This window comes from Nostoc sp. NMS2 (assembly GCF_017115105.1).
Lineage (GTDB): Bacteria > Cyanobacteriota > Cyanobacteriia > Cyanobacteriales > Nostocaceae > Nostoc.
The window spans coordinates 1-57,671 of the sequence record NZ_JABXKH010000044.1 but is presented as its reverse complement, the minus strand read 5'-3'; the positions used below and the strand labels follow the sequence as shown (position 1 = coordinate 57,671).

General features: G+C 41.5%; 52 protein-coding genes and 1 pseudogene (1 of these 53 running past the window's edge). 24 read left to right on the top strand and 29 right to left on the bottom strand.

Annotated elements, in window-relative coordinates:
- Positions 1-186, top strand: the final stretch of a protein-coding gene (locus HWQ36_RS07130) for a glycosyltransferase family 39 protein (RefSeq protein WP_292699697.1). Its footprint begins 1,824 nt before the window's first position; 186 of the gene's 2,010 nt are visible here — the last part of the coding sequence; its start codon lies beyond the left edge, outside the window; the stop codon is at positions 184-186.
- An 84-nt stretch (positions 187-270) separates the two neighbouring features.
- Here the strand turns inward: HWQ36_RS07130 and HWQ36_RS07125 are convergent, their stop codons facing one another.
- Positions 271-3,519 (bottom strand): ATP-binding protein, encoded by a 3,249-nt coding sequence (locus tag HWQ36_RS07125; RefSeq protein WP_292699732.1) that lies wholly within the window; start codon positions 3,517-3,519, stop codon positions 271-273.
- Positions 3,520-4,280: 761 nt separating this feature from the next.
- On the opposite strand from HWQ36_RS07125, the gene HWQ36_RS07120 reads away from it, so the two are divergent.
- The 6 genes from HWQ36_RS07120 to HWQ36_RS07095 all read left to right on the top strand — a co-directional run bounded on the left by HWQ36_RS07120 (position 4,281) and on the right by HWQ36_RS07095 (position 10,564).
- A complete protein-coding gene (locus tag HWQ36_RS07120) occupies positions 4,281-4,862 on the top strand; it encodes a KaiA family protein (protein ID WP_292699693.1) in 582 nt (193 codons plus the stop codon).
- Between the two features lie 108 nt (positions 4,863-4,970).
- Positions 4,971-5,285: a circadian clock protein KaiB gene (kaiB, locus tag HWQ36_RS07115; protein WP_012409411.1), complete on the top strand. Its 315-nt coding sequence runs from the start codon at positions 4,971-4,973 to the stop codon at positions 5,283-5,285.
- A gap of 259 nt (positions 5,286-5,544) precedes the next feature.
- The gene (gene kaiC, locus HWQ36_RS07110) at positions 5,545-7,107 is read left to right on the top strand and encodes a circadian clock protein KaiC (protein ID WP_292699687.1); all 1,563 of its coding nucleotides are present in this window, start codon (positions 5,545-5,547) and stop codon (positions 7,105-7,107) included.
- Positions 7,108-7,210: 103 nt separating this feature from the next.
- Positions 7,211-9,370, top strand: a complete 2,160-nt coding sequence (locus HWQ36_RS07105) for a TolC family protein (RefSeq protein ID WP_292699684.1) — start codon at positions 7,211-7,213, stop codon at positions 9,368-9,370.
- Between the two features lie 134 nt (positions 9,371-9,504).
- Positions 9,505-9,930, top strand: coding sequence for a hypothetical protein (locus HWQ36_RS07100; RefSeq protein WP_292699681.1), 426 nt, complete (start codon positions 9,505-9,507; stop codon positions 9,928-9,930).
- Between the two features lie 124 nt (positions 9,931-10,054).
- The gene (locus HWQ36_RS07095; RefSeq protein ID WP_292699679.1) at positions 10,055-10,564 is read left to right on the top strand and encodes a hypothetical protein; all 510 of its coding nucleotides are present in this window, start codon (positions 10,055-10,057) and stop codon (positions 10,562-10,564) included.
- Positions 10,565-10,760: 196 nt separating this feature from the next.
- On the opposite strand, the gene HWQ36_RS07090 is transcribed toward HWQ36_RS07095, so the two are convergent.
- Positions 10,761-11,222: a cupin domain-containing protein gene (locus HWQ36_RS07090; RefSeq protein ID WP_292699676.1), complete on the bottom strand. Its 462-nt coding sequence runs from the start codon at positions 11,220-11,222 to the stop codon at positions 10,761-10,763.
- Positions 11,223-11,355: 133 nt separating this feature from the next.
- Here HWQ36_RS07090 and HWQ36_RS07085 point away from each other — a divergent pair, with 133 nt between their 5' ends.
- Together HWQ36_RS07085 and HWQ36_RS07080 are read left to right on the top strand one after the other, a co-directional pair.
- The gene (locus tag HWQ36_RS07085) at positions 11,356-11,538 is read left to right on the top strand and encodes a hypothetical protein (protein WP_292699673.1); all 183 of its coding nucleotides are present in this window, start codon (positions 11,356-11,358) and stop codon (positions 11,536-11,538) included.
- 80 nt (positions 11,539-11,618) lie between these two features.
- Positions 11,619-12,398 carry a photosystem II S4 domain protein gene (locus tag HWQ36_RS07080; RefSeq protein WP_292699670.1) on the top strand — a complete coding sequence of 260 codons (780 nt, stop codon included), beginning with the start codon at positions 11,619-11,621 and terminating at the stop codon, positions 12,396-12,398.
- A gap of 124 nt (positions 12,399-12,522) precedes the next feature.
- On the opposite strand, the gene HWQ36_RS07075 is transcribed toward HWQ36_RS07080, so the two are convergent.
- The 5 genes from HWQ36_RS07075 to HWQ36_RS07055 form a co-directional block, all read right to left on the bottom strand.
- Positions 12,523-13,299 carry an SDR family oxidoreductase gene (locus tag HWQ36_RS07075; RefSeq protein ID WP_292699667.1) on the bottom strand — a complete coding sequence of 259 codons (777 nt, stop codon included), beginning with the start codon at positions 13,297-13,299 and terminating at the stop codon, positions 12,523-12,525.
- 222 nt (positions 13,300-13,521) lie between these two features.
- A complete protein-coding gene (locus HWQ36_RS07070) occupies positions 13,522-14,451 on the bottom strand; it encodes a hypothetical protein (RefSeq protein WP_292699664.1) in 930 nt (309 codons plus the stop codon).
- Between the two features lie 371 nt (positions 14,452-14,822).
- Entirely contained in the window at positions 14,823-15,380 is a 558-nt protein-coding gene (locus HWQ36_RS07065; protein WP_292699661.1) for a hypothetical protein, read from the bottom strand.
- Between the two features lie 631 nt (positions 15,381-16,011).
- Entirely contained in the window at positions 16,012-16,617 is a 606-nt protein-coding gene (locus tag HWQ36_RS07060; RefSeq protein WP_292699659.1) for an exopolysaccharide biosynthesis protein, read from the bottom strand.
- A 79-nt stretch (positions 16,618-16,696) separates the two neighbouring features.
- A complete protein-coding gene (locus HWQ36_RS07055; protein ID WP_292699656.1) occupies positions 16,697-17,581 on the bottom strand; it encodes a lipid kinase in 885 nt (294 codons plus the stop codon).
- Between the two features lie 748 nt (positions 17,582-18,329).
- Here HWQ36_RS07055 and HWQ36_RS07050 point away from each other — a divergent pair.
- From HWQ36_RS07050 to HWQ36_RS07040, 3 genes are all read left to right on the top strand, one after another.
- Positions 18,330-19,337, top strand: a complete 1,008-nt coding sequence (locus tag HWQ36_RS07050; RefSeq protein WP_292699653.1) for a glycosyltransferase family 2 protein — start codon at positions 18,330-18,332, stop codon at positions 19,335-19,337.
- Positions 19,338-19,754: 417 nt separating this feature from the next.
- Positions 19,755-19,952, top strand: coding sequence for a hypothetical protein (locus tag HWQ36_RS07045; protein ID WP_292699650.1), 198 nt, complete (start codon positions 19,755-19,757; stop codon positions 19,950-19,952).
- A gap of 117 nt (positions 19,953-20,069) precedes the next feature.
- Complete coding sequence (locus HWQ36_RS07040; RefSeq protein WP_292699647.1) at positions 20,070-21,650, top strand: reverse transcriptase domain-containing protein; 1,581 nt, start codon at positions 20,070-20,072, stop codon at positions 21,648-21,650.
- Between the two features lie 154 nt (positions 21,651-21,804).
- On the opposite strand, the gene HWQ36_RS07035 is transcribed toward HWQ36_RS07040, so the two are convergent.
- Positions 21,805-23,307 (bottom strand): ABC transporter permease subunit, encoded by a 1,503-nt coding sequence (locus HWQ36_RS07035; RefSeq protein WP_292699644.1) that lies wholly within the window; start codon positions 23,305-23,307, stop codon positions 21,805-21,807.
- Between the two features lie 78 nt (positions 23,308-23,385).
- Between HWQ36_RS07035 and HWQ36_RS07030 the strand changes: the two genes are divergently transcribed.
- Positions 23,386-24,150 (top strand): amino acid ABC transporter ATP-binding protein, encoded by a 765-nt coding sequence (locus tag HWQ36_RS07030; protein ID WP_292699641.1) that lies wholly within the window; start codon positions 23,386-23,388, stop codon positions 24,148-24,150.
- A gap of 169 nt (positions 24,151-24,319) precedes the next feature.
- Here the strand turns inward: HWQ36_RS07030 and HWQ36_RS07025 are convergent, their stop codons facing one another.
- Together HWQ36_RS07025 and lipB are read right to left on the bottom strand one after the other, a co-directional pair.
- Positions 24,320-24,520: a hypothetical protein gene (locus HWQ36_RS07025; RefSeq protein WP_292699638.1), complete on the bottom strand. Its 201-nt coding sequence runs from the start codon at positions 24,518-24,520 to the stop codon at positions 24,320-24,322.
- A 193-nt stretch (positions 24,521-24,713) separates the two neighbouring features.
- Complete coding sequence (gene lipB, locus HWQ36_RS07020; RefSeq protein WP_292699636.1) at positions 24,714-25,418, bottom strand: lipoyl(octanoyl) transferase LipB; 705 nt, start codon at positions 25,416-25,418, stop codon at positions 24,714-24,716.
- 616 nt (positions 25,419-26,034) lie between these two features.
- Between lipB and raiA the strand changes: the two genes are divergently transcribed.
- Entirely contained in the window at positions 26,035-26,679 is a 645-nt protein-coding gene (raiA, locus tag HWQ36_RS07015; RefSeq protein ID WP_292699633.1) for a ribosome-associated translation inhibitor RaiA, read from the top strand.
- A 141-nt stretch (positions 26,680-26,820) separates the two neighbouring features.
- Here raiA and HWQ36_RS07010 read toward each other — a convergent pair whose 3' ends face one another.
- A complete protein-coding gene (locus tag HWQ36_RS07010) occupies positions 26,821-27,279 on the bottom strand; it encodes a peroxiredoxin (RefSeq protein WP_292699630.1) in 459 nt (152 codons plus the stop codon).
- Between the two features lie 118 nt (positions 27,280-27,397).
- On the opposite strand from HWQ36_RS07010, the gene HWQ36_RS07005 reads away from it, so the two are divergent.
- Both HWQ36_RS07005 and HWQ36_RS07000 read left to right on the top strand, forming a co-directional pair.
- Positions 27,398-28,525 (top strand): acyltransferase family protein, encoded by a 1,128-nt coding sequence (locus tag HWQ36_RS07005; RefSeq protein ID WP_292699627.1) that lies wholly within the window; start codon positions 27,398-27,400, stop codon positions 28,523-28,525.
- A 551-nt stretch (positions 28,526-29,076) separates the two neighbouring features.
- On the top strand, positions 29,077-29,781 hold the full coding sequence (locus HWQ36_RS07000) for a CAP domain-containing protein (protein ID WP_292699624.1): 705 nt from the start codon (positions 29,077-29,079) through the stop codon (positions 29,779-29,781).
- A gap of 291 nt (positions 29,782-30,072) precedes the next feature.
- On the opposite strand, the gene HWQ36_RS06995 is transcribed toward HWQ36_RS07000, so the two are convergent.
- Positions 30,073-30,639 carry a PadR family transcriptional regulator gene (locus tag HWQ36_RS06995; protein WP_292699621.1) on the bottom strand — a complete coding sequence of 189 codons (567 nt, stop codon included), beginning with the start codon at positions 30,637-30,639 and terminating at the stop codon, positions 30,073-30,075.
- 592 nt (positions 30,640-31,231) lie between these two features.
- Here HWQ36_RS06995 and HWQ36_RS06990 point away from each other — a divergent pair.
- Positions 31,232-31,645, top strand: coding sequence for a hypothetical protein (locus HWQ36_RS06990; RefSeq protein WP_292699619.1), 414 nt, complete (start codon positions 31,232-31,234; stop codon positions 31,643-31,645).
- Positions 31,646-31,794: 149 nt separating this feature from the next.
- Here the strand turns inward: HWQ36_RS06990 and HWQ36_RS06985 are convergent, their stop codons facing one another.
- Positions 31,795-33,906, bottom strand: a complete 2,112-nt coding sequence (locus HWQ36_RS06985; protein WP_292699616.1) for a M3 family metallopeptidase — start codon at positions 33,904-33,906, stop codon at positions 31,795-31,797.
- A 578-nt stretch (positions 33,907-34,484) separates the two neighbouring features.
- Here HWQ36_RS06985 and HWQ36_RS06980 point away from each other — a divergent pair.
- On the top strand, positions 34,485-35,441 hold the full coding sequence (locus HWQ36_RS06980) for a hypothetical protein (RefSeq protein WP_292699614.1): 957 nt from the start codon (positions 34,485-34,487) through the stop codon (positions 35,439-35,441).
- Positions 35,442-35,840: 399 nt separating this feature from the next.
- Here the strand turns inward: HWQ36_RS06980 and HWQ36_RS06975 are convergent, their stop codons facing one another.
- The 8 genes from HWQ36_RS06975 to HWQ36_RS34325 all read right to left on the bottom strand — a co-directional run bounded on the left by HWQ36_RS06975 (position 35,841) and on the right by HWQ36_RS34325 (position 44,470).
- Positions 35,841-37,661, bottom strand: a complete 1,821-nt coding sequence (locus tag HWQ36_RS06975; RefSeq protein WP_292699611.1) for an ABC transporter ATP-binding protein — start codon at positions 37,659-37,661, stop codon at positions 35,841-35,843.
- 89 nt (positions 37,662-37,750) lie between these two features.
- Positions 37,751-38,551: a DUF6816 family protein gene (locus tag HWQ36_RS06970; protein ID WP_292699609.1), complete on the bottom strand. Its 801-nt coding sequence runs from the start codon at positions 38,549-38,551 to the stop codon at positions 37,751-37,753.
- A 119-nt stretch (positions 38,552-38,670) separates the two neighbouring features.
- Complete coding sequence (locus tag HWQ36_RS06965) at positions 38,671-39,075, bottom strand: ChuX/HutX family heme-like substrate-binding protein (protein WP_292699606.1); 405 nt, start codon at positions 39,073-39,075, stop codon at positions 38,671-38,673.
- Positions 39,076-39,131: 56 nt separating this feature from the next.
- Positions 39,132-40,085 (bottom strand): PhoH family protein, encoded by a 954-nt coding sequence (locus tag HWQ36_RS06960; protein WP_292699604.1) that lies wholly within the window; start codon positions 40,083-40,085, stop codon positions 39,132-39,134.
- A gap of 400 nt (positions 40,086-40,485) precedes the next feature.
- Positions 40,486-40,923: a KH domain-containing protein gene (locus tag HWQ36_RS06955; protein WP_292699603.1), complete on the bottom strand. Its 438-nt coding sequence runs from the start codon at positions 40,921-40,923 to the stop codon at positions 40,486-40,488.
- A complete protein-coding gene (rpsP, locus tag HWQ36_RS06950; RefSeq protein WP_094328165.1) occupies positions 40,883-41,146 on the bottom strand; it encodes a 30S ribosomal protein S16 in 264 nt (87 codons plus the stop codon). Before rpsP ends, HWQ36_RS06955 begins: the two co-directional genes overlap by 41 nt.
- Before the next feature lie 129 nt (positions 41,147-41,275).
- The gene (gene ffh / locus HWQ36_RS06945) at positions 41,276-42,742 is read right to left on the bottom strand and encodes a signal recognition particle protein (protein WP_292699597.1); all 1,467 of its coding nucleotides are present in this window, start codon (positions 42,740-42,742) and stop codon (positions 41,276-41,278) included.
- Between the two features lie 237 nt (positions 42,743-42,979).
- Positions 42,980-44,470 carry a toll/interleukin-1 receptor domain-containing protein gene (locus tag HWQ36_RS34325; RefSeq protein WP_366828537.1) on the bottom strand — a complete coding sequence of 497 codons (1,491 nt, stop codon included), beginning with the start codon at positions 44,468-44,470 and terminating at the stop codon, positions 42,980-42,982.
- Positions 44,471-44,609: 139 nt separating this feature from the next.
- Between HWQ36_RS34325 and HWQ36_RS06930 the strand changes: the two genes are divergently transcribed.
- Positions 44,610-44,837, top strand: coding sequence for a DsbA family protein (locus HWQ36_RS06930; RefSeq protein ID WP_292699729.1), 228 nt, complete (start codon positions 44,610-44,612; stop codon positions 44,835-44,837).
- Here HWQ36_RS06930 and HWQ36_RS06925 read toward each other — a convergent pair.
- Both HWQ36_RS06925 and HWQ36_RS06920 read right to left on the bottom strand, forming a co-directional pair.
- A complete protein-coding gene (locus HWQ36_RS06925; RefSeq protein ID WP_292699595.1) occupies positions 44,823-46,205 on the bottom strand; it encodes an aminopeptidase P family protein in 1,383 nt (460 codons plus the stop codon). The genes HWQ36_RS06930 and HWQ36_RS06925 overlap by 15 nt on opposite strands.
- Before the next feature lie 127 nt (positions 46,206-46,332).
- Positions 46,333-46,584 carry a hypothetical protein gene (locus HWQ36_RS06920; protein WP_292699593.1) on the bottom strand — a complete coding sequence of 84 codons (252 nt, stop codon included), beginning with the start codon at positions 46,582-46,584 and terminating at the stop codon, positions 46,333-46,335.
- Positions 46,585-46,838: 254 nt separating this feature from the next.
- On the opposite strand from HWQ36_RS06920, the gene HWQ36_RS06915 reads away from it, so the two are divergent.
- Complete coding sequence (locus HWQ36_RS06915; RefSeq protein WP_292699591.1) at positions 46,839-47,639, top strand: PhzF family phenazine biosynthesis protein; 801 nt, start codon at positions 46,839-46,841, stop codon at positions 47,637-47,639.
- A 145-nt stretch (positions 47,640-47,784) separates the two neighbouring features.
- Here the strand turns inward: HWQ36_RS06915 and HWQ36_RS06910 are convergent, their stop codons facing one another.
- Positions 47,785-48,414 (bottom strand): CPP1-like family protein, encoded by a 630-nt coding sequence (locus HWQ36_RS06910; RefSeq protein WP_292699589.1) that lies wholly within the window; start codon positions 48,412-48,414, stop codon positions 47,785-47,787.
- Between the two features lie 621 nt (positions 48,415-49,035).
- Here HWQ36_RS06910 and HWQ36_RS06905 point away from each other — a divergent pair.
- Complete coding sequence (locus tag HWQ36_RS06905; RefSeq protein WP_292699587.1) at positions 49,036-49,758, top strand: response regulator transcription factor; 723 nt, start codon at positions 49,036-49,038, stop codon at positions 49,756-49,758.
- 639 nt (positions 49,759-50,397) lie between these two features.
- Here HWQ36_RS06905 and HWQ36_RS06900 read toward each other — a convergent pair.
- A pseudogene (locus HWQ36_RS06900) lies at positions 50,398-50,589 on the bottom strand (DUF2811 domain-containing protein); the annotation flags it as partial.
- 471 nt (positions 50,590-51,060) lie between these two features.
- Between HWQ36_RS06900 and HWQ36_RS06895 the strand changes: the two are divergent.
- Positions 51,061-52,332 carry an MFS transporter gene (locus HWQ36_RS06895; RefSeq protein ID WP_292699585.1) on the top strand — a complete coding sequence of 424 codons (1,272 nt, stop codon included), beginning with the start codon at positions 51,061-51,063 and terminating at the stop codon, positions 52,330-52,332.
- An 8-nt stretch (positions 52,333-52,340) separates the two neighbouring features.
- Here the strand turns inward: HWQ36_RS06895 and hisIE are convergent, their stop codons facing one another.
- Together hisIE and HWQ36_RS06885 are read right to left on the bottom strand one after the other, a co-directional pair.
- Positions 52,341-52,991: a bifunctional phosphoribosyl-AMP cyclohydrolase/phosphoribosyl-ATP diphosphatase HisIE gene (gene hisIE, locus HWQ36_RS06890; RefSeq protein ID WP_292699583.1), complete on the bottom strand. Its 651-nt coding sequence runs from the start codon at positions 52,989-52,991 to the stop codon at positions 52,341-52,343.
- Positions 52,992-53,092: 101 nt separating this feature from the next.
- Positions 53,093-53,281 (bottom strand): ChaB family protein, encoded by a 189-nt coding sequence (locus HWQ36_RS06885; protein WP_012410442.1) that lies wholly within the window; start codon positions 53,279-53,281, stop codon positions 53,093-53,095.
- Between the two features lie 106 nt (positions 53,282-53,387).
- On the opposite strand from HWQ36_RS06885, the gene hemL reads away from it, so the two are divergent.
- Positions 53,388-54,686: a glutamate-1-semialdehyde 2,1-aminomutase gene (gene hemL / locus HWQ36_RS06880; RefSeq protein WP_292699572.1), complete on the top strand. Its 1,299-nt coding sequence runs from the start codon at positions 53,388-53,390 to the stop codon at positions 54,684-54,686.
- Positions 54,687-54,908: 222 nt separating this feature from the next.
- On the opposite strand, the gene HWQ36_RS06875 is transcribed toward hemL, so the two are convergent.
- Complete coding sequence (locus HWQ36_RS06875) at positions 54,909-55,070, bottom strand: metallothionein (protein ID WP_292699570.1); 162 nt, start codon at positions 55,068-55,070, stop codon at positions 54,909-54,911.
- Between the two features lie 500 nt (positions 55,071-55,570).
- On the opposite strand from HWQ36_RS06875, the gene HWQ36_RS06870 reads away from it, so the two are divergent.
- Positions 55,571-56,476: a polysaccharide deacetylase family protein gene (locus tag HWQ36_RS06870; RefSeq protein WP_292699567.1), complete on the top strand. Its 906-nt coding sequence runs from the start codon at positions 55,571-55,573 to the stop codon at positions 56,474-56,476.
- 133 nt (positions 56,477-56,609) lie between these two features.
- Here the strand turns inward: HWQ36_RS06870 and HWQ36_RS06865 are convergent, their stop codons facing one another.
- Positions 56,610-57,437: a fasciclin domain-containing protein gene (locus tag HWQ36_RS06865; RefSeq protein WP_292699565.1), complete on the bottom strand. Its 828-nt coding sequence runs from the start codon at positions 57,435-57,437 to the stop codon at positions 56,610-56,612.
- Positions 57,438-57,671 lie beyond the last annotated feature (234 nt).

Below are 57,671 nucleotides of genomic sequence, written 5' to 3'. Positions count from 1 at the left end.
CATATTAAAAACCAGGCTGCCAAGGAATTACAACCTGCCTCACTGTTGCTACTGGCTGAACAGACAAAATTTTTAGAAATGGAATTACAGCCAGATGATTACAAAAGTTTATCAACAAAAGGTGCTTATAACTTAGTTCGAGTTCCTTTAAAGAAAAAGAAAAAAGAAAAAATAGATATATCTTAAATTGTCATTAGTCATTTGTCCTTTGTCCTTTGTCCTTTGCGAATTACCTGACTAATGACCAATGACTAATGACTAATGACCAAATTAACATTTGCCATTGTAACCATTGACAGCTAAAGCCTGATTGATCTGGTTTAATAGGTCTTCCATTGATATCGATCGCGGTAATATTTGGGTAGCGATCGCACTAACAACAGTTTCTATCGATTCCAAACCATTCTTTTTCTGCTTGTCAATTTCCTTATAAGCTACCCCAACCGGAAAACTGGTTTCTGGGCGATTTAATCGCTGATTTAGTACCAAAATTGGTGGTAACTTGTCAGGCGAATCTCCCAATGTTTTCAAAGCTCTTAGCACATCTTTGTGGATAGCAGATTCTCCTAAACAAATTAGCAGTAAGTCAACGCTTTCGTGGCGAATTTGTTGTAACACTTCTGCCCAACAGGGACTCATCGCCGCTTTGAAGCCTGCTGTTTGTAAATACTGAATTAAAGCTTGGAACCACTCAGACCCGCGTTCAGCAGTTTCACTACTAATTGAGCAATTTTTTGCTGTCCGATCGCCCTTAGCTGGCTTACGTCTTACCTGTGGAAAATCCCGTAACATTGTCAAATCCACTACCAAGATGTTAGGAGGGCAGCAAATACCAGAAGCAATTTGCAGTACTGATAGTAAAGCATCTGTTTTTTCGATGCGACTGCTGTTGTCTTTGGTAAATGGTGTTAAGTAAGGAAATACAGATAACCCTGGGATCTTAGAAGCTATTAAGGTAGTTGCAGCATCGCAAGTAACCAGTGGTAGAGCCGCCAAACGTGGGTGCTGAATTAGTTGTTGCAGATAAATTTGAGCGGTGGGACTTTCGACATCTAGCAAAATGACATCAAATTGCCATACCCGCGCCAAAAGTTCTGCCTGATCTAAATCATCTACTTCAATCACCCGATGTTCTCGAAGTGAGGGGTGGGGATTGACAGATTCCAATTGGGGATTCACCAACCTGAGAATTCGCAGTGGGGTTTTAGGTGGGATAATGGCGCTATTGTCCAACCCAAGCTGGGGAACAGCTTGTAAAGTACATAATTTTTCGAGAACTGGTGCTAATACCTGATGCTCCACTGGCAAACTTAAGAAACCATCGGCTCGGTTAGCAAATGCTTTCTCCTTTTCGGCCCCTGTTGCGGTAACTATGACAGATATATGACGGGTTGCGGTGTCAGATTTTAGTAAAGTCAACACATCCCAGCCTGACAACAGGGGCAGCAACGGATTCAAAAATATCGCTATTGGTTGCAAGCGCCGAGCTTTTTCGACTGCTTCTGTCCCCGATCGCGCAATTACTACCCGATATCCTAAAGCTTTGAGTTTTTCGGTCAAGTCTTCAATATATCGGGCTACTGCCTCGACTACTAAGACCAACCGTTGGGAACTCGCGGGATGATGCTGTGTAGGCGTACTGACATGGTGACGATCTGCTGCGGTGTTTTCCCGTGGCTGTTGTTGTCGTGTCTTCTCGTCTGCTCTGATTACCATATCTGGCTCCGAAAAGCCTGTTTTCGGGGGACTGGGTGGCAGAAGTAGTGTAAACTGGCTACCTTTACCTTCACGAGACAAAAAGCTGACATCTCCTCCGTGGAGGCGAGCCAAGGCCCGAGTTAAAACCAGCCCTAAACCAGTGCCTTCAAATTGGCGGGTGAGGGGATTTTCTAGTTGTTGGAATTTTTGAAAAATTAGGTGTTGCTGGTGTTCTGGAATGCCAATACCTGTATCCCAAATTGTAAAGGCAATCCATCCTTCCCAACGACTCACCCGCAGCCCAATTTCGCCGGATATTTCGGTGAATTTAAAGGCGTTGGAAAGTAGGTGTACTAGCATCTGGCGCAAGCGCAACTCATCTGCCACCATTTCATCTAAGCCTAGTTCAATGGAAAGGCAGAATTGGGGAGCAGATGAACGGGCATTTTCTGGAGTTTGGGATGTTGTTTTGGTCGTTTGAGTGTGGATGGCTTTGGCTTCCGATAGGGCGCGATCGCACACAGCACTTATTTTCACTGGTGTCAGCGTCAAATCCATTTGTCCCGTTTCCATCCGGGTCAAATCTAAAATGTCATTAACCACACTCATCAAGTGGCGGCCACTTTGATGAATCAGTCCCGCATAACGGGCTTGACGCTCATTAAGCTCTCCCAACTGCTGATCCACAAGCAAGCGCGATAATCCTAAAACGGCAGTTAGGGGAGTTTTCAGTTCATGACTAATACAAGCTAAAAACTCGTCTTTCAGCCGATTTAGTTGAATTAAATCGGCATTTTTGGCAGCTAATTCTTTGCAAAGCTGTTGCTGTTCAGTGACATCAGTAGCTAAAACTAACCACAAATCATTGCTGAGTGGAATCTCTGACTCAGCACTCATGACTTTAAACTCAGGACTATCTAAGGTAATTTTGGCAAACTGCCAGATTCGCTCCTGACCATTTTGCACTTCCACAACGCAGGTACAAGTACCCACTTGACTATCCAAATAGCACCGACTGTATACAGCATCTGGTGATGCTTCTTGCTGAGTCAGTTGTTGTTCGCTACCATATTCATTCTCCCTGCCATTGGAATGAACCTTGATTGCTCGTTGGGTGACATATTCTGATTTTTCGGAGGGCTTAGAGACAAGTATTGCCTCCACCTGTTGCCTAACTCCTTCTGGATCTTTCAAGGCTCCTAATTGCTGCCACCAGGCGGGATTTCGAGCTAACACTTCGCCAGTACCCGTTTGCAACATTAAAGGCCAAGGCAGTCTTTCCAGCAACAGGATCAGTGGCTGGTGTCCCAATGATTTGGCTTTATTTGGCGGCTGGACATCAGCATCATACTCATGGCGTAACCTCTGGATGCCTGAGCTTTGTAACCCAGCCATGCGTTCCTTAGCCAGCGATCGCAACAAGCGTGAACTATCCAGCAGCCCCAAATATCGACCATCCGAGTCAATCAGTGCCCAATCTAAGTTCTGGTGTTTTTCGGCTTGTGGATAACACAAATGCAAGCTTAATTGCTCTACACGCTCAGAACCTGATATTGTCTGTACTGGCTCAATTAGACCTTGACCCCAGATAGAGAGAGATTGGTGTAAATTTAAATTTTTATCGTCACTATGTGCTAATAATTTTTGGATTAAACGGGCAGAATACAGCAATCCGATGGGGTATTGCTGCTGATTCACTACTACCAAGCGATCGCACTGCTCTTGCTCAAAAATCTCCAGCACCACTGCCAAAGAAGATGTTTGGAGGCAGCTAGGTACGGTTGCCTGAAAGTCAGAAAGCGGGTAATCTAGCATTAACATAGGGCTTTTGGGGTCATTCTTCCTATGGAACCCTCCGGCATTTCCATCTGCCAGTTGATGGTCTTTTCGCCTGAAGTCATATCCTCTAAGAAGACTCATATAAGCAACTCTGGTTATTTCAACGCCATTAAAACAATGGGATTTCTCTTCATAAGCACTTGCTTGCGGACGAGTGCATTTTTTCAAGAGGCGACATTTCTCATTTCTAGCAACTAACCTCCTCAACGTCTTACTGGTATTTAAACTCCCCATCGATAGCGACGGCTACAACAATTATGGCCCCAAAGATTCGCTTTAGAACCTTGAGGAATTATAATGATTTAGAATGCGACAATCCTTTAAGTTCGTTTAAGTATCTTATCAAGGAGCAAAATTAAAAAATATATCTATTTATATACATACATAGATACACAAACAATAAATTAGCTACTGTGTCTCGTTATCACGACATATACCTCATCATCAAAGACTTACTAAGTCTTAACACTCAGTTGCTGCATTAAGCTGTTGAGTAGCTAGCACAAGTAGGCATAAATAAATATCCAGTTGAAAAAAGTTAAAAAGCTTAAGTTTAGTGCATAAGCTTTCTTACTTCCCACCTGCTGCCTCCAGCAAAAATTGCCTTCTTACACGATCTGCGAATACAGGTTGGGTAGAATCACCAGTTTACTGCACATCAAGTATTCCCCTAGAAGCGTTAGCCAAACTTATCAGCCCACGTTTCTTGATTAGGACGATCAAGGAGATAGATTAAAGAGTAAATGTTATTACCGATATTGATTCTGCGACCTGATGTTAACAAATATTTAGATAATTTAGTTGACTTAGCCAACCAAAAAGCTTGGATGGCTTGGGTGTGGAAATTTATTGACGCGATTATCGCCCAATTTTGCTATTTACCTGTTGCTGCAACGACCTCTGTAAAAACCAACTATTTACCAAATTGGCCACAACAAAATCCAAGCAAGGCATACACTAGCAACTATGTGTATGTATTTGCTAGTCAGATGCAAAAAAGTCAACAGCATTTTCACGAGATGAATCCAGCCGAAAGGCAAGGATTATTAAGACAGCTTAAATTAGATTACAGCCTAATACTTATAAATTATTTTACCACAGACAAAACACTCAAAGAAAAAATTGATAAATTTATAAATACTATATTTTATGCTAATATTCCTGTGCCCCAAATCATCGAAATTCACATGGAGGTAATTGAAGAATTTTCTATCCAGCTGAAATTAGAAGGAAGAAGCAATGAAACCTTACTTGATTACCGCCTGACATTGATAGATATTTTGGCTCACTTGTGTGAAGTCTATAGAAGTTCGATTTCTAAATAAAGTAAGTTTATTTATTAATATTTACCTTGGAACAAGCTAACACTGTTAGTTACTCCCAAAGTGCGAACGCATCTTGTCTTTCTCCGATCGTAACTAGCCTGTAAATATATGATTAAAGCCAAAAAAACCTACGTTCTCAAGCTTTACGTAGCAGGGAACACCCCGAATTCAGTTCGGGCATTAAAAACACTCAAAAATATTTTAGAACAGGAGTTTGAAGGTGTTTATGCTTTAAAAGTGATCGATGTATTGAAAAGTCCACAACTGGCAGAAGAAGATAAAATATTGGCAACGCCAACATTATCTAAAATTTTGCCTCCACCCGTTCGCAAAATTATCGGCGATCTTTCAGATCGAGAAAGGGTATTGATTGGATTAGATTTGCTTTATGAAGAACTGAGTGAAGGAGATTTTGAAGAGTAAAATAATTAATGATGCAAGAGATTTATAAAGTTAATTTTAACTGTGTAGGGAAGCCAGGATGTTGCTCTAGTCAAGACAGTTTTAGCACCCTTGAGCCTGTAACATTCAAGCAAAATATTTATTTTTGCTATTTTTTTGTCAGATTGTGACCTAAGACACCCTACTTGCTGAATATTTAGTTTATAAATAGCCTCACAAAACTTGAGTCCAAATCTTAGTAATAAAACAACAGCTTTCAATATCCTTTTATTATCAAGCAATGAGTCAAAACGAGCAACTAGAACCCAATAAGACACCAAAAAATGGGGGTGTAGAAAAAATTCGCACGATGATCGAAGGGTTTGACGATATTAGTCATGGTGGTTTACCAATTGGTAGAACTACCTTAGTCAGTGGCACTTCAGGTACAGGTAAAACTTTATTGTCTCTTCAGTTTCTCTATAACGGTATCACCTACTTCGATGAAGCAGGAGTATTTGTTACCTTTGAAGAATCACCCAGTGATATTATTAAAAACGCTCATGTTTTTGGTTGGAATTTGCCCCGCCTAATCGAAGAAGGTAAGTTGTTTATTCTTGATGCATCTCCCGATCCAGAAGGTCAAGATATCGTTGGGAATTTTGATCTTTCTGCACTCATTGAACGCTTGCAATATGCAATCCGCAAATACAAAGCTAAACGAGTTTCAATTGACTCAATGACAGCCGTATTTCAGCAGTACGAAGCAATGGGAGTAGTGAGACGCGAGATTTTTCGCTTGGTAGCACGTCTCAAAATACTAAGTGTCACCACTGTAATTACCACTGAACGGAGTGAAGAATATGGCCCCGTTGCCTCTTTTGGAGTGGAAGAATTTGTTTCTGATAACGTAGTAATTGTTCGCAACGTTTTAGAAGGAGAACGCCGCCGTCGCACAGTTGAAATTCTCAAATTGCGCGGCACAACTCACATGAAAGGCGAGTATCCCTTCACAATTACTAATGAGGGAGTTAACATTTTCCCACTAGGAGCAATGCGTTTAACTCAACGGTCATCTAATATCAGGGTATCTTCTGGTGTCAAAACCTTAGATGAAATGTGCGGTGGTGGTTTCTTTAAAGATTCTATTATTTTGGCAACAGGAGCCACAGGTACTGGTAAAACCTTGTTAGTAAGTAAGTTTATTCAAGATGGCTGCCTGAATGGAGAACAGGCAATATTATTTGCTTACGAAGAATCACGCGCCCAACTATCTCGTAATGCTTCTTCTTGGGGAATTGATTTTGAAGAATTAGAGGATCAAGGTTTACTAAAAATAATTTGTACCTATCCTGAATCAACTGGTTTAGAAGACCACTTACAAATTATTAAATCAGAGATTGCTGTCTTCAAACCAGCCCGCATCGCCATTGATTCCCTATCGGCATTAGCTAGAGGAGTGAGCAATAATGCATTTAGGCAGTTTGTAATTGGTGTGACGGGTTATGCTAAACAAGAAGAAATTACTGGTTTCTTTACCAACACAACTGACCAATTTCTAGGAGCGCATTCGATTACTGACTCTCATATCTCTACGATTACCGATACAATTCTAATGTTACAGTACGTAGAAATTCGTGGAGAAATGTCGCGGGCAATTAACGTATTTAAAATGCGTGGGTCTTGGCATGATAAGGGCATTCGTGAGTATAATATCACTGCTGACGGGCCTGATATTAAAGATTCTTTCAGAAACTACGAACGGATTATCAGCGGTGCGCCTACTCGCGTTAGTATCGATGAAAAGGCGGAACTTTCTCGCATTGTTAGACGTTTTGAAGACAAACAGAGTTCCGAACCCTAAATTTAGTATCGTAGTATATTCTTTCCTAAGTTTAGTATCGTGCTATATTCTGTGGTGAAGAAAGGTTTTCTGCCGCTAGATTGATTTTCGTGTGAGGGATGCGGTGAAAGGACAGCAATTATTCTATAGCTTCTTGCCTGGTGTCACGGCAGCAGTTTTAACAACTCAGCCTGCTTGGGCTGGTACTGTAAAACTAACTGGGGTACAGCTGGCTTCTTCTCCTAGTGTTTTGACTTCTGCTTATGGTCAAAACTCGGTTGTAGATATTAATAATACGCAATTGCCGAATGGTGCAAATGTTAGTGTTGTAACCCTACTACCTGGTTTTGGTTTCACTAAACTTAGTATGAAGCCTTTAAGTAATAACAGTATTCCAGTATTTACGGCTGGAAATACTGTTGTGCCAATAAAACAAGTACTTAAGAAAGATGAAGGTAGATTTGTCAGTTTGACACCTACCTCTAATTTTTCCCAACAGCTAGATGTCAGCCGTTCTGCTCGAAATAATCAAAAACAGAGTAAATCAAGCATTTCTGGGCACAAATCAGAGAGCATAGTAGTTCCCAACTACACTTTAAAACCCTCTTCTGCACGGCAGCCAGTGGTTCAAAAGAAAAATGCTGTTACTGAGTTGCAAACATTTTTACAAACTTCAGCTACAGGTGGAGAATCAGCAAAACTTTTGTCAGCGCCAAGATGCCCGCAGGAGTCAGGGAAAAGCAAGACTGATTCTTCAGCAGCTTTGCTACTGGCTTCAAGCACCTGTTTACCACAAAATGCTGTTGGCCGCATTGCTCAGAATAATACCTCGATTCCGACAAATTCGACACCAGTTCCCACTATACCAGGAACCGTAACACCTGCACCATCAGAGCCAGTGCAACCTTCCACTGGGCCGAGAACCATAACTCCTGTGCCATCAGGTCCGGTGCAAATTCCCGATAACCTGATTCCTAGCTCAAATCCCTTGCAATTTCCTACCAAACCAGAGGAAGTGAAACTTCAGGGAAATCAACCGATTACTTTGGCACAGGCTCTGGAGCTAGCACGGCGTAACAATCACGATTTACAGGTGTCTATTTTGGAGCTAGAACGCAACCGAGCGGCTCTACGCGAGGCACAAGCTGCTTTATTGCCAACTTTGGGAATTAGCGCTGATATTACTCGTAGTCAGTCTGCCAGTAGTCAGCTATCGTCGAAACTCCAAGAACAACAGACGGGTATCGCATCGCCAGATGAAGCTGGTACATCTTTTTCTGGTCAAGCACAGCTGTCATATAACATCTACACTTCTGGGAGAGTGCAAGCCAATATCAGAGCGGCTGAAGAACAGGTACGTTTCAATGAATTGGCTGTAGAAACTCAGTCTGAGACAATCCGTTTGAATGTTGCCACTGACTATTACAATCTGCAACAAGCGGATGAACAAGTACGTATTGCTCAGTCGGCTGTGCAAAACTCTGAGGCTAGTTTGCGTGATGCCGAAGCTTTAGAGCGAGCTGGGGTTGGTACGCGGTTCGATGTGTTGCGATCGCAGGTGAATTTAGCAAATGCCCAACAAGATTTGACTAATGCTAGATCCCAGCAGGCAATTTCCCGTCGTCAATTAGCAACCCGCATAAGTTTGCCGCAAGGAATAAATATCAGTGCCGCCGACCCTGTACAATTAGCTGGTCTTTGGAACCCAACACTAGAACAAAGCATTGTGCTGGCTTATCAAAATCGTCCAGAGTTGCAACAGCAGTTGGCACAACGCAATATCAGCGAACAACAGCGTAGACAGGCACTTGCAGAATTAGGCCCTCAAGTTAGCTTGGTAGGCAGTTACAACCTACTAGACCAGTTCGATGATAGTGTCAGCATTACTGATGGTTATTCATTGGCAGTTAGAGCAAGCCTAAGTTTGTATGATGGGGGAGCGGCAAGAGCAAGGGCAGATCAGTCAAAAGTTAATATTGCGATCGCAGAAACTCAATTTGCTGAACAGCGCAACCAAATTCGCTTTCAAGTAGAACAAGCCTATTCTACCCAGCAATCTAGTTTAGAGAATGTTCAAACCTCTAATACCGCTTTAGAACAAGCTAGAGAAGCTCTACGTTTAGCGCGTTTGCGATTCCAAGCTGGTGTGGGCACTCAAACTGATGTTATTAACTCTGAAAACGACCTCACAAGGGCTGAAGGTAATCGAGTCACAGCAATTTTGGATTACAACCGGGCTTTAGCTCAGTTACAACGGTCTGTTACCCTCAGAGCGCTACGCTAATACTGCTGACTTAATCTCTCAATTAAAAATTCTGAAAGCCTCATTGAAAGATGAGGCTTTTTAGTGAAATGATGTAGCATAACTGAATGTTCGTAGTTTACCGCCGTAGCCATCGCTAGCCTTGTCAAAGACTCATGACTAAAGTAACATCTCAAGAAATTGCACAGTTTCGCTCTCAATTAGCAGATGATCCCAGCGACATGGAAGCGCTGGATTTGATTGAAGACTGTGATGGAGATTTAGAAGATGCGGCAATGACGCTAGCTATTAGAGCAGGACAACAACCAGAAAGAGCAAATTCTGAGTGGTTAGATGCCTTGGCAAGAAAATGGCGTGTCGTCATTTGCGAACAAGAATACCGGGAAGATTTGCTTAATACTTCACTTCAAAAGATGATGGAACATCTAAAAGCAATGCCGACGTTTCCTAAGATTTTGGCAACCCCAGTTTTGATATACATCCTCAAACAAGGCGTAAACAATTTTTGTGAGCCACTAGATTCGCTTGAGTTCAATACAGACCTAACCCCCAACCACTTCCCTACAAGGGAAGTGGAGTAAGACTCCTAACGTTTGTACAGACGCGATTAATCGCGTCTCTACTTACCCAATATAAGATTGATTCGACCAAGACTGATACGCTGTTAATTAAGGCAAAACTTATATTAGACAAATTGTAAAATCAATGAATTACCTTGTTGCCGTATTACCAGACCGCATTCAAGCCGAAGCTGCTTACTTAGCTTTAGAAGAAGAAGGCATAAACAGTACTATCCTGGGGAAGGGGTATAAAACGGCTGACGAGTTTGGCTTAATTGACCCCAAAGACCAAGCCAAAAAGCAAGCACAACTGATGGCAACCTGGCTAATACCATTTGGTTTTTTTGCAGGTTTTACATTCAGCCTGATCACTGGTTTAGATACTTTTGCCTGGGCAGGTGAAGTTGGCAATCACATCGTTGGCGGACTGCTGGGTGCTGCTAGTGGTGCTATGGGTGGTGTGATTGTCGGTGGCGGAGTCGGTTTACTCGTAGGTAGTGGTGATGCTTTACCTTATCGCAACCGCTTAGATGCGGGTAAATACTTAGTTGCCGTTCAAGGCCCTGAAACTCTCACTCGGCAAGCAACCCGAATATTACGTCAGTTTGATCCAGAAAATATTCAAGGTTATGCTGACACAAATACTGTGTATTGAATATTTATTTGTAAGCCTGCTAAGGTTAGCAGTAGATCCTGGCGATACTATCTTCGATGGTTGCCAAAATCCCAATATTGAAAGCGCCTCATTAAGTTCAAGCGCGTATCCCGACTGTGAACCCTACCTTGAGGACAAGGAGTCGTTGCAATCAATGATTAGCAAAGAAGAGGCAATAGAAAAGTAGAAACAATTTTTAATGCCGCAACTGACTTTCCAGCGTTGGATCGTAGAACACAATCTTCTCCTGTTCATCTGGATCGTTGCGTGCCGTTAGCATATAAACGGGTTCTGTGGCGCTTAGATTACGCGGTTGATGGGGAACACCTGGAGGAGTAAACACAAAATCCCCAGCTTCGCACACTTGGCAGTGCTTAAGGTGATTTCCGTAACGGACTTCGACCCGACCCTTGAGCAGATAGATGGCTGTTTCATGCTCTGGGTGGACATGTGGCTCGGCAATTGCACCGGGAGGAATAATCATGAGATTCATCGAAATTCCCTTTGCACCTGCTGTGTTTGCGGAAAGACCGACAAAATAGGGGAACTGGTGGTAAGTCAGTATTTGTGGATCAGGGCGCACAACGGTAATCTCAGTTGACTTTTGATCGAAGGGTTCACAGGGATCAGAAGGATTAGCAGATGTATGTTTTATCATGAGATACTCTCCTTTGAGATGATTTGAGATCGGTACAATTGGGCTTCCCAATTGCGTGAAATTCAAGTTTAATGAAAGTGATTCCTTTGGAGTTGCGCTTTACGTTAATCGCTCTACCGTATTGATTTTTACGATGAATGGATGGTCATTATGCAAATTGGATCTTGGCTCATGCCATTTTTGCCATGAGCAATTGTTAGTTTTAATTCGCGCAGAAGACCACACCTTTTCCGATGAAGATGATGAATTAGTCTTCCATGTAGCTATCTGGCTTACCCAACTGGATTATGCAGTTGAGAGCAACACATTGCAGTAATGGCTGAAATAGGAATTAAAGCTAGAATCAAGACAGTTTTAGCAGTTTAATTCTCAATTCCTAACTCATAATTTTTAAGAATGTTGCCACGAGAAGAACTTTTAAAGGGTGTTGAAAATCGAGATAGTGTAGCTCGTGTAATCGACCAAGCAGAACAAGCTATCAAAACTTGGGAAGTAGTTTTGACAGATTTTCTATCCCCCCCAGAATTGGCGGAAATTCAACGGGTGTTTAACCGATTAACAGAAGTGCAATTAGTTGCGTGGGGCGGATATCCACAAGCTGAACGCCAAAGAATAGCGATCGCTCGTTCGGAACTTCCCCTAGATCAGTCTCAAGTCAGCCTTGTCGCCGTGGAAATTGCTGGTAATTTCCTGTTTGATACCGCCTCTCACCGCGACTTTTTAGGCGCAATGTTGGGAACGGGAATTGTTCGTGAAAAGACAGGAGACGTTATTGTCTTGGGAGAACGAGGGGCCCAGGCGATTGTCGCACCAGAGTTAGTAGAATTTTTGTCAATGAGTCTTAAGCAGGTGCGATCGGTTCCTGTGAAGACTCAGCGAATTGAGGTAACTGAGTTAAGAGTTCGGGAACCAAAGAAAAAAGAACTAACTACTGTGGAGGCTTCTTTGCGGTTAGATGCGATCGCATCTGCTGGTTTTGGGATGTCCCGAAGCAAAATGGTTGACTTCATTGATGCTGGTGATGTCCGCGTTAATTGGAAGGAAGTTACACAAGCTAGTTCTCAAGTCAAATCAGGTGACTTAATCGCCATTCGCTCTAAAGGACGTTTAGAAGTCGGGGAAATCGCCGTTACAAAAAAAGACCGTTACCGAGTTCAATTAACAAGGTATATGTAATAAGTTAGAAGTTAAGAGTAGAGACGCGATTAATCGCGTCTCTACAGGAGTTAAGAGTCGAAAGTTAGCATTTTTTAATTCCCCGCTTTCTTTAACTTCCAACTCCCAACTCTTAAATATATACTTAGGCTTTAAAGTGTTTTGCTAATATATTCAGCAGAAGTTTTCGTGGTACGAGCCGAGATAATTTGCTTCTAATTTGAGTACTAGTATCAGAACTAATAACAGTTGGATAGCCTTTTTCTAAAGCATCTAAACATTCCAAAACCACTTTTTCTGAAGAATACACTTTATCAGTACTACTTGCCAACGCTTGAGGGAAATTAGCTTCTGCAAAAAAGTTTGTTTCTATTGGTCCTGGACAAGTAACCAAAACACGGACACCATATTGACGATTTTCTGCCCATAGCGCTTCACTAAAACTGAGAATAAAAGCTTTACTGGCAGCATAAACAGAAAGGTATGGTATCGGTTGAAATGCGGTAATAGAGGATACGTTGATAATACTTCCAGACCGTCGTTGCCGCATCAAGGGGAGAAATTTATGGGTTAAATCTACCAATGCTAAAACGTTTAATTGGACAATTTTAATTTGTCTTTCTCCATCCCCTTCGGCAAAGTCGCCATAGTGACCAAAACCAGCATTATTGATTAATAAGTCAATGCTTAATCCCTTTGCTTTAATGGCATCAAATACAGCAGCAGCTGCATTCGGTTCCGTGAGGTCTTTAATTATAACGTCTACTTGAATTTTGTATTGTTCTTGTAGTTGTTTAGCTAATTGGCTTAGTTTCTCTTCGGAACGAGCTACGAGTACAAGATTTGTCTTGCGTGCAGCTAGTTCCTGGGCAAAAGCTTTACCAATACCACTAGAAGCACCAGTAATTAAAGCAGTTGGCATTCTAAATATTCAGATAGTTTTTAAGCAGCTTATAAATTTTAGCTATGCTAGCTATAAGTTTTAACTACCCAAAGTGATATACCCAAAAGACTAAAAGCAGTACTTAGTATTGAAGTCTGAGGGGAGTAAGCCTCCTCTCAAAACTTCTTTTTCCTAATAAAATGTTTGAAAAGTCCATCTAAAAGTGCATCAAGTCAAAGTAAAACACTTTTTAAATAATCTCTAAGACCTGAATTTCGGAAGTGATGTGAATTCTCCAAAGACACCAATATGGGAGATTCTTAAATCTTCTTCATCAGTATATTGAATAGACGAGTCGATTTTTTCTGGTAATTCTCCGTTCTTACACGACCATTCAAATACAAATTTAGAGTCCAAATGCTCGATGTTAGAAAATATCTGCTTCCATTGGCTTCGTCGAATTCTATTTCCCCACCTTGATTGTAATTCTTTTGAGTAATCTTCCTGTCGATAAATAAAGAAATCAAATGGTCTTTCTTTTCTATTTCTGTGATCCAGTAAATCAATAAGATGAAACATAAAACCATCTTCAGAGAGGCTACTTGCAAGATTTTTTAAAAGTGGCACAACATCATCAACTGGCACATGTTCCAACACAGATTTTGAGAATATAAAATCTATTTTTTCTTTGCTAGGCATTTTTTGAGACAAGTCAATTGGAGCAATGTATTCAATGCCCAAGTCTTGTAAGACTTCTACTGATAATTTTTTGAATGAAAGCAGTTTTTTTAAACGTAAGTGTATAGTATCGCGTTCTTCAAATGTAGATAGACTATCTAAAATACTCCAATCGACAGAATTACACACGGCTTTTAAAATATTTTCGGGTCGTAATAATGGGTACATATCTGTTGCATAAACCTTTTTTGCACCGAGAAGGTAAAATACTAACGAATGAGTGAGTAACCATCCACTTCCAATTTCAAGACAAATTTTATCATGCAATACATATTTATCTTTACCAGACTGAAGTAGATAGATCGCAATCTCATTGGCACAAATATCAAGCCTTTTGCCTTCAACAGCTAGCTTACTTGAATGCACTTTATTATGAAAATATTGGTACAGTTCAGATGATCTAATAATTGATTTAGTTTGTTCATTAAGAAGATTTTTTACAAGATTTTTCATTTTGCACATCTTTCTTGCTTAAATTATTGTGAATTGAATACACTACTGTTAACTGTAGCACTTAGAGTGGTTCTTGTATAACAAAAGCATATTAGCGCAGTATTTTATTATACGGTAAAGAATAAATACAATTATTGATAGATAACAAAAAACTTTGAATTGGGGACAAAAAATTAAATATTGAGGACTTTTAAGATTTGAATGGGATTGAGTGCAAAGTCAAGCTAGTTGCCTTGTATTACCCTTGGCTGTAGCGATGTAGAAGTGTTGACAGTCTGGTCTTGAGGGTTTCCCCAAATAGGGAAACTGGCGTGAAGCGAAGACTTACCGAAGGGTAAATATAGCGATTCAAATTCATTTTGAATTGCTAGCTACCATTTTTCAGACCAATAGATTATTTCTGAGGTGGAACTATTAATAGCGACACCATAGCTGTTTCCATGATTCCACTTGAAGCCAGGTCTGCCTTTGTCATCTGCATTTAATACTAGTATTTCATAAGTAGCTGGAAAAGATTCTGTAGGAGATTCACTGGTGTAGAAAAAAGTTGTTGGCACACCATTAAGTTGGTTTATGTGGTCGTTTGTGTTACCACCTCTATATTTGTACTTTGCACTATTTCTGTATTGTAAAAGTAATTTTTCTATCTTGTTTGGTGGCTGTTTCAGCCTAATTTGAAAAAAAGTACTTCCTTGCAAAAATTCTGGAGAGTAAGCAATACGAACGTCTTTGGCATCAGTAGGAATCTGATTAGGAAAATGTTTTACTTGATCATTATCAGACCATAGCTGATTACGAATCTCTCTGTAGCGTGATGTATCAGTTATTATTTTAGGCTCATTAGTACTGCTAAAAGCTGTTCTCATAAAAAAGCTTCCCCCGACAATACAAAGACTAGCAAGGGCTAATAGAAATTGCGATCGCTTCATTCAGTTGGGTGGGTCTAACTTTTAGAATCATATACCCAACTAATAAACTAAATTCGTACTATTGCGGATATGGCATGAGAGATATTAACAAAAACTTTGCGTATTTAGGTAAAATTGGGGCTATTTGTAAAATTAATGTGAAGTTAATCAATGATTATCTAGTCAAAAACCGCAGGTTATCCTCATTCAGACTAGTATTAGTTTTATAGCTAACGAAATCAATTCCACAGTTATTCATTTTTTTTCAATTCTTCCTGATGCAGCAAGAACTAAGGGGGATATATAAATAGTAGATGCACCTTAATTAAATCACAGCCCTTAGCTTTTAGCTGAGGGTTTTTTTAAATTAAATTTTTAATGCCTTGATAAAATAAATTTGTTTATAAGTCTAATTTTTCCGGATATAGGAATTAATAAAGCGGATCAATAAATGGTAGATGCACCTTAATAAATTACAGCCCTTAGCTTGAAGCTGGGGGCTTTTTTATTAGTTGTAATTTTTAATGCCTTGATAAAATAAATTTGTTTATAAGTCTAATTTTCCCGGATATAGGAATTAATAAAGCGGATTAATAAATGGTAGATGCACCCTAATAAATTACAGCCCTTAGCTTTAAGCTGGGGGCTTTTATTATTTAAAGATAGATGGTAGTAAACTTGGAGCTAACCATACTGCATAACCAAAAAATCCAAACAGCAAGGTAATTAAGAAAGTAATGCCGTAGCTGATGCAAATTAATAAACCATCAGATTCGATGGTGGCAACAGTCACAAGTAAAATACCTATAGTGGGGATGGGATTTGTAAACGGAATTGGTAATATTAGTAATATTGTTAATAAAGAGATACAAAACCCATTAATTCGCCAAATCAAAGGATTATGGGCTATTTTTGCCAGTCTGGGACGAGCGATTTTCTGTAAAACTTTGGTAACACGTCCTAAATTTTGCAAAAGTAACTGGGCGAAGCGACGAGGAAACTTGTAGTTAGCGATTCTTTTCGGCAGCCAAGGCGATCGCCTCCCTAAAACCATTTGCGCTGACAACAGTAAACAAGCACCACCAAAAGGGCCAGTTAATCCCGGTGGCATCGGAAATAAAAAGGGCAAAACTAATAATGTAATTACCAGGCTGAACCCTCGTTCTGAGGTTTCTGCCAGAACATCACCTAGAGTAAGCGGTTGTTTAGCTAGGCGTTCTAACAGGGACTTTATATCTTGGGAAAATCTCAGATGCATTTGGCGTGAGTTGATGCAAGTTCCCACATTTTTAACAGAGGGAAATAGAGGAAGTGAGGGAGATCAGGGAGAATAACTGCTAACTCCTGATTTCTGTGGGTGCTAAAACAGCTATAGCTTTAGGTATAACCCTAAAATGAGCCGGTGTGTAAGTAGTGATTTCACCATCTGTATTAATAGGACGCGGTTTGCGAGTATATACTTTTATTTCTTGACCTTGAAGAGAACGCACACTCTGCCAATGTATATGTCGCCCTTCTCGCATCGCAGGAAGTAATAGTATAATCTGCCACCAGTGTTTAATTTCCAAGCTATAGAGGTCTAGCCTTTGGTCATCTATTGTGGCATCGTCAGCCACTGCCATGCCACCGCCGTAATAACGGCCGTTACCCACAGCAATTTGTACTGTTTTCGCATGGACTGATTCACCATTGATCGCAATTTCCGCAGTAAAAGGTCTAGCTTCCCAAATGACTTGCAATGAAGTGGCGGCATAAGCAAATATTCCCCAACGGCGTTTGACTTCTTTAGTAAGTCGCTGGGTAATTTTTACACTCAATCCCAGACTGGCAACGTTAAAAAAGTGCTTGCCGTTCACCCAACCCAAGTCGATATGACGTAGATTTCCATTTGCAATAATTTTGCAAGCTTCGCTGAGAGAATTCGGGATTCCCAAAGTCCTCGCTAGGTCGTTGGCAGTTCCTAAAGGTAATATTCCCAAGGGCAACTGAGTGTCAACTAAAGCATCTACTGCTGCATTGAGAGTGCCATCTCCACCACCAATGATTACTAGATCAACTTCATGCTGATAGCGAAATATAACTTCAGTAAGATGTTTTGGGTCTTCTGTAGACTCCTCAATTAAATCAAAGCCGAGTGTTTTCAGATATTGAATCGCTTCCGACAGACTCTTTTGCCCTTGGCGGGCATGACGATTTATTAACAGCAGGGCGCGGGAACTCATGGGTAGTAACTTTTGTAGTTGATATGTCCAATTATCCGCATCTATGTATTCTGCTTTAAGTTGACTCTAAAAAAGTGTTTAAATTGTGATGATATTCATCAAAAATTCATTTCTTCAATGCTTATTATATTATTGTAAACAGTTTTTAATTTCTATTTTATCTAGTTTATCTCTATTAGCCCTCATTTTATTGATACTCAGTAAATATGATTGTTACTGTCTAATATGACTGTATTTAAGTATTTTCTTGTTAGTAAAGATATTTATACCAATTTTATAATAACCAGACAATAATTACAAACAATGCAATATTTATTATTTGCATAGATACATATTTATATATAGGAATCCGATTTTATTAATGAACATACTTGTGTAGGGAATAGGGAACAGGGAACAGAAAAGAAGGGAGTTAGAGGTGTACTGAGTTTTTTCAGAAATCAAATATGAGTCCTATATTAGAGATGCAATGTTAGATTTTTTGCTAGGCTGACACTAATATGATTTTATGAGAGTTTAAACACGTTTATAAAGATTATGTGAAGATCAAGCATGATGATATACAGGATTATTCTAGTTTATCTATCTTTGTGCTTATTGATCTATCCTTACACTTGTGATAATTAAATAACTAGTATAAAAATAAAATTGGATAAACAGCCCAAATAAGTACTTTTGAGCTAGCTATCCTTCTCTGATAAACATTCTGTACTCAAGTTAACCCAAATCAAAGTAAGTTTATATGTTTATGGATATTCCTGAAGTTACAGTAATTATGCCTGCATATAATACAGAAGCTTATATTTCCCAGGCAATAGAGTCAGTTTTAGGGCAAACTCTTAAGAACCTTGAACTTATTGTCGTTGATGATGCCTCAACTGATAAAACTTTAGCAATAGCTCAAAATTTTACTGATGATCGTCTCAAAATTATAGCTAGTCCAAAAAATCTTGGGCCTTCAGGGGCACGTAATCTTGCCATCAAGGAGGCTAAGGGCAAATGGATTGCTATTCTCGACTCTGACGACTGGTATCTTCCCGAAAGATTAGAAAAACTTTTGCAGGTGGCAGATGCAGAAAATGCAGACATGGTTGCAGATGATTTGTATTACATCAAAGATGGTGATAAAACGCCTTGGAATACTTTAATTGCTCAGAGTAGAGAGCAGATTGACACAATCAAAGAAATTGATTCTGTATATTATGTAGAAACTGATTTACCGGGACGAGGAGGCTTGACTGTTGGTTTAACAAAGCCTGTAATTAAACGCGAATTCCTTGTAAAAAATAACATTGAATATGATGAAAGCATTCGACTAAGTGAAGATTTTTGGTTTTATCTCAAATGCCTAGCGTATAAAGCTCGCTTTATATTTGTACCAACCCCTTACTATTTTTATCGATCCCGTCTAGGTTCTTTAGTGGCTAGTACAAACAAAGTAAAACGTCTCGAAGAAACTTGTAATATCAGTAAACATTTCTTAGAGCAAGATTTTATAAAAACGAACCCCCAGTTATTCAAAGCTTTGTCTAGACGTTTAGCTTTGCTTGAGAAAACTAGACCCTATTTTCGTGTTTTAGATGCTATTAAAAGTAAAAGCTTTTCAAGGACTTTAGTCGAGATGGCAAATAATCCATATTTTTTTGTACATCTTGCCAAACAATCACCCCAAATTATTTCGCGTAGGATTAATTACTTTTCAAGTAAATATTTCTCAAAGTATAGTAGCGTCGATAAACATCTAAGTAAGGACTAAATTTTTCATTTTGCAAAAAAGAGAGGTAGTTCTTGCTTAGTTTAGGTAAGAAATTTATCGTACATCCTTAAGGGGAATAAATGGTTGCCGTCGGCAATCATTTATTCTCCTTCTATAATAATTATTTTCTTATGGAATAATTTATTTTTTGAAAGCACCTTAAAAGAAGGTGCGATTCGTTGATTAGTGAATCACGGTAATCAGTCCGTAAATAACTAATCCAGCCTGACAGCAGATTACTGTCATTAAAAGGCTGAACTCTCGGTTAGATGTAGGTGAAAGCCCTACCATTCAGACTCAGAATTGACTCCTTACCTGCCCACACCGAACAAGCTCGTTTCTTGTAGAGTGAAGCTCTTAACTGGGCGCAATCAGACAGCCGTTGCGGGTTGACACTGGCGCTAACAGGGAGTTCCCATGATGAAACAGAGCCTAGAGAAGCAACTCAGAATGAAGCAGGGCGCAACAGCCATAACCCCTGACCTCACTGGAGACAATTCCCGCCGAATCCTTCTTCTTAATATCGGTAAGAGTCTAGGGAATCTAGTAGTTGAATTGGCTACATCTAACGGAACAATCAATCCAACCGAGGGAACGAATAAAAACGATTTGTGAGTCTTGGGGCAGTCGAACCCCAGGTAGGTAAGACGGGATACGGAACTCTCACAAGTCGGGTAGGACGCAACGTAATTGTTGCGAGGTGTTCAGAATACACAAACCAGAGAAGAGAAAATGATTAGACACAGTTACAAAACTAGTGAATCTTGGAGAGCTTTACCGTGGAAGAAATTCCGCCGAAATCTTTTCCGCCTTCAGAAGCGCGTGTACAAAGCTGTTCAAGTTGGAAACAAGCGGAAAGCTCGGTTACTCCAAAAGCTTATTCTAAAATCTACCTCGGCTCGATTTCTTGCAATTAGACAAGTATCTCAGCTAAACGCTGGTAAAAAGACGGCTGGTATTGATAGGAAAAAATCCCTCTCATTTGAAGAACGCTTCAGCCTTGAAGAACTACTAAGAGTGAATAGTGGAAATTGGAAACATCAAGGGCTAAGAGAAATCCCTATCCCCAAAAAGGACGGGACTATCAGAATGCTCAAGATACCAACCATCTCGGATAGAGCTTGGCAATGCCTAGCAAAATACGCACTTGAACCAGCACATGAAGCCACTTTCCATGCCAGGAGTTACGGGTTTAGAACTGGGCGCTCTGCCCATGATGCACAACAGTACATCTTTAATAACCTAAAATCCCAAACCAATGGAATAGAAAAACGAGTCATTGAACTCGATATCGAAAAGTGCAACGACCTGATTAACCACTCAGCAATAATGGACGAACTCATCGCCCCCAAAGGTTTAAAACTCGGTATTTTCCGATGCCTCAAGGCAGGAGTCAACCCAGAATTCCCCGAACAGGGTACCCCTCAAGGGGGAGTGGTCAGCCCATTACTAGCAAATATTGCACTCAACGGGATTGAGAGTATACACAGATACCATTACAACTACAAACTAGGTAGTAAGGTACACGAGAAGACTTTAAATAAGTCAATCATAGAACCATCAATCCGATACGCGGATGACATGGTTATTATACTCCGACCCGAAGATGATGCAACAGAGATACTTGAAAGAATCAGCGAGTTCCTCCGCAAACGCGGAATGAATGTAAGCCAAAAGAAAACCAAAGTTACCGCCGCGACAGACGGGTTTGATTTCCTCGGCTGGAACTTCAAAGTTCAGAGCAATGGAAAGTTTAGAAGTACTCCCTCAGTGGATAACTTTAAAGCTTTTCGTAAGAAAGTAAAACACATCGTCAACAACTCGAATTATGGTTCTATTGTAAAGGCTGAAAAGCTAGCACCAATAGTTAGAGGATGGAGAAATTACCACAAGTTCTGTAAGATGGACGGGTCTAGAAACTCGTTATACCACATCCAAAAAAGAGCCTATACGGTATTTAACAAGGAAACCAAACAGAATAGCCACTCTAGCAAGAAATTACTAGACAAAGCATTTCCGGCTGTTCCTTACTCCGAAAATAAACACGTCATGGTTCAAGGAACTAAATCCCCCTATGACGGAGATACAGCCTACTGGAGCGAACGTAACAGTAAACTCTATAATGGCGAAACCTCTAAAGCTCTTAATAAGCAAAACCATAAATGTGCTTCCTGCGGCTTAAAATTCATCGATGAGGAAAAGATTCATCTGCACCACATCGACAGAAATCACGCCAACTGGAAAAAGAATAATCTAGTGGCATTACATGAGTCATGTCACGATTATACCCACATAAGCAAAAGCGCAAGCTGAGAACATCGGAAGCTGGGTGCGGCGAAAGTTGCACGCCCAGATTTAACTGAGAGGTGCGGGGAATAATATCCCCCATCGACTCAAACAATGAGTTGCATCACAAGATTTTAATCCTTCTAACCTTCCTTAAAAAGGAGACAGCAACTTCTCAAAGTCACCTGTGCCGTTTAACTGGATTCATCCACACTTCTAAGTGACTAAATGCCTGTGAAAAAAGTAAGGTTAAACATAAATAAACCATCGCAACACCTGCGTAAATCTCAAAGGCGCGATAGTTGTCAGCAACAATTAACTGTCCTTTACGTAGTAATTCTTCCAACCCAATTACAGAAACTAAACTAGTATCTTTTAATAAACTGATAAAGTCATTACCCAAAGGTGGAATCATCCGCCGAAAAGCTTGGGGAAAAATGACATAACTCATCGTTTGTATAGAACTTAAACCTAATGATTGTGCTGCTTCTGCTTGTCCTGTTTCAATCGATTGAATCCCTGCACGCACAACTTCGGCGGTGTAGGCGGCGTTATTTAAACTTAAGGCAATTACTCCAGCAGTTAAACGATCAAAAGTAAATGTAAACCCAAGTTCTTGCGAAATTGCTGGTAAACCAAAGTAAATCATAAAAATTTGCACCAATAAAGGTGTTCCCCGAAAAAAATCTACATAGGCTCTCGCTATCCAACGCACAGGTGCGATCCGAGAAAGTCGGACAATACCAATTAGGGAACCTCCAATTAAACCAAAAACTACAGAAATTATCGTTAATTGTAACGTTACCAATGCTCCCTGCAATAAAGTCGGCAAAGCCTGCAAAATCACGGCAATTGAGGTAAATATTTTAGGTGCGCCAGTACTATTCTGGTTCTCAAATGGTGATTTAGCTGGTAGTGATGGCGGTTCGATTTTAAACCATTTTTGGTAAATCTGGGAATAAGTGCCATTTTTAAACACTCTCTCCAAACCATTATTTATTAATGCCAAGTTCGGCGAATTTTTAGCTGTAGCAATACCATAAAACTCTTCCGTCAGCAATTGCTGCACTATTTTTATTCCCTGAAGATTGCCCGTATTAATAGCATATAAAGTCACTGGTGCATCATTGATTACTGCATCCACATTACCATTGTCCAATTCTTGTAGGGCTACAGGTGCTGAATCAAAACTACGAAGTTGAACTCCAGGAATACTCTTAGCTTTTGCTGCTCCAGTTGTACCAATTTGGACTGCAATTTTTTTATTTTTGAGACTGTCAAAGCCAGTAATATTTTGATCGTCTGCACGGATTGCGATCGCTAACCCAGCTTTAAAATAAGGACGGGAAAAAGAAATTGTCTTCGCCCTCTCTTCTGTAATTGTGATCGAACTAATCGCCGCATCTACCGTTTTGGCTGCCAAAGCCGGTATCATACCATCAAAAGGCATACTCTGAAAATCTACTTTAAAGTTAGCTGCAACTGCGATCGCATTCATTAAATCAATGGAAAAACCCTGTAACTCACCACCTTGTTTTTTAAACTCAAAAGGTGGAAACGCCGGTTCTGTAGCAACCCGCAAAGTTTTCCCCGTACTAGAGTTCACAGCACAGCCAGCCAATAACAAACAACTAAAACTAACAACCACACACCAGCGCAGCCAACCAAAACCAAATTTAGCCATATTATTTTCTCTTCCCTCTGCGCTCTTAGTGGTTGCTTAAAACCTTACAATCAACTGTAGAGCAGCTTGACATAAGTAATGAACAATACCATCCCCGCGATTATTTTTGACAATATCGAAAAAAACTTTGGTTCCCTAAAAGTCCTCAAAGGAATCACAGGCGAAATCAACCGGGGAGAAGTTGTTGCAGTTATCGGTTCTTCCGGCTGTGGTAAAAGTACTCTACTACGCTGCTTTAATCGCCTAGAAACCATTGACAGAGGGCGTTTAATAATCAACGGTATCAACTTATCCCGGCCCAGTGTCAACTATAGTCAACTGCGGCAATTACGGACGCAAGTAGGTATGGTTTTTCAACAGTTTAACCTGTTTCCTCATCTCAGCGTCTTGGAAAATATGACACTCGCACCGCGTCAAGTTTTGGGTAAAACACCGAAAGAAAGCGCTCAACTAGCGAGATTATATTTAGAAAAAGTTGGCTTACATGACAAAGCCTCTGCTTATCCCGAACAACTTTCTGGCGGACAAAAGCAACGAGTAGCGATCGCCCGTAGCTTATGTATGAATCCCCAAATCATGCTATTTGACGAACCCACCAGCGCCCTAGATCCCGAACTTGTCGGCGAAGTTTTGCAAGTGATGCAACAATTGGCAGCAGAGGGGATGACAATGGTGGTTGTCACCCATGAAATGCAATTTGCAAAAGAAGTAGCCCATCAGGTGATATTTTTAGACAAAGGTATCGTGACAGAAAAAGGTTCAGCTTATGAAGTACTGACCAATCCTCAAAGCGATCGCCTGCGTATTTTCCTCAGTCGGCTTCAAGTAATTCGTAATTCGTAATTCGTAATTCGTAATTGGGAATTGGGCATGGGGCATTGGGCATGGGGCATGAAGAAGAGACGAGGGAGACAAGGAAGAGACTATTCAATAATTCCCCCTTGTCCCCCTCATCTCCCTCATCTCCCTCATCTCCCTCATCCCCTACTCCCTACTCCCCATTCCCAACTATTCAAAGATATTCGCGCAAGAACTCAAAAGGATCATCCTCCCAACAAGGTTCAGGTATCAGCCAAAGCAAACTACCACTGATGTCCGCTTCAATTTCATCACCATCGTCTCTATCAAATAGTTCTATCAAAGCTGTCCAATCACGTTCTCTCAAAGACGTTAACGATGGGGCATATACCTGGAAATTATTTGAGTATTTCACGCGCAAAGTTGTGCTTGACAGCCGTAAAAATTTAGTATAGAAATTTGTAAATAATCAGATTTTAGGTTTGACAACCGTAGTTAAATAGTTATTTTGATACTATTTATATATAGGCTACTCTCATCAGTGTCTCATAATTTAAATAGGACTGCTATAGTATTTATTACATAATTAGACGCTGAATTTACTCAGACTAGAAAAAGTCTTGAGGCCGTGATTCGACTAATTCCACTTCAAATACTTCAGCAAAGCACTGTGCTACATAAAAACGGACTTCTTGGCAAGTAATACCCGGAATCCATTCGGCTAAACTGCCTACAGGTTTATCAGAAATACCGCAGGGTACAATGCGCTCAAAGCCTTTCATATCTGGACAAACATTTAATGCAAAGCCGTGCATGGTAATCCAACGACTGACTTTAATTCCAATAGCCGCAACTTTTCGCCCTTGTAACCAAACACCAGTAAAAGCCGGAATTCTTTCTCCCTGCAACCCATAAACTGCCAATACGCGAATAATTACTTCTTCGAGTTGGCGTAAGTACCAATGCAGGTCTTTACGATAACGTTGCAGATTTAAAATTGGATACCCCACTAGTTGACCGGGACAATGGTAAGTAACTTCGCCGCCTCGTTCAACTCGATGCACTTCATATTGACTGTTTACCCTGAGCGAAGCCGAAGGGTCAATATCAAATTTAAGAAAATCTGAGTTGCTTCCTTGCCCCAGAGTGTAAACGGGTGGATGTTCTAGCAAAATTAACACGTCATCTAGACTAGGGTCATGGATGCGCTCATTGAGGAGCGATCGCTGCCATCCATGAGCATCTACGTAAGGCATTAATCCTTGGTTATACAGCAAACAATGGTTGTTGTGTGGTTTATCACTACGGATCATGCCAAAAATCAACTACTATTAGGAACAAAATATATTGCAATTTACAGGATTAGAGTCAAAAAGTGTCAAGATTTGCAAAGGATTTTAAAGGAAAGTCAAGGGAACAGGCATTAGAAAATACAAAGTGCTAGTTTGAATATACAACCTCAATAGGTTTTAGGAGGAATTCTCTGCAATAAGCATCAAGCCAAGACAATAAGAACGATGCACTGGCTGATGACTTTAATAATCTTGTTTGAAATGCAAACAAGATCGACTTCTACAAATACTCGTGTTGTTGATCAACAGTGAGTAAACCTTAACCGGACACAGAAGGAGCAACTATCAACAGTTCTGTAAGCGTTATTTTAATAGAGAAGACAGTTACGGGAGCTACTGCTCACATTTCCTCACCAAATAGTTCTATGTTGAAATCCAATTGGATATCAGCGCAGAGATGAGGAGGAAAATCAAGGGTATAATGAGTAAAAACTCAGATGCAGTAAGCTTAGAGATAGCTTACCAGCAGTAGATAAAAACAGTTCACAATTTGTTTTGGCGGGAGTAATAAACCTTACCGCAATTTCTTTTCATACAAAGCAAATTCACACATCAAATATTCAGTGGGAGAGTTTACATGAAGCTTGTCATCCACGGCAAAAATATTGAAATCACCGATGCGATTCGGGAATATGTACATCAAAAGATTGAAAAAGCAGCGAGTCACTTTCAGAGCATTACAAATGAAGTTGATGTGCATCTTAGCGTAGCCCGTAATCCTCGAATTAATCCTAGACAAGCAGCTGAAGTAACTATTTACGCTAATGGCAGCGTTATTCGTGCCGAGGAAAGTAGCGAGAATCTATATGCCAGCATTGATTTAGTTGCAGATAAAATTTCCCGTCAACTGCGGAAATATAAAGAACGTCGCCAAGACCAGAAAACTCATGCCCAACCAACAGAAGTAGTTGTTGCAGAGTCGGTAGTCCCAGATTTAATTGGCGATCGCACCCCCGAACTACCCAACGAAGTTGTCCGCACCAAATATTTTTCCATGCCACCGATGACCCTTGCAGAAGCCCTAGAACAACTGCAACTTGTGGGACACGACTTTTATATGTTCCGCAATTCTGAAACTGGAGAGATTAATGTAATTTACGAACGCAACCACGGCGGTTATGGTGTGATTCATCCCCGCAATGGTAACGGTCATACTAACGGCAAGAATGGCAAGTCAAGCCACAATAATATTGTCATGCCGGAAAAGTTGCACTCTAAATAGGGAGTAGGGAGTGGGGAGTAGAGAGTAGGGGAGATGAGGGAGACAAGGGGGACAAGGGGGAATTATTGAATAGTCTCTTCCTTGTCTCCCCCCTCTTCCTTGTCTCCCTTGTCTCTTCTTCATGCCCCATTCCCCATTCCCTCATTTCACAAGCTGTTGCAAAGTTTTTAGCGCTTCTTCAACATGACCTTTAAAGTTAAACATTGAATCAAATACGTATTGCACAACTCCCTGTTGGTCAATGACGTAAGTAACGCGACCAGGGAATAAGCCAAAGGCTGCTGTTGCGCCATATAGCTTCCGTACTTGGTCGCCTTTGTCAGTTAACAGGGTAAAAGGTAGATTATATTTCGCAGCAAATTTTTGGTGAGATTCGCTAGAGTCAGCACTCACGCCGACAACTTCAGCACCAGCGCTTTTAAACACTTCATACTGATCGCGAAAGGCGCAGGATTCAGCCGTACATCCGGGTGTGTCATCCTTGGGATAAAAATATAGGACAACAGCTTTTGTGCCGCGAAAATCTTGGAGGCTCACTGTTGAGCCGTTTTGAGCAGGTAGAGTGAAATTAGGAGCGGTATCTCCAACTTTGATTGGCATAACAAGTGGTGGTAATTATTTAACAAAATTTTACCTTGTATCCGAGTATATAAATTTTGCTTGATTAGCTGCATTAGGCGGGGTAGCTTAGATACTCATCAAAGAAAAAATTCTCCTTATGCGCCTGACTTCACTGGATGTTTTTCGCGGCATTACGATCGCTGCTATGATTCTCGTCAATATGGCGGGAGTCGCAGATGATGTATATCCTCCCTTAGCCCACGCCGATTGGCACGGTTGCACGCCAACTGATTTGGTATTCCCCTTCTTTCTCTTCATTGTTGGTGTAGCGATGACTTTCTCGCTGTCAAAGTACACCGAAGACAATAAACCAACCTCGGCTGTTTACTGGCGCATCTTACGCCGCGCCGCTATTCTTTTTGCCTTGGGATTGCTACTAAATGGCTTTTGGAATCAGGGTGTTTGGACTTTTGATTTAAGTAGTATCCGCATTATGGGAGTATTGCAACGTATTAGCATTACCTATCTGCTGGCTTCCTTGATAGTTCTCAACGTTCCGCGTAAAGGGCAATGGATACTTGCAGCAGTGATACTCATCGGCTACTGGTTAACAATGATGTATCTACCAGTGCCAGATTATGGCGCGGGAGTTCTAACACGAGAAGGTAATTTTGGCGCTTATATTGACCGGATGATTATTCCCAAAGCACACTTATATAAAGGTGATGGTTTCAAATTTATGGGAGATCCAGAGGGACTGTTCAGTACGATTCCTGCGATAGTAAGCGTCCTCGCTGGCTACTTTACTGGTCAATGGATACGTAGCCAACCTGTACAATCACGCACAAGCATCGGGTTAGGATTATTTGGAGTTGGCTGTTTAATTATCGGTTGGGCGTGGGGGTGGACATTTCCCATTAATAAAAAACTATGGACAAGTTCTTATGTAGTCTTTACTAGCGGTTGGGCGTTACTTTTGCTAGCGGCTTGTTATGAACTCATCGAAGTCCGGCGGAATCGTCGCTGGAGTAAACCTTTTGAAATTATGGGCTTAAATGCGATCGCACTTTTCGTGCCATCTGTTTTGTTGATTAAAATCTTAGTGAAAACCAACGTGGGCACTGGTAAAGACGCTCCCACTACCTACAATTGGATTTATCAGAATTTTTTCGCATCTTGGGCGGGAGTCTTAAATGGTTCTCTGTTGTTTGCCATAGTCACCGTGTTGTTGTGGTGGGCTGTTGGTGTGCTAATGTATCGGCAACGTTGGTTTCTCAAAGTTTAATATTATATCCAGTAAATCACACGTCATTAGTTAATTGCGAGTGAAATTAGCGATCGCCTACGGCGGGTGCTTGCGCCATCGCAAGGTTTTTTCGGGCTTGTTTGCCTACACTGAGAACGAGCGATCGCAATGACAGTTATTTAAGCGGACACAATATAAAATCTGCGTTTTTCTGTCAAACGCAAATATGCAAAGTTTTTATTTGCGTTATATTTTTTATTAGCCAATTTTCTTAATTATTAGACTTAAAAACAGACGTAATAAAGTAAAAATATTTTTTGTGGTTTACGTTTGTGTGTTAGCTAGGTTACAACAGGTATTAAGTAATCCTTTTTTAACACTCAAGGAACAAAGACGATCGCAGCGTTATCTATAACTCTTGATAAACTCCTTTTCGTTCTTTTTAGGGAACTGATAGAAATTCTGATGTCTGGCAACAAGCCGTTTCTAAAATTCCAAATAAAGAAGCGTCTAGAAACTTCTCTGTGTGTTGAAAATTATTATTTTTTCTAATTCACTAAATTAATCCATAAAAAATTGTGAGGTAATGAATGCATCGCATTAAACTTTGGGTACTTTTGCCAGTTACCCTAATATTCGGTTGCTCAAATCAACTGTTTCAATCTAGCCCATCTGTAGCAAACTCTAACCCAGCAGTAGTTCAATCAACCAGTCCAACTCTATTAGCAAAGGCGAGTTATCTTTCACCCCTAGAACAACAGGTAATTGTTGAAACCAATAAGATACGAACAAATCCCAAAGCATACCTTCCGATTCTGGAAAACTATAGAAAACGCTTTCAAGGGAACCGAGTCAAAATTTCTAATAATACCTATTTGCGAACTCAAGAAGGAGTCAAAGCAGTTGATGAAGCGATCGCATTTTTGAAATCTGCACGTCCTGTAGGAGCGTTGAGTGCCTCTAAAGGTATGTCTTTAGGAGCAAAAGACCATGTTAAAGACCAAGGGCCAAAAGGTGCTACAGGTCATGATGGTAGCGATGGTAGCAACCCCTTTACTCGCATCAACCGCTATGGTGCATGGCAAACAACCGCAGGCGAAAATATCAGTTATGGTCCAAACACTGCCCAAGATATCGTCATGCAATTAATTATTGATGATGGCGTGCGCGATCGCGGTCATAGAAAAAATATATTTAACGGCGCTTTTAAAGTATCTGGTGTTGCTTATGGAACTCACAAATCATATAGAACAATCTGCGTAATTGACTACGCTGGGGGTTATAGGGAAAAATAATTTGTAGATGAGGAAGAGACAGAGGGGCAGGGGGAAGGGTGCAGAGGAGAAAGATGTAATTTTGTATTCTCTCCCTTTTGCCCCCTGCCCCCTGCTCCCCTGCTTCTTCTCCATGCCCCATACTCCATCATGATTTTAGATTTTAGATTTTGGATTGTGGTAATCATTTTTAAAATTGGTATTAAGTAAGTCGGCACAATAAAACCGAACTGTGTTAAGAAAAGTAAACAAGGTTAAAACCCTTTCTCCCCATGCTCCCTGCCCCCTGCCTTATCCCAACGACAATTACATTTATAGAATCTGGTAATGTGATGGATATGGCTTTTGGTGAGTGATAACATTGAGCGCTATCTTCAACCAATCAATATAAGTCTGTTCTCTTCGGATCACCAACTCCAGCACCAGCCTCTGCATTACTTGCTCACGGTTGGCAGACTCATCACTAAGTGATGGCAAATCAATAATTTCGCATTCAGCAAGCTTTTTGCTTCGAGTCGCCATTTGTTGCTCTAGTAGGTGAATGATAGCTTCATTCGACAACTGATCTGCAAAATGTAACTGGATAAGCAAAGGTTCTCGTACAGTTGGTAACGGCTGATAAGTCTCAAGCCATTGAGCAAATTCGGCTTTCCCTGGCTCCGTCACACTGTAAACTTTGCGGTTGGGGCGATCGTGCTGAATCTCAATCGTACAGGTAATCCAGCCTTGCTCAACTAGCTTATCGAGAGTTCTGTAAATTTGTGCCTGGTCTGCTGGCCATAAATGAGCAATACATTGATCAAAGCAGCTCGTTTTGAGGTCGTAGCCCGTCATTTCTTGCTGCTGAAGAAGACCTAGAATTACGTATGCTAGGGACATTAGGACTGTTTTTCCATAATTGACATTTTCTCGATAGGTTCTATAACTATGTACTTACTTATAAGTTTATGCTAATATAAGATTAATCCAATATAAGATATAACGGCTATAAAAAGATATGTTGATTGTAATGCGTCTTAACAAAAAAACCGAATACATGAATTGAGGTTGGGCAGATGGTTAGGGACTGACAAAAAATAAATTATCCATCTTGTGGGGTGGGCATCCTGCCCGCCCTGAATATTGGACGGGTGTTAGCGTAGCGGCACGTAGTGCGGACACCTATCCCACAAGAAAATTTGGGATGTTTTTTTATTTGTCAGTCTCTTAATGATGCTGTTGGTACAAGACAGTGAGGAAGTGGCGATGTATGTTGAGTGTCGCTTTCGTACCTCTACGGCGATATTACTGCGTAGAGTGTCTTATTAGCGCAGCCTCTCGTAGAGAAGAGAAACTTGGAGCGGCAAGGGTCTACACATCGCTACGGTATCACTCAACAAGTTTGTTCGCTACAGTCTATACGTGATAAATACTGACGCAACAATAATTATTTAAGCCATTGAAGACTATTGTAACGAGAGGATGAGTAACATTGACTTCTAACACACTTTCACAAAGAATACGTCAACATCAATATCTGCGTGATTTACGAAACAAATTACTCCACCTTCATAAGACGTTGTTGGAAACAGAACGCATTGCCTACGAACAGGTTAGTGGACGAGTATCAAGCGGAGAATTACTTCAGCTAGTTATCGCTCATGAACAATTTGCTTGGCTACATCGCATTTCTGAGGTAGTTGTGCAAGTTGATCAAATGCTCGAAGCAGATGAACCGATATCTTTGGACGATTTTGAAAAGTTGATTGCTGATGTCCGCACGCTGATTGTACCGTTAGAGACGGGCAATACCTTCGAGAGAAAGTATTACAATGCTCTCCAGCGTGAACCATCTGCTGTGTTGGCACATGCGGAAATATCAAAATTTCTCATGTCTAAAGTTTAAGTCTTTCCCTGTCACTTCGACAGGGCAAGACTTGGGATAAAATGCCCTGGTATCAGATAACAAGCTTTGCGATCGCAAAATGCTGCTAGATAACAAAGATTTGACGCGAGTAGGGACGTTGCATTGCAACATCCCTACAGAGGTATTATTTAGTTTACAGCAGCACTGACTAAACCATTGTGCCTGAGCAAAGCGATCGTACTTGGTTCACGACCCCGGAAAGTTTTAAACACCTCCATTGGATGCTGACCACCACCAAGTGCCAGTACCGTATCCCGATAACGCCGACCTGTAGCTTTTATAGCCTCTTCATCTTCTAGCCCAGCTTCTTCAAAAGCGGCAAAAGCATCAGCACTCAGTACCTCGGCCCACTTGTAACTGTAGTAACCCGCAGCATAACCACCCTCAAAAATATGTCCAAAAGCACATAAAATTGAATCTTCTGGAAGTGGTGGTAAAACGGTAGTAGTCTTGGCTATCCGATGACGCACATCTGAGGGAGTTTCATTACTACCAGGGTGATAGCGGTAGTGTAGTTCTAAATCAAGACTACTCAGGTGAATCTGCCGCAACGTAGCAGTACCACTCATATAATTACGCGCCGCTAGCAGCTTTTGATAATAATGCTCTGGTAGGGCTTCACCAGTTTCATAATGCTTCGCCATACCAAACAAAGTGGGTCGCTCATAGCACCAGTTTTCCATAAACTGACTAGGTAGTTCCACTGCATCCCACTCTACATTATTGATGCCTGCGGCTCCGGGATAATCAACCTTAGTAAGCAGATGGTGCAATCCATGACCAAACTCGTGGAACAAAGTCTCTACTTCATAGAAGGTCATCAAACTAGGTTTACCATCTACGGGAGGACTTTGATTACACACTAAATAAGCTACTGGTAAGCGGATGGCAGTGACACCATTTTCAATAATTTTGGCCCGATTGATGCACACATCCATCCAAGCACCACCGCGTTTTTCTGCTGGACGGCTATAGGGGTCTAAGTAGAAGTAGGCTATGGGAGAACCAGTTTCATCAGCAATTTGGAAATAACGCACATCCTCATGCCAGACTGGGGCTTGACCATTGGCAGAGGTGACAGTAACACCAAACAACCGCTTGACTAGTCCAAATAAGCCGTCTAACACTTGGGGAAGCGGGAAGTAGGGACGCAATTCTTCAGCAGTAAAGGCAAATTTTGCTTCTCGTTGACGTTCTGCCCAAAAGCTAATATCCCAGTGTTTTAAATCCTCAGCTTCTGCTGCTCCCTGTGCTGCTGCAAAAGCTTTGAGTTCTACCAAGTCTTTGACAGCAGCATCATAACTAGCACGCCGTAGTTCTTCTAACAGGGCGTTGACTGCCTCAACATTGGGAGCCATTTTACTAGCGAGACTCAATTGGGCAAAACTTTTAAAGCCTAATATATCTGCAAGTTCTTGGCGCAACTTCAAAATGCGCTTAATTAAGGGGTTGTTATCCAAATCGCCAGCAGAAGCGCGGGTGATATGAGCTTTGTAGAGCTTTTCCCGCAAATCTCGCCGGGTGCTGTGCTGCATGAAAGGGCCATAGCTGGGGAAGTCTAAAGTAATCCGCCAGGGGCCATTTTCTGGTGTAGCGTTGCTTTCGCCAGCTGCACGAGCAACTTGGGCTGCTAGACTTACTAAGCTTGGTGGTAAACCTTCAATTTCCGCTTGTGTTGTTAGGGTTAAGCTGAAGGCTTTCGTGGCATCAAGTACATGGTTAGAAAATTTGGTAGAAAGTTCTGCTAACTCCATTTGTATGGCGTTGAAACGCTCTCTTGCCTCTCCTTCTAAACCAACACCAGATAGTTCTGCATCTCGAATGGCGGCTTCTACAATGCGCTGTTGGGCTAATTCTAAAGTTGCCCAATTTTCACTGGTACGGAGTGCTTTAAAAGCATTGTAGATGGGTTGGCTTTGACCAAGCTTGTTGATAAATTGTACGACTAGTGGCTGTACGATTTCATGAGCTTCGCGCAGTTCCGGGCTATTTTTAACACCCATTAAATGATTCACCACCCCCCAACTCCAGGTAAGCCGTTCTGTCAGCTTTTCTAAGGGTTCTACTAAACCGCTCCAAGTAGGCTGTACACTAGCTTCTAAGGTGGCAAGCTGCTGGTCAAGTTCTGCCAACAGCTGATTGAAGGCTGGTACTACTCGTTCTGGTTTAATCTCTGCAAACAGAGGTAAGCCAACGCCTTGGAGTAAGGGATTTTCGGAAATAATGGTACTTGCACTCATGGTTTTGTGTGAACTGCGAACGAATAAAAATCAACAATGATTTTTATTTATATATATCTTCTAATGTAGCGATCGCTGTACGAAATAGTCTTGCCATTCTGACAAAAAGGCAAAAAAAGCGAGAATTAGTCACAAATTTATCCTGATATCGCTATTTTGTTTCGTTTATGAACAATATCGCAGGTGGAAAGGTTGAAGCAACTAGTTGTGTAGAGGCGTTGGAGTTGGCGTAGGCTGATTACAGAGAAGCGGCTTGTCGTTAGACATCCCTTGGTGTTGATCCTGATACTATTTAGCTAACTTAACTTGAGTTCATGCGATCGCTAAAAGACATGATAATGTACTATGTCAAACAGGTAGCTCGTCCGCCAGCATAGGCGTTAACCCAAAAGCGCGGTTTACGTTCAAGAATCCCACATTTTTAAGGCGTGGGAGTGTTAAATTAACTAAGCGCCATCGAGCATCCTTACCGAACCGAGAAGGGAGGCTCGACTTTTGTGATTTTATTTGGCAACTCATCTTTTTACTCGTAAAATCGAAGACAAGATCAAGGTCAGTAGAAAAGAGTCCCTAAATTAATGAATACGTTAATCAGTCAGGGTGGAAGAGTTATCACCAAACCTCAGATGGTAGACCGGATAAACGATATCGGTTGGCAAGCTCACCAAGGGAGCGTTGCTGCGATTATTCAGTTATTAAATGAAAAGCTAGCCAAATCTGGTGTCAGAACTAGAGCCATTTTTTCTGATGGTGTCTTACAACTTCTGTGCGAGGCGGCTAGGATAGAGCAACTTGAGCAATCTCCCCTCGTAGAACAAATCCAGCAAATTCTTGAGTCTATCGCCCCGCGTCACATTCGCCGAGTCAATATCAACAGTAGAATTGTTCGAGAACAACAATTACTGTGGTTAAAAGAAATAGATAGCGATCGTGACAACCAATTACTTTGGTCACATGAAATTGCCTTAATTCAGCCTAATATTGTAAAGCAACTAATTAAAGATTTCACAGACGCTCAAGCTGAACTAGGAAAACCAAATTTTCCTAAAACTCCAGTCTCTCGTCCTTTGGTACTTATTAACACAGAAAAACACAAAAACCAACCTAAAACAAAGATATTAGCAGCAGTTGGTTTATGCTCACTGTTGTTGCTTAGTTGGATTGTTTATGCCCAGTTAGGTAATAAATTGAAAAACTTAATGCAACCACAAACTTCCAAATCTTTAACTACAGAAAATACTAACGAAAGGAAACCCCAAATACCATTTCGTCTTCCTAACAATAGCTTTGATGAGCCATCTGATAACCCATTTGCAACATCTGTGCGAATTGCAAATCAAGCTTCTACATCTGGTAAAACAGCCACAACCTCAACTCAATGGCTAGAGATTGCTGCTAAGTGGCAACGAGCTTCAGATTTAATGAGTACAGTTCCAAAAAACCACAGCCGTTATCAGGAAGCTAAAATTCGGACTCAACTATATAAGAAATATAGTGAGGCGGCGCAGAAAGAAGCCGATAAGAGTAAATCTTAATACAGTTTTGCGTGGAATCGTAGCGTTTTTAAACGCACTAGTAGCGCTTCGGGTAATTCGTAATTCGTAATTCGTAATTCGTAATTACCGTTGCGTAGGGATTTTAGACATTTCAAATGGTCTGTTTATTTCCGCCGTACTGTACTAGTAGCGCAAGGCGGAATTCAAAATTCAAAATTAATATAGCGTAAGCGTTTCATTGATTTTGAATGGGTGGTTTATTTACGCCGTGTTGTACTATGTAGCAAAGTAAGTGATTGAGTACAATTCAAAAAAATAGACCTTATTATTAATAAAGTCTATCTAAATAAAGCAGATTTATTGGTGGGTCAATCTAAGATTTAAAATCGTTCGACTTAGCGCTCTCTCCGAAGTCCAAAATCCAAAATATGTATGTTGTTAACTTAGGAGTTCTCCTGTTTCTTGCAGGGAGTGCAATCGGCGGTAAATGCCTTCTTGATGCAAGAGTTCATTATGGCTACCCACTTCTACAATCTTTCCTTGCTCCAGAACTACAATTTTATCTGCTTCCCGGACTGTGCTTAAACGGTGAGCAATCACAATAGTGGTGCAAGTACCTTGAATGGCTCGCATCGCTAGCTGAATTGAACGCTCAGATTCATAATCTAAGCTAGAAGTGGCTTCGTCAAAAATCAGCACATCTGGTTCCACTAGCAACGCCCTCGCAATTCCCAAGCGTTGTCTTTGTCCTCCAGATAACCTGACACCTCTTTCCCCTACGACGGTGTAATAACCTTGGGGTAAGTGCTGCACTACTTCATCGACTCTGGCAATTCTACAGGCTTCCTTAACCTGCTCTAAACTTGCATCCCGCCTGCCATAGGTGAGGTTATCCAATATGGTACCGTTGAAAACGTCTACTTCTTGGTGAACGATCGCTAGCCTTCGTCTATACTTACCCACATTCAAAGTGCTAATATCTTGACCATCAATCAAAATTTGACCTGATTGAGGTTCAAAATATCGCAATAGCAATTTCACTAAAGTAGACTTACCAGAACCGGAACGCCCCACTAATGCCACCGTTTGGTATGGCTCAATCAACAAGTTAATATCTTGCAAAACTTGACGGTTGGCATCATATCCAAAACTGACGTGCGACAACTCAACTTTTCCAGTAAATTTATAAGGTGATTCTGTTTGGTTGCTCTCTTCTAAAAGACTAGCTGAATCAGGTGCAGTTGGCTCTTGGAGAAATTCGTGAAACCGTAGCATGGAAGAATAACGACGGGCAAAAACTTCTGCCAAAGTGCCAATAGGTTCTAATTCAGCATAAGCCATGCTAGAAAGAGTTAAGGTCATAACAAAATGACCAAGAGAAATTTTACCGTCTACTGTTGCTGCTAAAGTCAAACCCAGGATAGCAAACACGCAAAACTGAATTACAGTCCTTTGCCAAGTAGCCAGTTTCACATAACCTTTGTGAACGCGATACTCAACCACCATTAATTCACGATCCAAACGTAGCTTTTGCCGTTTCAGTTCGTTAGCTTCTGTAGCAAATGCTTTCACCGTTTTGATGTTAGTGATCAGTTCAGAATTGCGGCTTTCCGTATCTTCTGCATATTTATCTAGAATAGTTTCGTGCCAAATCAACCGTTGCAAATCCCTCAAACCTAAGCTAAGAATAAGTACAAAGGAAATCAGATACAAAATTGCAATTCGCCACTCAATCACCAAGATAAACACGAAAATTCCTAGTACACGAGCTAATCTAGGAATCAACTGTCCGGCAACTTCGGGGTACGTAAAAGTGTGGTTAGAAATACCTCTAGCTATTCTTCCAGCAATACGTCCGGGGTTATTTTCATCATAAAATTCTAGTGGAAGAGTGAGAATTTTTTCTATGGCTATTTGGGCTTTCTGGCGACGCAACCTTAAAGATATATCCCAATGAAACCAATGGGTTAACCAAGGTTGTGTTGGCGCTCTCACTACGGTGACAACGAAAACTAAACCCAGTAATACACCCAAAGATAGAGTTTTAGTAACTGGATAATTGGTGATGTCAGCAAAAGTTGCGATCGCATTTTGAAGTGGTTTATCCAAAGGTTGATTAGACAAAACGTTTAAAATCTGCCCAATCGCATAAGGAACAACCAAATCAATAATTTCGTAAACGCTAGATGCTGTAATACTGAAAAGACTCAGCTTCCAGTCAGAGCGAAAGTAATTGACAATATCTTGAAATTTGGCCATGATGCACACCGTCCAAGAGCGCGATCGTAAACTTGGAATTTATATACTACAAGCGTAATACAAGATAGTCAAGGTCTATTAGGTTAAAATCATGTCTTTTGAGTACTAGGCATTTGTGCGGGGACAAACTCTAGGCGATAGCGATAAAGAGCAACTGGTCGAGAACCAGCTTTAAAGTAATCTGGATCTTGAGGTGAAAGATAGACAGCAGTAACTTGATCTGCCTCTATCGCCGGATTAGCTGTTGGAAGTTTATGATAAGCAGTGGTAGATTCTACAGAGTTTAAATAGGGACGTGAACCGCCTTTAAATAATTGTTGAAACACTTCTGTAGTGATAAATTTGCCATCAGAGATAGTTTCTGTAGCCCGTGCAGTCACAATGGAGACTAATTGACGACTGCCACGCAAGAATGTAATCTGACGATTAGGTGAATCTGGATCTACTTTGACTGCTAACACTGCTTCATCCCCTAAATAAGCCCGTGCTAGATTCAAACTATTAAACGCTCTATCTGATACTAATTTTGGGGATTTGTTATCTATCTGGGGAAATATTTTTAAACTGACTACATGGGGTTGCTCTTTTACAAATCTTACTATAAAACTCACAGGCTGATTTAATTGTCGGCGATTACCTTCAAACCCTGGAGTTACGATATCTGGTGCTAAAGGTGCGGCTAAATGTACTAAAGTACTGGTAACTTGCCAAGAACCAGCCATCCATTCCGGGTAAACCAAATCACCCGAAGCTGGTTGCACTGAAGTTAATTTTTCCCACTGGGGAAAATTCGCTAACCGTTCAGATAATTCTCCTGCAAGAGCTTCTCCACTGCACAAGAGGAATGAAACTAGCAAGCAACAACTCCAAATTACCTTCATTACAAGCATCAGTAGTTTTTGTTGATTTTTTACATCATATTGATATTGAAATAAGCTGAGTTTAGATCCCCGACTTCTTAAAGAAGTCGGGGATCTGGGGAACCCTAAATCAAGTTTATTTTTTTCATTTAAATCTCTGCTGGTAAAGGTTCCCAAACTTCCCCATACTTCTCTTTTAGAGTCTCCCAAGCTTCCACTTGTCCTGGTTCATATTCTCCTGGTTTACCCCATTGCAAAAATAGGCTTAAAGCAGACTCATGTTTATCATCTAAAAACCGAATAGCATAGGTTGTAAAATTTCCTCTCTTCGCTTCACCCGTTTCAAATTTCACTTGAGTGATTTTGTCCATATTCAAGTGAAACTCAAAGCCTTCGGTGTGCATATTCGCGTATTTACCCTTTGGTAATTCTGCATAAAATAGCTTTTCAACCTTGCCCCGTGCTTCTAATACAGCAGCACTGCTAGTAACAATTAAACGCAAGGTTCCAAGAGTCTCGCAAGCTTCTAAAAAATCCTTCAAAGTAATACTCATAAATTATTATCCTTTCTTAGTTTTTTTACTAATGACAAATGACCAATGACTAATGACTATTTTTCGTATTGTTCATAAGCAGCGACAATACGCTGAACTAGAGGATTACGCACGACATCTTTTTGGGAAAATTCGCAAAAGGCAATGCCTTCAACGTGTTTTAAAATTTGTAAAGCCACTCCTAAACCTGATTGTTGGTGAAGTGGTAAATCAGTTTGTGTCATATCGCCTGTAATCACCATCCGCGAACGGAAACCCAAACGAGTCAAAACCATTTTCATCTGAGCGGGTGTAGTATTTTGAGCTTCATCGACAATGATAAAAGCGTTATTGAGGGTGCGTCCCCGCATGTAGGCGAGTGGCGCGACTTCAATCACACCGCGTTCCATTAAACTGGGTACTTTTTCTGGGTCGATGAATTCATAAATAGCATCATAAAGGGGGCGAAGATAGGGATTAACTTTCTGCTGCAAGTCTCCAGGCAAAAAACCGAGTTTTTCACCGGCTTCGACGGCAGGGCGAGTTAAAATTAGCTTTTCAACTTGGTTGGCAAGGAGTGCTTGTACCGCGATAACAACGGCGAGATAAGTCTTGCCAGTACCAGCAGGGCCTATCCCAAAAGTAAGATCGCGCCTACGGAGTGCGTCGATATATTGACGCTGGCGAAAGGTTTTAGCACGGACTTCTTCGCCCCGGCGACTTTTGGCAAGGACATCTCGCTGTAAATCTTGCAGTTCTCCTTGCCGATCGCTATCTATGGCTTGACGGGCTGTTAAAATATCGGCACTGGTGATGGTATTGCCTTTAATCCAGAGGTCTTCAAGCGATCGCACTAATCGAGAAGCCAGATCAATTTGCCCTTCACTACCAGAAATCAATAATTCCTGTCCACGTAGCACTAAAGTGGCTCCTGTTTGGCGAGATAGGATTTTGAGATTTTCTTCTCCATCTCCCCCAAGCGCGATCGCACTGGAAACATTCGGCAGCTGAATTGTTAAAGCACCTGCCATAGTATTTTTTAATTCGTAAGGATCTATTTTTGACAAAGGTTAATATTTTCTCGCTAAAGGCGAAATTACGCTTTTTTACTTACATTACGCGATGTGCAACTTAATTCTTGGAACCCCGCTTCCATTCCTCTCCCCGAAACGGAGAGAGGCTTTGATTCTTGCTCCCCTTCCCTAGTAGGGAAGGGGTTGGGGGTTAGGTTTTAAGAGAAAGTTGCACACGGCGTTACATTTTAGAAAAATATTTGCAACAAATTAATTAGATGTCAGGATGTACAGATTTACGCCTCTACTAGTAAAGAGTTCAAAAAAAGATTCAAAAATCTTTTTACTGCTTTCTATCTTTACAAAAATTCTGAGCGGAGGTAACTACAACCGCTCAGATTTGCTCTCTAGTTTTAGCCTAGCGGAGGCGGGGTTTAACAATGGGTTTAGGCCCATCATTTCCACGCGCTTCTCTCCTCGTCGGCGGTGGCGATCGCTCTTCTGTGTCTTCATCAAAAGACATACCTTCGCGGCCCGGAGTGGTACTGCCGTAGATATCTAAGTATGCTGATTGCCCAGCTGCGGCTGCGGCTGCGGCAATTACTGTACGAATCGCCTGAATATTGCGTCCCCCTCGACCAAACACTTTTCCTTTATCTGTGCTTTCAAAGGCGATGCGAACCCAAACCCGGTTTAGGGCCTGAGAAATTTCACAATCGACGCTTAAAGTCTCTGGAGATTCCAAAAACGGCTGCACCAAAAACCTAACCAGATCAACATAGTTGGGACTGGCTGTTGGCAATTTTGTTCCGAAATTATGATGCGGCTGTTGTTGCACTGACCTGTTCAAAAACATTAGCTTTTACTAGAATGCGACGTACGGTGTCAGTGGGTTGAGCGCCTTGTTGTAGTCGCTTGACGATACCGGGAACGTCTAATCGCACTTCATCGGTTCTGGGGTTATAGAAGCCCAATTCTTCTAGGGGACGGCCATCACGGCGAGCGAGGTTATTAATGGCGACAATGCGGTAACTTGCTTCCCGTTTTTTACCGAATCGCTTCAAGCGCAGTTTGATCATGGTTGAAGAATCGTTCTCCTAATTGGTTAAGTATGCCGAAATGCTAATTTTAGCACTGGTCTAGCATTTGGTGCTATTTGTCATTAGTCATTAATCATTTGTCATTTGCAAATTACCAATGCCCAATCCCTAAAGATTGCCAAAGCCTTTTTTCTTTTTCTCTTTGGTTTTTTTCTTTTTCGTGCCTGCATCACCGCCATAGCCACGCCATCCGGGGGCTGCGGGACGATTGCCAGCACCTGCGAAGGCGTTGCCCATACCGCCGCCACCGCCGAACATTCCCGGCATTCCGGGGAAACCACCTTGACCCATTTGCTGCATGAGCGATCGCATTTTTTGGAAATCACCCACCAGTTTAGTCACATCTGACTCTCTATAACCGGAGCCAGAAGCAATCCGTCGCCGCCGACTGGGAGAACTGGCTAATAAATCGGGGTCGTGGCGTTCTTGGCGAGTCATGGAGTTAATCATCGCCTCACAGCGTTTCAACTGGGTTTCTCCCTGCTTGAGTTGGTCGTCTGAGAGCTTGTTCATCCCTGGGATCATCTTGATGAAGCCTCCCAGAGATCCCATATTCTTCAGCATTCGTAACTGCTTGAGAAAGTCTGTAAAGTCAAACTTTGCTGACAGGATTTTCTCCTGCATTTTCTCCGCATCAGCTAAATCAAACTCTTCTTGGGCTTTTTCTACCAGGGTTAGCACATCGCCCATTCCCAAAATTCGGGATGCCATGCGATCGGGATAAAAGGGTTGTAGTGCCTCGACTTTTTCACCCACGCCCACAAACTTAATCGGCGCTCCCGAAATCTTTCGCACAGAAAGCGCTGCACCACCACGGCTATCACCATCCATCTTGGTGAGAATTGCCCCAGTAATTCCGATTTGATCGTGGAAGGTACGAGTCAGATTTGCTGCCTCTTGACCAGTCATCGCGTCCACCACCAACAGAGTCTCATGGGGTTGGACAGTTGCTTTGATGCGGGCTAACTCCGCCATCATATCTTCGTCAATTTGCAGACGACCAGCAGTATCAATAATTACTGTGTTTACCCCTTCTGCTCTAGCGCGTTCTACGCCCTGTCGAGCAATTTCTACGGGATCTGCGTCGCTTCCTAGTTCAAATACTGGTACGTCAATTTGCTTACCCAACGTCAGCAACTGGTCGATCGCTGCTGGGCGATATATGTCTGTCGCCACCAACAAACAGCTACGATCTAATTTTCTTAAATGTAAGGCTAACTTAGCGGTAGCTGTGGTTTTACCAGTACCTTGCAAACCAGCCATCAACACAATAGTAGGCTTTTCTTGGGCTTCTGCGATGGGAACATTTTCTTCTCCCATCACCTCCACCAGTTCATCGTGAACAATTTTGATGAACTGTTGGTCAGGTCGCACGCCAGTAACCACCTCGGCTCCCTGGGCTTTGGCTTCGACTTCGCTAATAAAATCTTTGACTACCTGGAGATTGACATCTGCCTCCAACAAGGCGCGGCGCACTTCGCGCAATGCATCTTGAATGTTGGATTGAGAAATTTTGTCCTGTCCCCGCAGTTTCTTCCAGGCGGCTTCTAAACGGTCAGATAATGCATCAAACATAATGTAATTACAGGTAGTTCGCCAATGAGGAATCTTGAACCGCCGATGAATGCGATTCCGAATTTCCGCTAAATTTTAAACGTGCTATTTACCAGCTTAGTATTTTTCAGCCCGACTGTAGCAACCAGATACCTACCTTTATTCAATTATGAAAGAAGATTCGCCAATGGGTTAAAAGCCAAATTTAATATCAAAATACCGAATTTCAATTATGATTTTGCCTGATATTTTTTCAGCTTACCTGCTTTTGGGTGCAAATAAAGCTTTGACAATGCGGGTAGTTATTAGTCTTACCTGCAAAACTTTTCCAACTACCCCTAACTGGTACGAGCGGACAGAATAGGGAATGATACGCAGCAAACGTAACCAAACCCCGTGAACCGTAAATATTAACCAGAAGTAATCATACCATCGTGTTCTTAAAGCTTCTCCATAAGAGATATTTAGTTTTTTAGCAACATACAATGAGTGAAGTAACAATTCAACTGTAAATATAATATTAAAAGGTAAATCAATTAGCCAAAAATTATCCACAGGTTCGCCATCTTCTCCGAAACTGCGGTAGTAGTTTGGTGAAATTAAGGGTCGGATTTTCTGGTTAAAAAAATTAATCTCTTGGTTCCAGCCTTTTTGAGATAAATATGCTTGACTCCAAAAAATACTAAAGGAATGTTTTGCAGACTTGTTACCAATGCGATCGCGCATCCGATTTCTGATTTTTTCAAAAGTACCACTCTTACCCACGGCTGCAAAGGGGTTGGTATCAACCATCTCAATGCTGAGACGGTTGATTTCCTTCAGTCTGGTTTGTACCTGAGACGACTGTAACCCTGTCTGGCTTACCTCTTCTTCTAATGCGTCTACTGTTTCGAGATAAAAAAATGTTTCTCGATGAGGTTCAATACCTTTAATTGGGTCATAAATCTGGGTAATTTGCGGAAGTTTTAGGAAGTAAAAATCACGCCAAGGAATATAGGTTATATCAAAGACCACCAGAAATATATTAACAGTAGCTAAAAGGTAAAATCCCCATTCAACAAGCAAAGGAAAAATATCTCGTTTTGAACGTCGGAAACTGGTAATCAGTTTATAAAAATTATTAATAAATATGACTAGATTCCGGTATAAAAGAGATGCAGTTTCGGCTGTGAGACTGGCAGTAATATACTCTCTATGAAGATTTGTTGCTTCTGGTTCTTTGTAGACATTTTGCGTTAACCATTGCTCGGCATCTGCCAAGGCACTACCGCGTAGCAAATAACTGGCATCACGACTTTTTTTATCCCACTCATTAGCACGTACCAGCAAGTGTGTGTGGGTACGAACGTGATCTAAATCTGTATCAATTGCTTTTATCAACGCTTGAAAAGCACTTGCGAAATCATCCACATCCCTAAAGAACAACCAATTGTACTTTGATAAAGCAGGATGCAGTTGCATCATTTCAAAATTTTCTCGTCGCACAAGCGGTATTAGCCGCTTGTTGTGTTTAACAGCATGTTCAATCTCCTGATGGCAAACCTTTGAAGTTACCGAATCTGGACTGATAATGAAGACAAAGGTGTTAGCACCCTCAATTCCAGCCTCAATCTCGAACCACCAGTCTGCTGTAATCGGGATATCTTGCCAGTCTACCCAAGTATCTTGATGATATTGTTGAAGTGATGCATGAAGTTTTTGGACAAACTCCTTATCCTTTCGGGAATATGAGATAAAAACATCAGTCATATTGCAACTCTTGTCTAAGGGAGTAACTTCGCTTGTTAATTTTTTCAGATGTTAACAGCTTCTTTTGAGAGCATAAGGCATTAATCCAATGTTTCCGTACCTTATTCAAATATAAAGTCTAATAGCGAACTAACACAGAATAAGATGTACAGTTGCAAATGATGTTGGGTTAAATGGCGATCGCATTCTGGAATTAATCCACGGCGAAGCAGCAAAACTTGCAGCAGTGGCAGCTTTGGCAGAATATGAACAGTTTGGCTGTCCCGGAGTCCCTACTTGGGTAGTCGAAGGCGAGAGATTTTGGGGAAAAGATCGCGTTGATTGGGTTGTCGAACCACTTTTAAAGGCTAGATTAACGACCTACTAAATTTTCTATAGTATCGGCATCATTTGGTAATGCGGCTGTTAAAACTTCGCTACCTTCTGCTGTAACTAAAACATCATCTTCGATGCGGATTCCGCGCACATCGGCAAATTCACATAAACGCTGCCAATTCACTACATTTTGATATTTTGAGCGCAGATTAGCATCATTTAAAATTGCTGGAACTTGATAAAAACCGGGTTCAATTGTTACCAACATTCCTGGACGCAGGGGACGATTTAAACGGAGGTAGCTTAAGCCAAAGCGATCGCTTCTTTTCCGTCCTTCTTCATACCCTGCTAAATCTCCCAAATCTTCCATATCATGGACATCTAAACCCAGTAGATGACCGATACCATGAGGGAAAAACAGCGCGTGAGCATCCATCTCTACTAAATATTGAGGATTTCCTTGGAAAATGCCTAACTCTACTAAACCTTCAGCTATAACCGTGGCAGCCAATAGATGAATATCCTCATACTCTACACCAGGCTGTATTTTGGCAATGCAAGCATCATGAGCCGCCAGCACCACATTATAAATATCTCTCTGGGTAGATGAAAACTTACCAGAAACTGGCCATGTGCGAGTGACATCACCTGCCCAACCCATCTCTGTTTCAGCGCCAACATCGGCAAGTAGTAAATCACCTGGTTGTAAGGGGTGGTGATAGTGTTCGTTATGCAAAACTTCGCCGTGAACGGTGACAATACTGTTGTAAGAGGTGGTCATATTGTGGGCAATAATTACCCCTTCCATTGCTGCGCGAACTTCTGCTTCTAGTTTGGCTTGAGGTGTTGCTGCCATCCCAGCTTTGTGGGCTTCAACTGTGACAGCAGCAGCTTTTCGCAACTCGGTTAATGCAACTTCATCGTGAGTGAGGCGGATATAAGCGATCGCTTTAGCTAAATCTAAGTCAATTCCTTGGGGAGGACTTTGGGGTAAAACCCATCTATTTAATAGCTGCGATTGTTGCGTCCATGTCGCTGCATCTTGTACAGCAAGTGTGACAGCATCTTCTACCCAAGACTCTAATTCTGCCATTGGTCGAGCCACATCTGCCCCAATCTTCTGGGCTATTTCATTGCGCGTTGGCATTTCTCCATGCCAAAGGGTGCTGCTAGGTGATGGATCGTCCATGAATAGTTCTAGCTTGCCCCCTTCTAAACGAATTGCCGCATTTGATAATGGCAGTCCGGCAAAATACAGGAAATGACTGTTAGCGCGAAACGGAAAGGGATTTGCTGGAAAGTTGCGGGGACTGTTGCTACCTGACCACAGAATTACGGGAAACTTAATGAGGTTTGCTAGTTGTTGCCGTCGGAGGCGTAAACAATCGACGAGGGAAGTAGAAGTTTGTGGGATAAGCATAAATAGGAACTCAAGGTTATAGTTTTGCCTTTATTTAAGTAGGTCGGCGTAATTAAAGCTAACTGGCTAAGGTTGTCATTTGTCCTTTGTCATTGGTCATTAGTAAGGGTTTTAAGCGCCAACTTATTTAGTCGTTATCGTCTTTCTCGTCTTTCTCGTCGTGTTTATCATCTTTGCGATCGCCACTATCATTATCTTTGTCTTGCTGCTTAGGTTGTTGGGTTGGTTGTATGACGGGTTTTTGTTGCTCAGTTGGCACAGATGGTGGCGGTGCCTCAACAACACAACTAACTAATCCTCCAGAAATTAGCGCTAAGTTGACAACAGCAAAGATGCTTCTGAAGATTTTTATCCTTATATTTCCGTTTTGCTTGAACATTGACCCTAGTTTTTGGAGATTGTATTCCTAATTTATAAGGTACTGTAAGTAGGTTGGCGCAATTAAAGCTAACTGGCGGAAGCTGTCATTGGGCATTAATTTTTCTCCCTCACTCCCTCATCTCCCTCATCCTCCCCCGCCCCCTGCCCCTATAGACGCATAGTAATGAGCTTAAAAATAATTGTAACTAGCGGCATAAATCTCCAACACACTCCTGATAAGTATATTGCTGTCTAACTTTTAAGGTGACTCTAATGGGACAAATCATTACTCAGGTTGATGCTTTTACCAATAGACCTTTCGCAGGAAATCCTGCTGCTGTCTGTGTTTTGCCTACTCACCAAAATCAACGTTGGATGCAGAATGTGGCGCAGGAGATGAATTTATCTGAGACAGCTTTTTTATTGAGACAGGATGATGGCTTCAATCTGCGTTGGTTTACGCCGACGGTAGAAGTGCCTCTTTGTGGTCACGCAACCTTAGCTAGTGCCCATGTACTTTGGTCAGAGGGGCATTTGTCGCAGAATGAAGTTGCGCGATTTTACACCAAAAGCGGAGTGCTGATTGCTAAGTTGCAAGGTGAGTGGATTGAGTTAGATTTTCCTGTGAATCACTCACAAGAAACAGTCGCCCCGCGAGAACTTAAGGCTGCTTTGGGTGTACCATACAAATCCGTTTTCTTAAATTCTTTTGGCTATTTAGTGGAATTGGAATCTGAAGATTTGGTGCGGCAAGTACAGCCAAATTTTCAAATATTAAAAACTTTACCTATTTCTGAGATCATTGTCACCAGCCTTACCGACTCTGATTCTGAATACGATTTCGTCTCTCGTTTATTTGCACCAGGTTTAGGAATTGATGAAGACCCTGTAACTGGGGCTACCCATTGCTGTCTTGCTCCCTTCTGGCGCGATCGCTTACACAAAGATGAGTTATTGGCTTATCAAGCATCCCGTCGCGGTGGAGTCGTAAAAGTACGTTATACCGGAGGCGATCGCGTCTTTCTGGCCGGACAAGCGGTAACTGTGATGCGAGGTGAGTTATTTACAAATTAATCCACCCTGCCCAACCCGTTGCGGGAAGGGAGAACAATTCAAAGCCTCTCTCCTAAAAGGAGAGAGGCTTTGAATTGTACTTCACTAGACCGAAAACCGCTATAAACCATGTATTCTTTATAGAAACTTGCTTACAGCTAGTGGTTTACCGGAGAAAACTACTAACCAACCACAACAATATAAAGGTTAATACAGTAGAGAACTGATTCGTTCCCAGATTGGTGAATGATGATATTTGTGGTAAGAGCCAGCTAGCAACTAGTCCCCCAGCGATTAAGCCAATGATTAAACTGATCAGGGTAAACAAAACTGCTCGGCCAAATTTGCCTTCTTTGCGATTGAGAAAGTAAATACTGGTGCCTACCCCAACCACCAATGCTAACTGCAAAACCTGCTCACCTCCCTCTGGGTAAAACAAGCTGATAGAACTCAAACCAAGAAACCAAGCTCCTGGCAAAAGTATATCCGCAGGTGTTGGCTGATCCAGCATCCTTTGCAGCCATGCAGGTGACTGCTCACGAGGCGTTGGACTTTCTTTAGGAGGTGATTGCACGCGCAACTCTGGAAACCGGATACGTTCAGGAACTTTAATTTTACCTTCCTGGCGCATCCGTAAGCGATCCATTAAAATCGCATCGTAAGCAGCTTCAATTACTTCTAAATGCTTGGAATCGCCACTATGTTGCTCGAATAGGCGATTACGAGCATCCTGAATTTCATCGAAGCTAGCCTCTTCTGATACCCCAAGTTTTTCGTAGGGATTTTGATCGCTCATGGGAGTTTGTTACTTCAGCCTCAGTCAGCGGCAGTCTTTTATCGAATAAAAAACAGTTTTAGGTTTTGTTTTAATCGAAACTAAAGTCTCGACCTACTTTTATGCCCTACCAGGATAGTAGCACGGGTTAGTTTGATTGACTTTGTAATTTCAACTATAGTCACTTTAACATATCGCTATAACTCCGTGTATACCCTCATGTCGTTGCTTAATTCTAGCTTTAATCTAGAATTTGAACGGAGAGTACCTAAAATCCATAGTTTTTATGAAAAAATCAACTTTACTGCTTTCAATTTGGCAAAATTACTGTGCCCTAATAGATTTTTTTAATTATACTGAATAATCGCTTGTGGTATATATCCGCATATCGATTTAAAATTGAAACGTTTTAGGTTGCCACCTAACTAGAACTATTACGGCTAAAGTCAGAGCGCCTATCTACTGTGGTTAACAGAAGTTTCGCGTTCTCATCGCCCACATTCCTGATTACAGTATTTATTTGTGAATGATCGGGATTCCCATACCGTAGCCATGTAGATTCTTAGTTAGTGCCAAAGTGGTAACTGCGTTTTTACGCAACCCTTTTGTTAATCTTACGAATTTTTGTGCAAAGTAATGGTCATGGCTCCTGCCAAGATTCTTGTAGTTGACGACGATCCTGCGGTTCGGAATTTAATCCAACGCTTTTTGATTAAACAGAACTATCAGGTGGAGGCTGCCGAAGATGGAAAGACAGCCTTAGCTCTATTTGAGCAATTTAACCCTGATTTGGTGATTCTAGACGTGAATCTACCAGATGTAACGGGGTTTAACCTTTGCCAAGAGATGCAAAGTCGTAATGGTGTTTTTGTTCTGATGTTGACTAGCCGTGCTGACGAAGCTGACAAAATTCGTGGCTTTGCCAAAGGCGCTGACGACTATCTCACCAAGCCTTTTGGGTTGGGAGAGCTAGAAGTCAGAGTCGGAGCAATTTTGAGGCGTCAGCGAGTGATAACTACTGCCGAGCAGAAACGCTTGGTATTTGAAAAACTGATGATTGATCCGGTGCGACGGGAGGTAGCACTTAATAACCAAGCAGTACCCTTAACTGCTCTGGAATTTGACTTGTTGCATTTTTTAGCAAGTCATCCAGGTCGAGTTTGGCGGCGGGCAGAACTAATCCAAGAGGTGTGGGACTATGAATATGTCGGCGACCAACGGGTTGTGGATGTACATATTGGTCAAATTCGCAAGAAGATTGAAATTGATGCTAGTCAGCCAGCATTAATTCAAACTGTACGTGGCGTAGGGTATAAGTTTGAATCTTCTCCTGCTCACCCCCAACAGTTGGAAGCCAAATCCTGAGTTTATAGTCTAGAGTTTTTTAACTCTTGACTGTTGACTCTGGGGGTAGATGATTAGTGAATCTCTTTAGCTTTAGTAAAAGACAAATTTAGACAATCAAATATAGATAGATATTGCTCAAATACTGACCAGACAGTTATTTGAGATATTGGTTTATCGGTTTAAGACAGTGGACAGTAGAGAAAGTCCACTGGAAAATATTTCTTTGGATGTTTTGGCAGATATGTGCTTAGGTGAAGTTTTTAGGGGCGCATAGCTTGTCAATTTAACCTGAAATCGGCGCTTAGAAACCCCATTTACACGAGACTTTACCTGCCTTTGCAGGTTTCAGAACAAGGAGCTTAAGCCCCTTGTTTTTTCTTGCCCATACTCTAAGGTAAAAATACGTATACGCAGTAGGAGTAATTTGTGAATTGTCCCTACTGCGTATAGTTTTGAGCAAGTTATAGAACAGAATCTCCCGATCTGTTTTGTTGTAATATTGCCCCGATATGCTTAATTGCTATCGGGTCAAATCCCATTGATGGGGCACGGCAAACCGTGCCCACATTAGAGCATGAGCGAAAATAACGCCCGTACCTATGGGGTATCTAATAGATTAGCTGTTGCGGGTGAATTGATACTGGTTTCTACTGAGGAGTGGTGGAATAAAGTTTCCAGATAGACTCGGGCAGCACGGCGATCGCTACCTCCATTTTGGAGTAAAAACAATGATAGTGCCGCCGTCAATACCCTATTTTCATCCCAATCGGGATGGGTTTCTAGGTAGTTTTTTAAGGATTCGTGGAGTGTTTCGGGAATTTCTGTAAAGATGCTGACCGTTGATTTCATGAGATTTTCCTCCTATGAGGATAATCAAGAGGGACAAGTTGCTTGCGGTGAAGCGGCTTATGGCTTCCTCACCACTCTTTTGCCAGCCCGACAATCTGCGCCCACATCTTAGGTAATATATTTTACACATTTGATGCCAACGGTTGAACGAATTACAAAAGCAAGCCGAATCATTGTGCGCCAAGAGGGGGTGGGTTTGTCAATGCTGCGAAATGTTAAAAACGAATGTATAAAAAATAAACACGAACGAAAGAATCAGCATTAGAGTCTGTTTTTCGTTACTTTACTTTATAAAAACTCAGTCCTTGAAGTTCTTTGCCACTGTTAATTAACAATCCCCAGCAAGGCGGTAAGAAGCGCATTAGTTCGTAGTGAACCTGTGGAAAACTGCTAAAATCCCTGTGGAAACCCTGTGGAATGAGTCAGAAAAATAGCAGCCAATGATAAGAATTACAAAAATGTCGCCAAACTATGACATCTAAACTCATGAAATTAGCTTCTCAATCTCAGCTATCATCGTGGCTGCCCTCAATACATCCCCAAGTCTGGATTTTTGCGATTGGTAGATTTCTCTCGGAAGTTGGTACCGGCTTTACCTTGTTTTACGCCCCCATCTTTTTTGTCAATGAAGTTGGTTTATCCGCAACTAGTGTTGGGGTAGCCTTGGGTAGCGCCTCGATTTCCGGCATTGTGGGGAGGATTGTAGGTGGTTCTTTGGCTGATTCTGAACACTGGGGCCGCCGCCGCACTTTGTTGCTAGCGACGGCGATTTCAGCAATAGGTTCTCTGGTTTTATCTGCAACCAATGATTTTACTATTTTGGTAGTTGGTAGCTTGATTAGCGGTTTAGGGATAGGTTTCTATTGGCCGGCGGCTGAAGCTGTTGTTGCCGACGCTAGCCAAATTGACAATCGCCGTGAAACTTTTGCGATCGCACGACTGGCTGATAATCTGGGGTTAGCGATCGGAATTATGATTGCTGGGTTTTTAATCGCGATAATTGGGAGTTATCGATGGCTATTTGTCATTGATGCCATTTCTTATCTGATGTTTTTTGGGGTTGTCTATGTAGGGATTAGTAAAATCGAACAACCGCAAATAAAGGAATTGGAAAGGAAAGAATATATTGCTTCTTGGATGGCAGTATTAAGCGATCGCCGTTTCCTGGTCTACATCGCAGTTAATATATTCTTTACAATCTATATTTCTCAAATCCATAGCACCCTACCGCTTTACTTCAGAAACTTTGTGATCAAAAGTGCTACCGAAGGATTTGCCCAAACTACTATTAGCGTTCTATTTGCTTGGCATCTGGTGCTAGCTATCATTTGTCAATTACCTGTCACCAGTTTCTTAAAACGCTGTTCTCACACACTTGCACTCACCGTTTCTGCCATTCTTTGGGGAGTTGGTTTTGGACTCATTTGGGTAAGTGGTACTGCCACATCTGATAATTTAGTTTGGGTAGCATTAGCATTGGGAGTATTTGCAGTTGCAATTGTTTCTTATACTCCATCTGCCGCCTCCTTAGTCACCGAGTTAGCCCCGGAAAATCAACGTGGTGTTTATTTTTCCGTCAATGCTGTGTGCTGGGCTACTGGGTCTTTTATTGGTCATCCCTTGGGTGGATGGGCATTAGATCAACCGCAAATTATTACCAATACTTTCTGGTTAGGATTCCCCTTGAGTGTGCTGATTGTCGTGGTGATTTTACAGTATCTCAATCGGATTTTGCCTGAGTAGAGCCTACTCTATTGACGACGTTCTTGCAACTTCCGATATACAGATTTCAAATCAACTTGATGGTGAGCTAAGGCAACCAAAGTATGATATAGCAAATCAGCCACTTCACCTGCGATCGCATCTGCTTCATCATCCTTAAAGGCCATTACCACCTCTGCGGTTTCCTCACCGATCTTTTTCAGGATTTTGTTATCGCCACCTGCGAATAACTTACAGGTATAAGAACTTTCTGTCGGATGATCGCGGCGATCGCATATTATTTGAAACAATTGCGACAACGTATCCCCAGGAGGTGGGACAATATTTCCTTCTATTTGGTGAAAGCAACTGCGTTCCCCAGTGTGGCAAGCAACATCTCCTAATTGCTCTACCCCTATGAGCAGCGCATCACTATCACAGTCATAACGGATACTTTGCACTTTTTGAATATGTCCAGAAGTCGCTCCCTTGTGCCATAATTCTTGCCGGGAACGGCTCCAAAACCAAGTTTCTTCAGTTTCTAAAGTTTTTTGTAACGACTCCTGATTCATCCACGCCATCATCAGGACAGTACCATCCAAATAATCTTGGACAATTGCAGGCACTAAACCCCGTTCATCGTAGCGAATTTTTTCAACAGGGATGGCGTAATGTAGCGATCGCAAATCGTTAGAAGACATACCAGCTAGTTTGCTCTAATGAGAATAACTTATGGATTCACGATACCATTCTCAATAGAGCAACTGGTATATTTTTTTGAATTGAACTATCTTATCTAGCTCTAAACAAGAGCATTGTGTTCCATAGCAGACTGCATTTTTACAGCACTTAAAGCAACTTTGTGAGCTTTTGATGCCTCACCATACCAATGGATGGCCGAGTTAAAAGCGGCTCGGTAAAGATCCTGGTATGCTTCAGATAATCGAGTTTGAATATCTAGAGGCAAGTCTTTGTTGGACTTATATAACATATTGTTATTTTTTTGGTTCATCTAATTCTATAGGATAGAAATTCTAAGCAATTTTTAACACTATCCTGAGATAGAGCTTTTTATTGCCCACTGTTAGGAGAGAACCTTGGTAAATACCACAATTAAAACAACAAAATCACAAGAGGTCTTCGCCGCCGCTCAAAACCTCATGCCCGGAGGAGTAAGTTCTCCAGTTCGTGCCTTTAAATCTGTAGGCGGACAACCCATCGTTTTTGATCGTGTTAAAGGTGCATATATTTGGGATGTAGATGGCAACAAATATATAGACTATGTAGGCACTTGGGGCCCAGCTATTTGCGGTCATGCTCATCCAGAAGTAATTGCAGCGTTGCACGAAGCTTTAGAAAAAGGCACTAGTTTCGGCGCTCCCTCAACTCTAGAAAATGTTTTGGCAGAAATGGTCATCGATGCCGTTCCTAGCATCGAAATGGTCAGATTTGTCAACTCTGGAACTGAAGCCTGTATGGGAGTTTTACGGCTAATGCGGGCTTTCACCAACCGAGACAAAATCATCAAATTTGAAGGCTGTTACCACGGACACGCCGATACCTTTCTCGTGAAGGCGGGTTCTGGTGTTGCCACACTTGGCTTACCAGACTCACCAGGAGTTCCGAAAGCGGCAACTAGCACTACTCTAACCGCACCTTTTAATGACCTAGAATCCGTCAAAGCCTTGTTTGAAGAAAACCGCGACGAGATTGCTGGCGTTATTCTGGAGCCAGTTGTTGGTAATGCTGGATTTATTGCACCCGACGCTGGTTTCCTAGAAGGATTACGGGAACTCACTCACGAGTATGGAGCCTTATTGGTATTTGACGAAGTGATGACCGGCTTCCGCATTGCTTACGGTGGCGCTCAAGAAAAATTTGGCGTTACTCCCGATTTAACAACCTTGGGTAAGGTTATTGGTGGTGGTTTGCCAGTAGGAGCTTATGGCGGTCGTCGGGATATTATGTCAATGGTTGCCCCTGCTGGCCCCGTATATCAAGCTGGGACTCTTTCTGGTAATCCTTTGGCGATGACTGCTGGTATTAAGACTTTAGAATTGCTGCAAAAGCCAGGTACTTACGATTATCTGGAGCGGATTACCAAAAAGCTAGCAGATGGTTTGCTGCAAATTGCTAAAGAAACTGGTCATGCAGCTTGCGGCGGTCAAATCAGCGCGATGTTTGGCTTATTCTTTACCTCTGGCCCAGTTCATAACTATGAAGATGCGAAAAAGTCTGATACAGCCAAATTCGGACGCTTCCATCGGGGGATGTTAGAGCGTGGTGTTTACCTAGCACCCTCTCAATTTGAAGCTGGGTTTACGTCTTTTGCTCACACTGAAGAAGATATTGAGCAAACTTTAGCAGTTGCACGGGATGTAATGTCTAGCCTATGACCAAAAGAGGGTTGAGTACTCAGTAAAGACAACGCCTACAACGATTGCTCACTGGGCATTATATACTCCTGCGCGCGATCGCAAGAAGTCGGAGTGTCGGCTTCCGATGATCGAAGCTTCAATCGTTGATATCCTGTCTCACTGCCTAACCCTTCTAGAAAAAAGGTTAGGCAGTGAGACACACATCGCAATCTAAATTTCATTTCGGTAACTCAGCACTACTCAACAGCCACAGCCATTGTGACTACAGCCTTTGATAGTTTTGTGACCTTCAGCACAGCCTTGAGAGCAATAGTATTTGCCGTCCTCTTTAATGGCATCCTCAACTGAAACGATACACAGGCAAGTTGAACATGCGCATTTCATCTGGGTTACGGTTGTCATCACTTTCTCCATTTTCTGTTGAGATTACTCTAATAATAATACGGATCTACCCTGTGCCGTTATCACTCAAGGAAGGTCATACCTTCGTCATAATTTCGCAATGGCTTTGTCAATGCGATATGCAATATTTAATCTATATTTGTTAATAAGGCAGGATTAATTGCCTTTCACAGTTCTCTAAATTCCCCTCATCCCTTATAGTCTACGAAAGCTAAGGCACAAGAAGGCTCTCACCTTCCTGGTGAAGGTTTTGTTTATAGATACAACAGTTTGCAAATAACTGAGGTACAAAATGTAGGACTCAAGATCATATATAAAAAGTTTCTACCTCCTGCCTCAAAATCCGTAGGTAAGGCATTTTTTCGGAGTCAGGGTTGGAGCTAACTTAAAAAGATATTACTAATCATGCTGTAGTTTGCATGAGAAGGCTTATAAAAGTATAAAAAACTGCCAGAAGTGTTGTGAAAAAAAAACGGTTCTACCCTTGAAGGAGTTATGAAGTGGAGGACAATAAGTCATTTTTTAGTGTGCAAAAAATATTAATAGCGTTGCTTGTCTTGAGTACCAGCACGATGATGCTTATCAAGTCAAGATCATCTGATGCCCAAAGTACAGAAAATTTAAATGTAAACAATCTACCAGCGAAGGTTGGAGCTCAACAGCAGATTGAAGAATTAAAAGCAACGATGCTTAAAATTTGGCAGCAACAAGCACAAATAAAAGGTCTTTCATACGCTGTGCCACAAAGCTTTCAAGGAGCAATAGTTGATGCGGCAAAACTTACTCCCGAACAGAAAGTAATTGCTCTCACCTTTGATGATGGCCCATGGCCTGAAAGCACCGCTCAAGTACTGGATATTCTCAAACAAAATCAAATCAAAGGGACATTTTTTGTCATTGGGCAGAACGTGAAGAATTATCCAGACTTACTAAAGCGAGAAATTGCTGAAGGTCACGTAATTGGTAATCATACTTGGCATCATTGGTATCAATTTTTGAATCCACAAGCAGCCGCTTATGAAATTGACCACACAGCAGACCAGATTTATCAAGTGACAGGGATTAAAACAAATCTATTTCGACCACCAGGGGGAATCATGCACAATGGTGTGGCTGATTACGCTAGAAATAGCAAATATGCCATCATCCTCTGGTCTTCTGACTCTGTAGACTACTCACGTCCTGCTGTACCAAAGTTAATTAATAATGTGTTCAGAAGAGCCAAACCAGGTGGGATTGTGCTGATGCATGATGGTGGTGGTAATCGCTCTAAAACTGTACAAGCTTTACCAGAAATTATTGCCAACTTTCGGAAACAAGGCTATAGGTTTGTTACTATCCCTGAACTTTTAGAAATGCAAGATAAAAACCAAAAGCTGATTGCAAACCAAAAGCAAAACCATTAGGTGGGGTTGCCAATTTAGCTTACCGTTATTACAATACAAAAAAACCGTCCAAAATTAACATTGAACGGAATTTTTATGTATTAATACTTTATGCCTACCTAATTCTGTTACTGATTGTACTAATACCTACAAGCTACAAGTCAGGAGGCAAAATTACCTGATCAATTGCATGGATCACACCGTTACTGGCTTTGATATCTGCTTGTGTAACTTTAGCATCATTAACGGTTACACCAGTAGAAGGATCAACCTTAACATTGATTGCGCCACCTTCAAGACTTTTAACTTCACCAGACTTCAAATCAGTGGACAATACCTTACCAGATACTACATGGTAAGTTAAAATCTTGAGCAATACTTCTTTGTTGGCTGGGTTTAACAATTCTTTCAAAGCATCTGCTGGTAACTTAGCAAAAGCTGCATCAGTGGGTGCAAAAATAGTTAAGTTATCTTTGCCTTGCAAAGCTCCAGTCAACCCTGCTGCTTCCAAAGCCTTGGTTAAGGTTGTAAAAGAAGCGTTTGACTGTGCCAACGCAAACAGGTTTTTGCCTTCATTGTCACTTGCCCCTGGCCCTGGTGGAGTTGTGGGTGTTTCACTGGGTTGAGTTTCCGGGGTAGTACCTGGTATGGATGGTTTTGGTTCACTAGGTGTAGCGCCACCACCACGGTTATAAGGAGGCTCGTTGAAAATACTTGGTTTGGGATTTGTTGCACTACCTTTCTGCGCTACTTGTTTGCGCTTGGTATTGCCCTTTTCTGTTTCGGAAGCAGCCTCAGTTGGTGTGTATTGAGCGTTTGCTTGAAGGCGTTGACCCTTATTATAGGGGGCTTCGTTGAAAATACTGGGGTTAGGATTTAGTACCTCTTTGGCTTCAGATGGTAAAGTAATGAGAAGGCTTAAACTAGTGAATCCTGCTATGCCTGCCAACGTGGTCAGCAATTTGCTGTTATTTGTCTTCATAAATTTTGTTTGTCTTTTTGTCCACACATTACATAAAGATTTATAACATTTTGCTATGCACAAAATCTAACCAAAGAGGGAAGTAAAATTTTTACTCAGAGAATTTTTGGCAGTGAGGTAAAATATCTAACTTCGGATCAAGCTGATCGGTATGAAATATATTTACCACATATTTTATTTAAACCTCATCTAAGTTGAGAACCGTAGTTTTCGCCCTCACCCTAAATCCCTCTC

Bases quoted from the DNA above. Each gene is read 5' to 3' on its own strand.
- HWQ36_RS07125 (WP_292699732.1), bottom strand. From the start codon at position 3,519: ATGTTAATGCTAGATTACCCGCTTTCTGACTTTCAGGCAACCGTACCT.
- HWQ36_RS07120 (WP_292699693.1), top strand. From the start codon at position 4,281: ATGTTATTACCGATATTGATTCTGCGACCTGATGTTAACAAATATTTA.
- kaiB (WP_012409411.1), top strand. From the start codon at position 4,971: ATGATTAAAGCCAAAAAAACCTACGTTCTCAAGCTTTACGTAGCAGGG.
- kaiC (WP_292699687.1), top strand. From the start codon at position 5,545: ATGAGTCAAAACGAGCAACTAGAACCCAATAAGACACCAAAAAATGGG.
- HWQ36_RS07100 (WP_292699681.1), top strand. From the start codon at position 9,505: ATGACTAAAGTAACATCTCAAGAAATTGCACAGTTTCGCTCTCAATTA.
- HWQ36_RS07095 (WP_292699679.1), top strand. From the start codon at position 10,055: ATGAATTACCTTGTTGCCGTATTACCAGACCGCATTCAAGCCGAAGCT.
- HWQ36_RS07090 (WP_292699676.1), bottom strand. From the start codon at position 11,222: ATGATAAAACATACATCTGCTAATCCTTCTGATCCCTGTGAACCCTTC.
- HWQ36_RS07085 (WP_292699673.1), top strand. From the start codon at position 11,356: ATGAATGGATGGTCATTATGCAAATTGGATCTTGGCTCATGCCATTTT.
- HWQ36_RS07080 (WP_292699670.1), top strand. From the start codon at position 11,619: ATGTTGCCACGAGAAGAACTTTTAAAGGGTGTTGAAAATCGAGATAGT.
- HWQ36_RS07075 (WP_292699667.1), bottom strand. From the start codon at position 13,299: ATGCCAACTGCTTTAATTACTGGTGCTTCTAGTGGTATTGGTAAAGCT.
- HWQ36_RS07070 (WP_292699664.1), bottom strand. From the start codon at position 14,451: ATGAAAAATCTTGTAAAAAATCTTCTTAATGAACAAACTAAATCAATT.
- HWQ36_RS07065 (WP_292699661.1), bottom strand. From the start codon at position 15,380: ATGAAGCGATCGCAATTTCTATTAGCCCTTGCTAGTCTTTGTATTGTC.
- HWQ36_RS07060 (WP_292699659.1), bottom strand. From the start codon at position 16,617: ATGCATCTGAGATTTTCCCAAGATATAAAGTCCCTGTTAGAACGCCTA.
- HWQ36_RS07055 (WP_292699656.1), bottom strand. From the start codon at position 17,581: ATGAGTTCCCGCGCCCTGCTGTTAATAAATCGTCATGCCCGCCAAGGG.
- HWQ36_RS07050 (WP_292699653.1), top strand. From the start codon at position 18,330: ATGGATATTCCTGAAGTTACAGTAATTATGCCTGCATATAATACAGAA.
- HWQ36_RS07045 (WP_292699650.1), top strand. From the start codon at position 19,755: ATGATGAAACAGAGCCTAGAGAAGCAACTCAGAATGAAGCAGGGCGCA.
- HWQ36_RS07040 (WP_292699647.1), top strand. From the start codon at position 20,070: ATGATTAGACACAGTTACAAAACTAGTGAATCTTGGAGAGCTTTACCG.
- HWQ36_RS07035 (WP_292699644.1), bottom strand. From the start codon at position 23,307: ATGGCTAAATTTGGTTTTGGTTGGCTGCGCTGGTGTGTGGTTGTTAGT.
- HWQ36_RS07030 (WP_292699641.1), top strand. From the start codon at position 23,386: ATGAACAATACCATCCCCGCGATTATTTTTGACAATATCGAAAAAAAC.
- lipB (WP_292699636.1), bottom strand. From the start codon at position 25,418: ATGATCCGTAGTGATAAACCACACAACAACCATTGTTTGCTGTATAAC.
- raiA (WP_292699633.1), top strand. From the start codon at position 26,035: ATGAAGCTTGTCATCCACGGCAAAAATATTGAAATCACCGATGCGATT.
- HWQ36_RS07010 (WP_292699630.1), bottom strand. From the start codon at position 27,279: ATGCCAATCAAAGTTGGAGATACCGCTCCTAATTTCACTCTACCTGCT.
- HWQ36_RS07005 (WP_292699627.1), top strand. From the start codon at position 27,398: ATGCGCCTGACTTCACTGGATGTTTTTCGCGGCATTACGATCGCTGCT.
- HWQ36_RS07000 (WP_292699624.1), top strand. From the start codon at position 29,077: ATGCATCGCATTAAACTTTGGGTACTTTTGCCAGTTACCCTAATATTC.
- HWQ36_RS06995 (WP_292699621.1), bottom strand. From the start codon at position 30,639: ATGTCCCTAGCATACGTAATTCTAGGTCTTCTTCAGCAGCAAGAAATG.
- HWQ36_RS06985 (WP_292699616.1), bottom strand. From the start codon at position 33,906: ATGAGTGCAAGTACCATTATTTCCGAAAATCCCTTACTCCAAGGCGTT.
- HWQ36_RS06980 (WP_292699614.1), top strand. From the start codon at position 34,485: ATGAATACGTTAATCAGTCAGGGTGGAAGAGTTATCACCAAACCTCAG.
- HWQ36_RS06975 (WP_292699611.1), bottom strand. From the start codon at position 37,661: ATGGCCAAATTTCAAGATATTGTCAATTACTTTCGCTCTGACTGGAAG.
- HWQ36_RS06970 (WP_292699609.1), bottom strand. From the start codon at position 38,551: ATGCTTGTAATGAAGGTAATTTGGAGTTGTTGCTTGCTAGTTTCATTC.
- HWQ36_RS06965 (WP_292699606.1), bottom strand. From the start codon at position 39,075: ATGAGTATTACTTTGAAGGATTTTTTAGAAGCTTGCGAGACTCTTGGA.
- HWQ36_RS06960 (WP_292699604.1), bottom strand. From the start codon at position 40,085: ATGGCAGGTGCTTTAACAATTCAGCTGCCGAATGTTTCCAGTGCGATC.
- HWQ36_RS06955 (WP_292699603.1), bottom strand. From the start codon at position 40,923: ATGTTTTTGAACAGGTCAGTGCAACAACAGCCGCATCATAATTTCGGA.
- rpsP (WP_094328165.1), bottom strand. From the start codon at position 41,146: ATGATCAAACTGCGCTTGAAGCGATTCGGTAAAAAACGGGAAGCAAGT.
- ffh (WP_292699597.1), bottom strand. From the start codon at position 42,742: ATGTTTGATGCATTATCTGACCGTTTAGAAGCCGCCTGGAAGAAACTG.
- HWQ36_RS34325 (WP_366828537.1), bottom strand. From the start codon at position 44,470: ATGACTGATGTTTTTATCTCATATTCCCGAAAGGATAAGGAGTTTGTC.
- HWQ36_RS06925 (WP_292699595.1), bottom strand. From the start codon at position 46,205: ATGCTTATCCCACAAACTTCTACTTCCCTCGTCGATTGTTTACGCCTC.
- HWQ36_RS06920 (WP_292699593.1), bottom strand. From the start codon at position 46,584: ATGTTCAAGCAAAACGGAAATATAAGGATAAAAATCTTCAGAAGCATC.
- HWQ36_RS06915 (WP_292699591.1), top strand. From the start codon at position 46,839: ATGGGACAAATCATTACTCAGGTTGATGCTTTTACCAATAGACCTTTC.
- HWQ36_RS06910 (WP_292699589.1), bottom strand. From the start codon at position 48,414: ATGAGCGATCAAAATCCCTACGAAAAACTTGGGGTATCAGAAGAGGCT.
- HWQ36_RS06905 (WP_292699587.1), top strand. From the start codon at position 49,036: ATGGCTCCTGCCAAGATTCTTGTAGTTGACGACGATCCTGCGGTTCGG.
- HWQ36_RS06895 (WP_292699585.1), top strand. From the start codon at position 51,061: ATGACATCTAAACTCATGAAATTAGCTTCTCAATCTCAGCTATCATCG.
- hisIE (WP_292699583.1), bottom strand. From the start codon at position 52,991: ATGTCTTCTAACGATTTGCGATCGCTACATTACGCCATCCCTGTTGAA.
- HWQ36_RS06885 (WP_012410442.1), bottom strand. From the start codon at position 53,281: ATGTTATATAAGTCCAACAAAGACTTGCCTCTAGATATTCAAACTCGA.
- HWQ36_RS06875 (WP_292699570.1), bottom strand. From the start codon at position 55,070: ATGACAACCGTAACCCAGATGAAATGCGCATGTTCAACTTGCCTGTGT.
- HWQ36_RS06865 (WP_292699565.1), bottom strand. From the start codon at position 57,437: ATGAAGACAAATAACAGCAAATTGCTGACCACGTTGGCAGGCATAGCA.